The 57671-nt window shown below is 53.5% G+C and carries 49 protein-coding genes, 3 tRNA genes and 2 pseudogenes (1 of these 54 running past the window's edge); 26 read left to right on the top strand and 28 right to left on the bottom strand.

The window, feature by feature from the left end; genetic code table 11:
• On the top strand, positions 1-101 hold the final stretch of the coding sequence (gene csdA, locus K7X24_RS13975; RefSeq protein WP_224555388.1) for a cysteine desulfurase CsdA. Its footprint begins 1105 nt before the window's first position; 101 of the gene's 1206 nt are visible here — the last part of the coding sequence; its start codon lies off the left edge, out of view; it ends in the stop codon at positions 99-101.
• 3 nt (positions 102-104) lie between these two features.
• The gene (gene csdE / locus K7X24_RS13970) at positions 105-560 is read left to right on the top strand and encodes a cysteine desulfurase sulfur acceptor subunit CsdE (RefSeq protein ID WP_039506354.1); all 456 of its coding nucleotides are present in this window, start codon (positions 105-107) and stop codon (positions 558-560) included.
• Between the two features lie 15 nt (positions 561-575).
• Here csdE and tcdA read toward each other — a convergent pair whose 3' ends face one another.
• Positions 576-1394, bottom strand: a complete 819-nt coding sequence (gene tcdA / locus K7X24_RS13965) for a tRNA cyclic N6-threonylcarbamoyladenosine(37) synthase TcdA (RefSeq protein ID WP_182812851.1) — start codon at positions 1392-1394, stop codon at positions 576-578.
• A 68-nt stretch (positions 1395-1462) separates the two neighbouring features.
• Positions 1463-3721 (bottom strand): molybdopterin-dependent oxidoreductase, encoded by a 2259-nt coding sequence (locus tag K7X24_RS13960; protein WP_224555386.1) that lies wholly within the window; start codon positions 3719-3721, stop codon positions 1463-1465.
• Positions 3722-4134: 413 nt separating this feature from the next.
• On the opposite strand from K7X24_RS13960, the gene K7X24_RS13955 reads away from it, so the two are divergent.
• From K7X24_RS13955 to K7X24_RS13925, 7 genes are all read left to right on the top strand, one after another.
• Complete coding sequence (locus tag K7X24_RS13955; protein WP_224555385.1) at positions 4135-5721, top strand: ABC transporter substrate-binding protein; 1587 nt, start codon at positions 4135-4137, stop codon at positions 5719-5721.
• 53 nt (positions 5722-5774) lie between these two features.
• Positions 5775-6761, top strand: coding sequence for an ABC transporter permease (locus tag K7X24_RS13950; protein ID WP_224555384.1), 987 nt, complete (start codon positions 5775-5777; stop codon positions 6759-6761).
• Between the two features lies 1 nt (position 6762).
• On the top strand, positions 6763-7698 hold the full coding sequence (locus K7X24_RS13945; protein ID WP_224555383.1) for an ABC transporter permease: 936 nt from the start codon (positions 6763-6765) through the stop codon (positions 7696-7698).
• On the top strand, positions 7695-9416 hold the full coding sequence (locus tag K7X24_RS13940) for an ABC transporter ATP-binding protein (RefSeq protein ID WP_224555382.1): 1722 nt from the start codon (positions 7695-7697) through the stop codon (positions 9414-9416). The genes K7X24_RS13945 and K7X24_RS13940 overlap by 4 nt, the downstream gene beginning before the upstream one ends.
• Positions 9409-10662: a M20 aminoacylase family protein gene (locus tag K7X24_RS13935; RefSeq protein ID WP_224555381.1), complete on the top strand. Its 1254-nt coding sequence runs from the start codon at positions 9409-9411 to the stop codon at positions 10660-10662. Before K7X24_RS13940 ends, K7X24_RS13935 begins: the two co-directional genes overlap by 8 nt.
• 83 nt (positions 10663-10745) lie before the next feature.
• Positions 10746-11447 carry a TetR/AcrR family transcriptional regulator gene (locus K7X24_RS13930; RefSeq protein WP_010309680.1) on the top strand — a complete coding sequence of 234 codons (702 nt, stop codon included), beginning with the start codon at positions 10746-10748 and terminating at the stop codon, positions 11445-11447.
• A 43-nt stretch (positions 11448-11490) separates the two neighbouring features.
• Positions 11491-12408 (top strand): 4-hydroxy-tetrahydrodipicolinate synthase family protein, encoded by a 918-nt coding sequence (locus tag K7X24_RS13925; protein WP_010309677.1) that lies wholly within the window; start codon positions 11491-11493, stop codon positions 12406-12408.
• Positions 12409-12495: 87 nt separating this feature from the next.
• On the opposite strand, the gene mltA is transcribed toward K7X24_RS13925, so the two are convergent.
• Positions 12496-13626: a murein transglycosylase A gene (gene mltA / locus K7X24_RS13920; protein WP_224555380.1), complete on the bottom strand. Its 1131-nt coding sequence runs from the start codon at positions 13624-13626 to the stop codon at positions 12496-12498.
• A gap of 272 nt (positions 13627-13898) precedes the next feature.
• Between mltA and K7X24_RS13915 the strand changes: the two genes are divergently transcribed.
• From K7X24_RS13915 to K7X24_RS13905, 3 genes are all read left to right on the top strand, one after another.
• Positions 13899-13975, top strand: a tRNA-Met gene (locus K7X24_RS13915).
• A gap of 67 nt (positions 13976-14042) precedes the next feature.
• A tRNA-Met gene (locus tag K7X24_RS13910) sits at positions 14043-14119 on the top strand.
• A 47-nt stretch (positions 14120-14166) separates the two neighbouring features.
• A tRNA-Met gene (locus K7X24_RS13905) sits at positions 14167-14243 on the top strand.
• Between the two features lie 159 nt (positions 14244-14402).
• Here K7X24_RS13905 and amiC read toward each other — a convergent pair.
• Complete coding sequence (gene amiC / locus K7X24_RS13900) at positions 14403-15647, bottom strand: N-acetylmuramoyl-L-alanine amidase AmiC (RefSeq protein WP_224555379.1); 1245 nt, start codon at positions 15645-15647, stop codon at positions 14403-14405.
• 435 nt (positions 15648-16082) lie between these two features.
• Here amiC and argA point away from each other — a divergent pair, with 435 nt between their 5' ends.
• Entirely contained in the window at positions 16083-17426 is a 1344-nt protein-coding gene (gene argA, locus K7X24_RS13895) for an amino-acid N-acetyltransferase (RefSeq protein WP_169743505.1), read from the top strand.
• Between the two features lie 63 nt (positions 17427-17489).
• Here the strand turns inward: argA and K7X24_RS13890 are convergent.
• From K7X24_RS13890 to K7X24_RS22095, 3 genes and pseudogenes are all read right to left on the bottom strand, one after another.
• Positions 17490-17582, bottom strand: a pseudogene (locus K7X24_RS13890) (hypothetical protein); the annotation flags it as partial.
• Between the two features lie 198 nt (positions 17583-17780).
• Positions 17781-18869 carry a hypothetical protein gene (locus tag K7X24_RS13885; RefSeq protein WP_224555378.1) on the bottom strand — a complete coding sequence of 363 codons (1089 nt, stop codon included), beginning with the start codon at positions 18867-18869 and terminating at the stop codon, positions 17781-17783.
• 60 nt (positions 18870-18929) lie between these two features.
• Positions 18930-19152, bottom strand: a pseudogene (locus K7X24_RS22095) (helix-turn-helix domain-containing protein); the annotation flags it as partial.
• Between the two features lie 15 nt (positions 19153-19167).
• On the opposite strand from K7X24_RS22095, the gene K7X24_RS13875 reads away from it, so the two are divergent.
• Positions 19168-19350 carry a hypothetical protein gene (locus tag K7X24_RS13875; RefSeq protein ID WP_224555456.1) on the top strand — a complete coding sequence of 61 codons (183 nt, stop codon included), beginning with the start codon at positions 19168-19170 and terminating at the stop codon, positions 19348-19350.
• A gap of 12 nt (positions 19351-19362) precedes the next feature.
• Here K7X24_RS13875 and recD read toward each other — a convergent pair whose 3' ends face one another.
• The 8 genes from recD to K7X24_RS13835 all read right to left on the bottom strand — a co-directional run bounded on the left by recD (position 19363) and on the right by K7X24_RS13835 (position 33227).
• A complete protein-coding gene (gene recD / locus K7X24_RS13870) occupies positions 19363-21222 on the bottom strand; it encodes an exodeoxyribonuclease V subunit alpha (protein ID WP_224555374.1) in 1860 nt (619 codons plus the stop codon).
• Positions 21219-24800 carry an exodeoxyribonuclease V subunit beta gene (gene recB, locus K7X24_RS13865; protein ID WP_224555373.1) on the bottom strand — a complete coding sequence of 1194 codons (3582 nt, stop codon included), beginning with the start codon at positions 24798-24800 and terminating at the stop codon, positions 21219-21221. Before recB ends, recD begins: the two co-directional genes overlap by 4 nt.
• On the bottom strand, positions 24797-27733 hold the full coding sequence (gene ptrA / locus K7X24_RS13860) for a pitrilysin (protein ID WP_224555372.1): 2937 nt from the start codon (positions 27731-27733) through the stop codon (positions 24797-24799). The genes recB and ptrA overlap by 4 nt, the downstream gene beginning before the upstream one ends.
• 96 nt (positions 27734-27829) lie before the next feature.
• The gene (gene recC / locus K7X24_RS13855; protein WP_224555371.1) at positions 27830-31228 is read right to left on the bottom strand and encodes an exodeoxyribonuclease V subunit gamma; all 3399 of its coding nucleotides are present in this window, start codon (positions 31226-31228) and stop codon (positions 27830-27832) included.
• 56 nt (positions 31229-31284) lie between these two features.
• Positions 31285-31680: a prepilin-type N-terminal cleavage/methylation domain-containing protein gene (locus K7X24_RS13850; RefSeq protein ID WP_224555452.1), complete on the bottom strand. Its 396-nt coding sequence runs from the start codon at positions 31678-31680 to the stop codon at positions 31285-31287.
• Positions 31667-32122, bottom strand: a complete 456-nt coding sequence (locus K7X24_RS13845) for a YgdB family protein (protein ID WP_224555370.1) — start codon at positions 32120-32122, stop codon at positions 31667-31669. The genes K7X24_RS13850 and K7X24_RS13845 overlap by 14 nt, the downstream gene beginning before the upstream one ends.
• Entirely contained in the window at positions 32119-32730 is a 612-nt protein-coding gene (locus tag K7X24_RS13840; protein WP_224555369.1) for a prepilin peptidase-dependent protein, read from the bottom strand. Before K7X24_RS13840 ends, K7X24_RS13845 begins: the two co-directional genes overlap by 4 nt.
• Positions 32724-33227: a prepilin peptidase-dependent protein gene (locus K7X24_RS13835; RefSeq protein WP_224555368.1), complete on the bottom strand. Its 504-nt coding sequence runs from the start codon at positions 33225-33227 to the stop codon at positions 32724-32726. The genes K7X24_RS13840 and K7X24_RS13835 overlap by 7 nt, the downstream gene beginning before the upstream one ends.
• Positions 33228-33449: 222 nt before the next feature.
• Between K7X24_RS13835 and K7X24_RS13830 the strand changes: the two genes are divergently transcribed.
• Both K7X24_RS13830 and K7X24_RS13825 read left to right on the top strand, forming a co-directional pair.
• On the top strand, positions 33450-34004 hold the full coding sequence (locus K7X24_RS13830) for a hypothetical protein (RefSeq protein WP_224555367.1): 555 nt from the start codon (positions 33450-33452) through the stop codon (positions 34002-34004).
• A gap of 21 nt (positions 34005-34025) precedes the next feature.
• Positions 34026-34262, top strand: a complete 237-nt coding sequence (locus K7X24_RS13825; protein WP_224555366.1) for a hypothetical protein — start codon at positions 34026-34028, stop codon at positions 34260-34262.
• A gap of 41 nt (positions 34263-34303) precedes the next feature.
• On the opposite strand, the gene thyA is transcribed toward K7X24_RS13825, so the two are convergent.
• The 4 genes from thyA to rppH all read right to left on the bottom strand — a co-directional run bounded on the left by thyA (position 34304) and on the right by rppH (position 39109).
• Positions 34304-35098 carry a thymidylate synthase gene (gene thyA, locus K7X24_RS13820; protein WP_211026381.1) on the bottom strand — a complete coding sequence of 265 codons (795 nt, stop codon included), beginning with the start codon at positions 35096-35098 and terminating at the stop codon, positions 34304-34306.
• A 36-nt stretch (positions 35099-35134) separates the two neighbouring features.
• The gene (gene lgt / locus K7X24_RS13815; RefSeq protein WP_224555365.1) at positions 35135-36001 is read right to left on the bottom strand and encodes a prolipoprotein diacylglyceryl transferase; all 867 of its coding nucleotides are present in this window, start codon (positions 35999-36001) and stop codon (positions 35135-35137) included.
• 315 nt (positions 36002-36316) lie between these two features.
• Positions 36317-38563: a phosphoenolpyruvate--protein phosphotransferase gene (gene ptsP / locus K7X24_RS13810; protein ID WP_224555363.1), complete on the bottom strand. Its 2247-nt coding sequence runs from the start codon at positions 38561-38563 to the stop codon at positions 36317-36319.
• 12 nt (positions 38564-38575) lie between these two features.
• Positions 38576-39109: an RNA pyrophosphohydrolase gene (gene rppH / locus K7X24_RS13805; RefSeq protein ID WP_224555362.1), complete on the bottom strand. Its 534-nt coding sequence runs from the start codon at positions 39107-39109 to the stop codon at positions 38576-38578.
• A 696-nt stretch (positions 39110-39805) separates the two neighbouring features.
• Between rppH and mutH the strand changes: the two genes are divergently transcribed.
• From mutH to K7X24_RS13790, 3 genes are all read left to right on the top strand, one after another.
• Positions 39806-40501, top strand: a complete 696-nt coding sequence (gene mutH, locus K7X24_RS13800) for a DNA mismatch repair endonuclease MutH (protein ID WP_224555361.1) — start codon at positions 39806-39808, stop codon at positions 40499-40501.
• Between the two features lie 212 nt (positions 40502-40713).
• Positions 40714-40932, top strand: a complete 219-nt coding sequence (locus K7X24_RS13795; protein ID WP_224555360.1) for a YgdI/YgdR family lipoprotein — start codon at positions 40714-40716, stop codon at positions 40930-40932.
• A gap of 205 nt (positions 40933-41137) precedes the next feature.
• A complete protein-coding gene (locus K7X24_RS13790; RefSeq protein ID WP_224555359.1) occupies positions 41138-42199 on the top strand; it encodes an NADP(H)-dependent aldo-keto reductase in 1062 nt (353 codons plus the stop codon).
• Between the two features lie 59 nt (positions 42200-42258).
• Here K7X24_RS13790 and K7X24_RS13785 read toward each other — a convergent pair whose 3' ends face one another.
• The 3 genes from K7X24_RS13785 to trmB form a co-directional block, all read right to left on the bottom strand.
• A complete protein-coding gene (locus tag K7X24_RS13785; protein WP_039490339.1) occupies positions 42259-42972 on the bottom strand; it encodes a DUF2884 domain-containing protein in 714 nt (237 codons plus the stop codon).
• A 114-nt stretch (positions 42973-43086) separates the two neighbouring features.
• Positions 43087-43431, bottom strand: a complete 345-nt coding sequence (locus K7X24_RS13780; protein WP_010299679.1) for a YggL family protein — start codon at positions 43429-43431, stop codon at positions 43087-43089.
• Between the two features lies 1 nt (position 43432).
• Positions 43433-44152, bottom strand: coding sequence for a tRNA (guanosine(46)-N7)-methyltransferase TrmB (trmB, locus tag K7X24_RS13775; RefSeq protein ID WP_224555358.1), 720 nt, complete (start codon positions 44150-44152; stop codon positions 43433-43435).
• Between the two features lie 165 nt (positions 44153-44317).
• Here trmB and mutY point away from each other — a divergent pair, with 165 nt between their 5' ends.
• The 4 genes from mutY (at position 44318) to K7X24_RS13755 (ending at position 47997) form a co-directional block, all read left to right on the top strand.
• Positions 44318-45424: an A/G-specific adenine glycosylase gene (mutY, locus tag K7X24_RS13770; RefSeq protein ID WP_103942651.1), complete on the top strand. Its 1107-nt coding sequence runs from the start codon at positions 44318-44320 to the stop codon at positions 45422-45424.
• Positions 45421-45693, top strand: a complete 273-nt coding sequence (locus tag K7X24_RS13765) for an oxidative damage protection protein (protein WP_005975842.1) — start codon at positions 45421-45423, stop codon at positions 45691-45693. Before mutY ends, K7X24_RS13765 begins: the two co-directional genes overlap by 4 nt.
• Positions 45694-45745: 52 nt before the next feature.
• Positions 45746-46819, top strand: a complete 1074-nt coding sequence (gene mltC, locus K7X24_RS13760; RefSeq protein ID WP_010299671.1) for a membrane-bound lytic murein transglycosylase MltC — start codon at positions 45746-45748, stop codon at positions 46817-46819.
• A 95-nt stretch (positions 46820-46914) separates the two neighbouring features.
• Positions 46915-47997 carry a helix-turn-helix domain-containing protein gene (locus K7X24_RS13755; RefSeq protein ID WP_224555357.1) on the top strand — a complete coding sequence of 361 codons (1083 nt, stop codon included), beginning with the start codon at positions 46915-46917 and terminating at the stop codon, positions 47995-47997.
• Here the strand turns inward: K7X24_RS13755 and K7X24_RS13750 are convergent.
• From K7X24_RS13750 to K7X24_RS13740, 3 genes are all read right to left on the bottom strand, one after another.
• Positions 47960-49003, bottom strand: coding sequence for an alpha/beta hydrolase family protein (locus tag K7X24_RS13750; protein WP_224555356.1), 1044 nt, complete (start codon positions 49001-49003; stop codon positions 47960-47962). The two genes, K7X24_RS13755 and K7X24_RS13750, sit on opposite strands and share 38 nt — an antisense overlap.
• A gap of 212 nt (positions 49004-49215) precedes the next feature.
• Positions 49216-50046: a phosphoenolpyruvate hydrolase family protein gene (locus K7X24_RS13745; RefSeq protein ID WP_411961345.1), complete on the bottom strand. Its 831-nt coding sequence runs from the start codon at positions 50044-50046 to the stop codon at positions 49216-49218.
• Between the two features lie 15 nt (positions 50047-50061).
• The gene (locus tag K7X24_RS13740; RefSeq protein WP_107332415.1) at positions 50062-51285 is read right to left on the bottom strand and encodes a Tm-1-like ATP-binding domain-containing protein; all 1224 of its coding nucleotides are present in this window, start codon (positions 51283-51285) and stop codon (positions 50062-50064) included.
• A 287-nt stretch (positions 51286-51572) separates the two neighbouring features.
• On the opposite strand from K7X24_RS13740, the gene K7X24_RS13735 reads away from it, so the two are divergent.
• Both K7X24_RS13735 and K7X24_RS13730 read left to right on the top strand, forming a co-directional pair.
• Positions 51573-52202 carry a TetR/AcrR family transcriptional regulator gene (locus tag K7X24_RS13735; RefSeq protein WP_039490327.1) on the top strand — a complete coding sequence of 210 codons (630 nt, stop codon included), beginning with the start codon at positions 51573-51575 and terminating at the stop codon, positions 52200-52202.
• Between the two features lie 79 nt (positions 52203-52281).
• The gene (locus K7X24_RS13730; protein ID WP_224555353.1) at positions 52282-53022 is read left to right on the top strand and encodes an SDR family oxidoreductase; all 741 of its coding nucleotides are present in this window, start codon (positions 52282-52284) and stop codon (positions 53020-53022) included.
• An 18-nt stretch (positions 53023-53040) separates the two neighbouring features.
• On the opposite strand, the gene K7X24_RS13725 is transcribed toward K7X24_RS13730, so the two are convergent.
• Positions 53041-53205 carry a hypothetical protein gene (locus K7X24_RS13725; RefSeq protein WP_010299649.1) on the bottom strand — a complete coding sequence of 55 codons (165 nt, stop codon included), beginning with the start codon at positions 53203-53205 and terminating at the stop codon, positions 53041-53043.
• A 126-nt stretch (positions 53206-53331) separates the two neighbouring features.
• On the opposite strand from K7X24_RS13725, the gene ansP reads away from it, so the two are divergent.
• A complete protein-coding gene (gene ansP / locus K7X24_RS13720; RefSeq protein ID WP_039506302.1) occupies positions 53332-54783 on the top strand; it encodes an L-asparagine permease in 1452 nt (483 codons plus the stop codon).
• A gap of 76 nt (positions 54784-54859) precedes the next feature.
• On the opposite strand, the gene K7X24_RS13715 is transcribed toward ansP, so the two are convergent.
• Both K7X24_RS13715 and K7X24_RS22010 read right to left on the bottom strand, forming a co-directional pair.
• Complete coding sequence (locus K7X24_RS13715) at positions 54860-57013, bottom strand: ornithine decarboxylase (RefSeq protein ID WP_224555352.1); 2154 nt, start codon at positions 57011-57013, stop codon at positions 54860-54862.
• Between the two features lie 231 nt (positions 57014-57244).
• Entirely contained in the window at positions 57245-57376 is a 132-nt protein-coding gene (locus tag K7X24_RS22010; protein ID WP_263499286.1) for a hypothetical protein, read from the bottom strand.
• Positions 57377-57671 lie beyond the last annotated feature (295 nt).

Raw genomic sequence — 57671 nt, 5'->3', positions numbered from 1 at the left:
GCGGCACGCTCCGCGCCTCGTTTGCCCCCTATAACAACCAACAGGATGTTGCTGCGCTGATCGCCGCAGTGGGCAGCGCCCTTGAATTATTGATCGACTAAACCATGACCCAGACAACTGACACCACGCATCCTTTTGGCCACCACACCACCGTCGCCGACCTGCTGGCGCGATTCGATGCCTGCCGCGCGTGGGAAGATCGCTATCGGCAGCTCATTTTGCTGGCAAAGGCGTTACCAACGCTGCCCGACGTGCTGAAAACCGAGGAAATTTCATTATCCGGCTGTGAAAATCGCGTCTGGCTGGGTTATCAGCGTCAGGAAGACGGCAGGCTGCATTTTTACGGCGACAGCGACGGGCGCATTGTGCGGGGATTACTGGCGGTATTGTTAACCGCCGTTGAAGGAAAAACGCCAGAAGCGCTATTGCAGCACGATCCGCTGGCGCTGTTCGATAGCCTGGGGCTACGCGCTCAGCTCAGCGCTTCACGTTCAAGCGGGCTGGCGGCGCTGGCCGCCAGAATCAAGGAGATTGCCGAGCAAGAGGCTTCACTCAAGTAGAACCACTCAGGCTATTTATTTCTGCAACGCAGACGCCCTTTCCCTTTTCGCCATCATCTTCTTCAGCGCATGAGATACCGCAACAAACCCAAAGGTTGCGGTGACCATTGTCGCGGCACCAAAGCCTGACGCGCAATCCATACGCATCACCCCATCGGCCGTACTGCGAGACGCACAGACGGAGCCGTCAGGCTGCGGATAAACCAGCGGTTCGCTGGAAAATACGCAGTCGATCCCCAGCTTCCCTTTACTGTTCTTCACCACGTTAAAATCGTGCTTGAGCCGTTCACGTAGCTTGGCAGCCAGCGGATCCTGAATGGTTTTCGCCAGATCGACCACCTCAATGCGGGTCGGATCGATCTGTCCACCCGCACCGCCCGTCGTCACCACCGGGATCTTATAGCGGCGACAGTAGGAGAGCAGCGCCGCCTTCGGACGCACGCTGTCGATGGCATCAATCACATAGCTGAAATTCTGGTCGAGCAGTTCGGCCACGTTCTCCGCGCTGATGAAATCATCCACGCAGGTGACGTGACATTCTGGGTTGATCGCCAGAATACGTTCAGCCATCACTTCCGTCTTCGACTGCCCAGTGTGCTGACGCAGCGCGTGGATCTGCCGGTTGGTGTTACTGACACACACATCATCCATATCGATCAGCGTGATCGCGCCGATGCCGGTACGTGCCAGCGCCTCAGCCGCCCAGGAGCCGACGCCACCAATGCCAATCACGCAAACGTGAGCCTGAGAAAACAGCGCCAGCGCCTGTTGACCATATAACCGCGCGGTGCCGCCGAAGCGTTGCAAATAGGCTTCGGATAATTGCGTACTCATTAAACCAACCTTACGAAAACAAAATCACAGGAAAATAAAACAGCGAGAAAAAGCGGCTCAGGATAGCGCTAAACCCGCACGACATCTACCAGACAGCTCATAGCATTCGGCCCCTGCGTCAGCGGCGACGTACCGATATCCAGCGTCAATACATTTGCATTTCCTGATTGTTCAACCGGATGCCACGTTTTCTGGCCGAAGCCGGGTTCAAACCAAGCACCGGTGGACATGATCACCACGCCCGGCGTGACGCCGTCGGTAATCTGTACGCCCGCCAGAATACGGCCACGCGCGTTTCTGACTTCCACCTGAGAACGGTCGACGATATCCCGTTTGGCGGCATCCTGCGGGTGCATGTACAGCGTCTCTTTTCCTGCGGTTTTATTCGCAGCAACCTGCGGCGTAGCAGCCAACTGACTGTGCAACCGGTCAGATGGCTGAATGGAAATAAAGTGCAGCGGCCATTCTTCCGAGCTTTTGGCTCCCAGCCATTCAACGGGAGGCTGCCACTCAGGATGCGGCGCAAAATCGGCATAGCCATAGCTGGCGATGGCCGAGCTGAACAGTTCAATTTTACCGCTTGGCGTACTCAGCGCATGCTGCTGCGGATCGCGGCGGAAATCCTCAAAGAACACAAACGGCTTTTCATCCATCGGGATTTCTACATGTCCCTGCTGCCAGAATTCCTCAAATGACGGCCAGCTGTCAGCGGCATCCCGCTGCCTTGCTCGGCATTCGTCATACAGATGTTCCAGCCATTGCTGCTCGCTACGGTTTTGCGTGAATGCGTCGCCATAGCCCAGACGCTCCGCCAGTTCGCTGAAAATATCCACGTCATTACGCGCCTGATGCTGCGGCGCAATCGCCTGATGCATGGCAAAGATAAAGCGATCGCGAGACGACCCGCCGATGTCATTACGCTCCAGAGTGGTGGTGACGGGCAGCACGATGTCCGCCATCTGCGCCGCGGGCGTCCAGACGATATCCTGCACAATCACCGTATCCGGCTTACGCCAGCCGTCCACCAGACGGTTCAACTGCTGGTGATGATGGAACGGATTACCGCCCGCCCAGTGAATCAGATGAATATCGGGATAAGTATGGGTTTCGCCCTGAAAGGTATAAGGCGTTCCCGGATGCAGTAGCATATCGGCAATACGCGCCACAGGGATCGCCTGCCCCGCGTTCGGAGTTGACGGAGAAGCGGGCGCAGGCGTTGAAATACGCTCATTGCCGACGCTGTTCATCGAACCGTGGCCGAAGGAGAATCCACCGCCCGGTAACCCCACCTGTCCCAGCATGGAAGACAGCGCAATCATCATCCAGTAAGGCTGTTCGCCACGGTGTGCGCGCTGCACGGAGTAAGAGCAGGTAATAAAGCTGCGTACACCAATCAACTGCTGCGCCAGACGTCGGATGCGCTCGGCAGGAATACCCGTGATGTCGCTGGCCCATTCGGGGGTTTTCACCACACCGTCGCCGCGACCGTGCAAGTAGTCACTCAATTGCTCGTAGCCAACGCAGTAGCGTTGCAGGAAATCCTTATCGTCAGCGCCCAAACGCTGAATTTCATAGCCCAGAGCCAGCATCAGGGCGACATCGGTATTCGGGCGGATTGGAATCCACTCGGCATTCACAAATTCAGGGCAGTCATCGCGCATCGGGCTGATGTTGATGACCGGAATCCCTTTTGCCACCAGCGCTTCCAACGCGGGCTTAAGCGTATGGTGCCCAGCACCGCCGGAGGCCACCTGTGCATTTTTCAGCGACAGACCGCCAAACGCGAGGAAAATATCACAGTGCTCGGCGACGCTGCGCCATTCGGTTACCTTGCCCGTCAGCGGGTGGAAGGTGCCAATCACGTACGGCAGGAAGAACTGCGCCGCGCCCCAGCTGTAATTGCCCTGCTGATCGACCGCGCCGCCGCCGGAAAAATAGAAGCGTCGTACCTGAGAACGCGCATGGTGATAGCGCCCGGCAGATGACCAACCGTAGGAACCCGCAAACATGCCGTCCGCACCGTAGCGATCGCGAATACGGCGATTCTCCTGCGCAACCAGATCGAGCGCGACGTCCCAATCTACCTCAACAAAGTCCTCCCGGCCGCGCAGCGTTCTGTCGCTGTTTTCGCGTTTCTGAAGCCAGGAACGACGCACCGAAGGCCGACGGATACGTCGGTCGGAATACACCAGCGGTACGATGGAATCGAGCATGGCGGACGGTGCTGGATCGTCAGCAAACGGCTCGCATCGAATCAGTCTGCCGTCTTCAACCACAGCGGTAAACGCGCCCCAATGCGCAAGATGTGGATAACGTTTAATCGCCATGACAACCTCAGAATAAGTAATTAGCAGGGTGGATAATAACCTGAATAATCCACGCCCCCAACAGCAAGAAGAGTGAATAGCTTATGCGTAATGTGACATTACTTATCCATATTAAAACGTTCGTTTAAAACACGCGTTAGGCTAGGGTTTAACCAGAAAATAAAGAGGTGATTCAGGCCGTTTTATTATTTTTTCGTTATTCAAACCAGGAACGCAGCATGAAACCCATTACGCCACACAGCAACGGTAATGACGCTATTTCATTACTGCCCCGATGTTGACTTAATTCAGCCTTATTTCTCTTCCTCCTGAAGAGAACGGTTTTTTGTCACCCAAAACACATCACTCAAAACACGCCATTAAAAAATAAAGGCGGAGCGCACAACGCTGCCCTCTGCATACGGATGGGAAATATGAAAAAAAATCTATTCTTATCAGCGTTGATTCTGACGTCTTCGCTATTCGGCCTTGCCGCACAGGCGGAAACCCTGACTCCCAAACGCGGCGGCACGCTGAATTTTTTGGCCGAGCCTGAACCGCCGGTGTTAACCAGTCTGGTTAGCACCAGCGGAGCGGTGATGAAGGTCAACGCCAAGGTCATTGAAGGCCTGTTGAATTATGATTTCGATATGAAACCGACCCCGCAGTTGGCGACCAGTTGGTCAGTTAGCCCGGACGGCAAACAATATACGTTCCATTTGCGTAAAGGCGTGAAATGGCATGATGGGCAAGACTTCACCTCTGCGGACGTCGCGTTTTCTATTCTGACCGTCAAAAAATACAATTCACGCGGTCAGGGCACGTTTGCCAACGTCACCGAAGTGAAAACGCCCGATCCGTATACCGCGATTCTTGAACTGTCAAAACCCGCACCTTATCTACTGAGCGCGTTCTCCGCCAACGAAGCGCCTATCGTGCCGAAACACTTATATGAAGGCACAAACATTCTGTCGAATCCTCACAATACCGCACCGATTGGTACCGGTCCGTTCGTCTTCAAAGAATGGGTTCGTGGCAGCCATATCCTGTATGAACGTAACCCGAACTACTGGGACAGCCCCAAGCCTTACGTCGATAAACTGGTGGTGAAAATCATTCCCGATGCCGCCACTCGCACGATTGCACTTGAAACTGGCGCGCTGGATCTGGGAAGCGACTCTCCCGTTCCGCTGAGTGAAATTGAACGCATCAAGAAAAACCCCAAGCTGGGCATTGAAACCAACGGCTACGGCTATAGCCCAACGCAAACTCGCATCGAGTTCAATCTGGATAACCCTTACCTGAAGAACCTGAAAGTTCGCCAGGCCATTGCGCACAGCATCAATATTGATGTGTTGAAAAACGTGGTGTGGTACGGCTACGCGGTAAGTTCACCGACACCCATTACGCCGGAGCTGGCGCAGTTCCATGATGCGACACCTTCTCCTTATGGCTTCGATATTGCCAAAGCGAACCAGTTGCTGGATGAAGCTGGCTTCCCACGTCAGGCAAACGGTATCCGCTTCAAGCTGGTACATGACTTCATGCCCTATGGCGATAGCTTCAAACGCGTAGCGGAATACCTTAAATCGTCACTCGCCAAAGTCGGCATCGACGTCACCATTCGCTCGCAGGATTTCGCCACCTTCGTTAAGCGCGTTTATACCGACCGCGACTTTGACTTCAACAACGGCTCTATCTCGAACCTGTTCGATCCCGCCGTAGGCGTCCAGCGCCTGTACTGGTCAAAAACCTACCAACCGGGCGTGCCTTTCGGCAACGGTTCACATTACAGCAACCCGGAAGTCGACCATCTACTTGAGCAGGCCGCCGTGGAAACCGATCCTGAAAAGCGCGTGGAGTTGTACAAACAGTTCCAACGCATCATCGCCACCGATATTCCCGATTTGAACCTGCTCCAGATTAAGCGCCAGACGATTTACAACAAACGCGTACATAACGTCGTCACGGATATTCAGGGCGTTAACGGCAGCCTGGCCGACGTGTGGCTAGATCAGTAATCGTAATACAGCATTCCCCTGCGCGGGCAGGGGAACTCTCATGAAGGTATGTGATGAATAAAGTAGAACGAATCGGGCGCGTACTGTGGCGTACCCTGCTTCATGCGCTGCCAACGGCGATTGGCATTATCATTCTGGTGTTTTTCCTGTTGCAGTTGGTGCCGGGAGACGCCGTTGATGTGCTGGCCGGCGAGTCAGGCAATGCAACCGAAGCGACGATGGCACACCTGCGCGCTCAATTCGGTCTCGATCAACCCATACTGCAACAGCTCTCTGTTTATTTGGGTAACTTGGCGCAGTTCAGCCTCGGCTTTTCGCCTCGCTACAACGCGCCAGTAATGGATCTGATCCTGTCACGGTTGCCGGGCACCCTATTCCTGATGCTGCTGTCGCAGGCCTTTGCCATCATCATCGGTATAACGCTGGGAACGATCATGGCAGTGTGGGCAGGCAAATGGCCCGACCGCTTGCTCTCCCTCATCGCGCTGCTGCTCTACTCCACGCCGGGATTCTGGATCGGCCTGATGACACTGATTCTGTTTTCCGTACATCTTGATTGGCTGCCAAGCGGCGGCAATATCACCATCGGCGCGAGCCTGACCGGCTGGGCGTATTTCAAGGATATGTTGCAGCATGCCATCCTTCCGGTAGTGGCGCTGAGCAGCTTTTTTATTGCCATTTATGCCCGTCTGACCCGCGCAGCCATGCTGGAGATCGCCCAGCAGGATTTCGTGCGCACTGCACATGCCAAAGGGCTGTCGCCGCTGTGGGTCACCGTCAGGCACATTCTGCGCTGCGCGCTGCTGCCTATCACTACCGTGGCGGGGATGCACTTCGGCAATCTGCTGGGTGGAGCGGCCGTGGTCGAGACGGTCTTTAGCTGGCCGGGACTGGGTCGTCTGGCGCTGGAAGCGGTGATGGCTCGCGACTTCAACGTCTTATTAGGCGTCCTGCTGCTTTCCGCCTTCTTAGTTATTTTGGCTAACGTGCTGGTGGACTTACTGCAATCCTGGCTCGATCCCCGAATTAAGGCGCGCTGATATGAATCACCTTTCTCCTGAAAATCTCACCCCGAAGAAAGCCACAGCGGATGGCGTTAGCTCAGCGGCAACTCGCCCGTTAAAAACGCCTTTTCGCCTGTCGCCGGAGATGCGTGCATTTATCCGCAATCCCGCGGGGATGGCTGGCCTGCTGTTGCTGATTACGGTATTTCTGATGGCCGCCTTCGCGCCGTTACTGTATCCCGGCGATCCGCTGGATATGGTCGCTCAGCCTTTCTTGTGGCCGGGCGAGAATCCTGATTTCCCCTTAGGAACCGATTCGATGGGCCGTGATGTCGCCGCCGGCATCGTCCACGGTTCACAGGTTTCCTTGCAGATCGGCTTCTCGGCAGTCATCGTCAGCCTGTTAATTGGCACCGTCGTCGGTGCACTGGCGGGCTATTTTGGCGGTCGGGTTGATGACCTGCTGGTTCATATCACCGAACTGTTCCAGACCTTCCCAACCTTTTTGCTGGTCGTGGTGCTGGTCGCTATCGGTTCACCGTCGGTTACGCTGATTTCACTGGCTATCGGGATTGCCTCGTGGCCAACGATTGCCCGTCTGGTACGGGCCGAGTTTCGCTCCTTGCGTGAAAGCGATTTTGTGTTAGCCGCACGCAGTCAGGGATTTTCCAGTCTGCGTATCATCTTTCAGGAAATGCTGCCGAACGCGCTGCCGTCGATCATCGTCACGACATCCGTCATGGTTGCCTCGGCCATTTTGATTGAATCCGCTCTGTCCTTCTTAGGTTTTGGCGATCCGAACCGCGTGAGCTGGGGCAGCATGATCGGCGCAGGCCGGGAGTCGCTGCGTACCGCCTGGTTTCTTACTGCCCTGCCCGGCACCGCACTGGTCTTAACCGTACTGTCATTGAATCTGGTTGGCGACGCGTTGAACGATGCCCTGAACCCACGGTTACGGGGGAGAAGTGCATGAAGCCGCTGCTCGATATTCAAGATTTACACGTCGATTTTCCCGGTCATCAGGCCGTTCGAGGGCTAAACCTAACGATTAACGCCGGAGAAACGCTGGCACTGGTCGGCGAATCCGGCTGCGGTAAATCCGCGACGGCGCTGTCCCTGATGCGACTGGTCGCCGAACCGGGAAAGATCAGCGGTCGTATTCTGTTTGATGGACAGGATCTGCTGACCCTGCCGGATCGGCAGATGCGTCAACTGCGTGGCAATGCGCTGTCGATGATTTTTCAGGAACCGATGACCTCGCTCAATCCGGTGCTTTCCATCGGGCAGCAGATTAGCGAAACGCTGCGGTTGCATGAAGCGTTGACGCCTGCACAGGCACGGACGCGCGCCATCGAACTACTGGATCTGGTCAAGATCCCAGAACCCGCCCGCCGGGTGGATGACTATCCACATAACCTTTCTGGCGGACAGCGTCAGCGCGTCATGATCGCTATGGCAGTGGCGTGCCGACCGCGTCTGCTGATTGCCGATGAGCCGACCACGGCGCTGGACGTTACCATTCAGGCACAGATTCTGGCGCTGCTGGATAACCTGCGTCGTGAATTCTCGATGAGCCTGCTGCTGATTACCCACGATCTTGGGCTGGTGGCACAATGGGCCGACCGCGTGGCGGTGATGTATGCCGGGCAAAAGGTAGAAGAAGCACAGGCGGCCGACCTGTTTCAGTCATCCACACACCGCTTCTCCCCCAAGCACAGCTATACGCGCGGGCTGTTAGCGACATCGCTACATATGGATCAAGACAGGCACTACCGTACCCATCGGCTGGCGGAAATCCATCATGCGCCAACGGACGAAGGCTTTACGCTGCTGACACCGCCCAGCTTGATTCACCGTGCCACCGATACAAACCAGCCGCCGCTGCTCTCGCTGAAAAATATTCATACCCGCTATTCAACAGCACAGGGCAAGGTGCTGGCCGTTGACGATGTGTCACTGACTATTTTACCCGGAGAAACCCTCGGTCTGGTGGGCGAATCCGGCTGTGGTAAATCCACCCTGTCCAAAACCATTCTGCGCCTGCTACCGCCTTCACACGGGCAGATCGTGTTCGATGGGCAAGACATCACCACGCTAAAAGAATCACGGCTGAAAGCGTTACGTCAGCGGGTGCAGATGATTTTTCAGGATCCATACGCTTCGCTGAACCCACGCCACAGCATTCAACATATTCTTGAAACGCCGCTGATCGTGCACGGCCTTGGCGATCGTTCGCAGCGACAGCAGGCAATCAAAAACATCATCGATCGCGTCGGTTTGCCACAAAGCAGCCTGAGTCGCTATCCCCATGAATTTTCCGGCGGGCAGCGCCAGCGTATCGGCATTGCCCGTGCGCTGGTGGTACGCCCTTCGCTGGTGATTTGCGACGAACCGGTGTCCGCACTCGACGTCTCTATTCAGGCGCAGATCCTCAATCTGTTGGTTGAGTTAAAAAACGAAATGGGCCTGTCGCTGCTGTTTATTTCCCACGATCTCGCCGTGGTGCGTTATATCGCCGATCGGGTCATGGTCATGCAAAACGGACGCTGTGTGGAAAGTGGCGATCACCACAGCATCTGGCATCAGCCACAACACCCGTACACCCGCAAGCTGATCGATGCCGTCCCCGGCGGTGGGCAGCGTGATGCGCTTGTGTCTCCACAGCCGAAGAGCAGACAGGCGCATGGATAAGAACAGAGAACACATGATGAATACACCGACACCAACCGCTATTGACCAAACGGCGATGGAATCGGCCATTCAGGATTTTTTACCTGAGCTGATTGCGATTCGTCACCATATTCATCAACACCCAGAAATTGGCTTTGAAGAGTTTGCCACTGCGCAATTAGTGGCAGAAAAGCTGACGGCGTGGGGGCTTGCCGTCACAACAGGCATCGGTGGAACGGGCGTGGTCGCCACACTACATGGTCATTATCCCGGTGAAGACAGCATCGGCCTGCGGGCAGATATGGACGCGCTGTACATCAATGAGAAAACGGACCTGCCCTATGCTTCGGTGCATGCCGGGAAAATGCATGCCTGCGGACATGATGGACACACCACCATGCTGCTGGGTGCCGCACGCTATTTGTCTCAGCACCCCAACTTCGCTGGCACGGTACATTTTATTTTCCAGCCAGCGGAAGAAGGGTTGGGCGGCGGGCTTGCCATGCTCAATGACAGCCTGCTGACCACGTTCCCCTGCAACCGACTGTTTGGTCTGCATAACAAACCCGGTATCGAAGTGGGCAAATTCGCGATTCGCAGCGGTCCAATGTTGGCAGCCAGCGATACCTGGCAGGTCACGTTTCACGGCACGGGCGGACACGGCGGTTCAGGCGTCCACCTTTCTATCGACCCGACGCTACCCGCCGCACAATTTATGCTTGGCTTACAAACCATCGTCAGCCGTAACGTCCCTGCGATGGACGCGGCGGTGCTCAGCATCGGTCACATTCAGGGCGGCGATATCCACGCCCCGAACGTTATCCCCGACAGCATAATCCTTAAAGGAACCGGGCGGAGCTACTCGCCGAGCGTTCGTCACCTGCTGGAAACGCGCCTGCGAGAGCTGGCACACAGCACCGCACAAGGCTTTGGTGCAACGGCCGACGTGCACTATGAACGGCAATATCCCGCGCTGGTCAACGATACGCACGCCACGCAGTTAGCCGTTAATGCCGCCGCGCAGGTGGTTGGACTCGAACAGGTTGACACCGCGATGACGCCGCTGCTGGGTGCAGAAGATTTTGCCTACATGCTGGAGCAGCGCCCCGGCGCATTCATGATGCTGGGTAACAGCGACCAAAATGCGTCCACCGTGCATCACCTGCATACCCCGCACTACGACTTTAATGACGCGCTGATCCCACTAGGCATCCGCTATTGGGCAACATTGGTTTATCAAGAGTTGGGTTTTCAAGAACTGGCCTAGCGACAGCGCATTTTCCACGGCCTCACTATCACAACGCATGACGTCAGTGCCCCCGACGGCAAGCGTGAGCAAAAGGATGAATCATGGTGGCGTTATTGAAAACCAAAGATCAAAGCAAAGAAAAAGAGGCAGACATTAAACAGCGCATCCTGCGTGAAGCCATCACTATCTTCGCCTGCAAAGGCAGTGAGCTAACGACGATTCGCGAAATAACGGAAGCCACCAACGTGAATGTCGCGTCGGTGAATTATTACTTTGGTTCGAAAGAAGGATTACTGCGTGCCGTGTTGGACAACGTTCTCGGCCCGTTAAATGACGAAAGAACGCGTCTGCTGGATGAGGTGGAAAAGGCCAACCAGGGTGATGAACTGCCCGTTGCCGCGCTGCTGGATGCGCTATTGCGCCCGCTGGTTAAAACAGCTCGCACGCCCGACGGCGGACGTATTGTCGTTCGCCTGTTACAGCATTTGCGGGCGACACCGGGTCTGGAGGTAACCGCCCTGCTTTCGGCCCAGTTCGATCACGTCGCTCACCGTTTTATCGATGCCTTTTCTCGGGCGCTGCCGGCGTTATCGCGCGCGGAGGTTATCTGGCGTTATGAATTTGCCCGTGGTGCCGCCATGCACGTGTTAACCGACGCCGATCCGCGTTCTGGCCGTCTGGCGTTGCTTTCCAAAGGGCTGTGTGACAACCGCGATGACGATCGCGTGCTGTCGCATCTATTACGTTTTGTCGAGGCGGGTTTTACCGCCAAACCACTGACTGAGACATCACTTCAGTCCTGATTTTTAGTTATTCGCAACACGTTTACATTGACAGGAAACAGACATGAGCAGAGAAAAAATTGAAGGGTCATTCGTTGCCCTCATTACGCCTTTTAATGACGATGGCAGCGTGGATTTCGGCGCATTTGAGGCGTTATTAAAATTCCAGGAAGACAACGGCACCGCGGCCGTTTTGATTATGGGCTCAACAGGGGAAGTGTCCATGCTGTCCCCAGATGAGAGAAAGGCGATCATCCGCCGAACCGCGCAATACAGCACCAGCAAAATGAAGCTGTTCTACGGCTGTACCGGTAACAATACCGATACCACCATTGATTATGTTCGCTATGCACATGACAACGGCGCAGACGGTGCCATTATCGCCGCCCCCGCCTATATCTGTGCCAGCGAGAGCGATATCGAAAGCTACTTTCTGGAAATTGCAGACGCGACCGATTTGCCGCTGGGGATTTATAACAACCCACCGCGCGTAAAAACGGACCTGCACTGGACATCGCTGCTGCGTATTTTCCAACACCCGAACTACGTTATTCATAAAGAATCCACCACCCGCGTGGGTCAGGTCGCACAAGTGCTGGCAGGCAATCCCGATGTGTCGGTGATGTGCTGCGACTCGCCCAATCTGGGTCTGGTGGTGCCAACGATGTCGTTGGGAGGGCATGGGACGGCCAACATGACCGGCAATATTGCCCCAGCAGAACTGGCTGAAATTTCTCGTCCGTGGAAAAACGGTGAGGATGCAGAGCGCTTCCGTAAGGCGTACCAGCATTTGCTGCCGCTGCTGCATTACACCTACTCGGCAATCAACCCGGTAGCGGTGAAATCATTGATGAAGGCGGTGGGTTTACCGGCTGGCAGTCTGCGCCGTCCGCTGCGGGGTTTACAGGGCGAAGCGTTGGATTCAGGTATTCGTATCGTGAACGAATTAGGGCTGAGCAGCAAATACGGCTTTAACAGCTGATTCTGTTCTGGTGCGTGGAGAGCAAGCGTTTCATCTCAGAAGTGGCTCATCTTTACACCACTTCTGAGATTTCAAACGAAAGAATGGCTACTGTGGATTGTTGACAAACAGCGATCCTGAACCGTTCGTCATGCTGCTTTGCGCGTTCCTCAAAACCCAGACCCGGCCATAGTGGTTATAGAAGCCAGCCGAGTGACCCGCATCCGGCCCAATGCCCTGATACATATCGAAGTGCTGGCCTTTAATCGCTCCGCCGACATCCAGCGCAATCATCAGGCGCATTTCATACTTGCCAGTGAATTTACCTACGTTATCCAGCAGCGGCACTTCCATTAACAGAGCCGTGCCTGCCGGGATCAACGAACGGTCAGAGGCAACGGAGGCTTTCGCCACCAGCGGCACGGCGCTAGCCCCTTTGACGGGCGCAGACATCATGGGCTTAAAGAACACAAAGGAAGGGTTCTGCTCAAACAGTTCACGCACTTCATATTCGGAATGCTGCTCCGCCCATTTGCGGATCGCCTGCATCGACATATCTTCACGCGCGACTTCACCACGATCGATCAGCACCTTACCAATACTGCGGTAGGCATGGCCGTTCTTGCCAGCGTAACCAAAGAACGTCAGCGGGCGTCCATCGCCAAAATCAATATAGGCGCTGCCCTGCACTTCCATCATGAAGTTATCGACCAGCGAGTTAGTCCAGGCGAGAACCAGTCGCTCATCCAGCGCACCTGAATAAATGCCGGCGCGATCTGGCAGTCGGCGGTTATTTTTGCCCTTTGACGGCATGGCATATAAAGGATGGCGGAATTCACCCTGACGAGTGTGGCGCGCCTGCAATACTGGCGTGTAATAACCAGTGAACTGCACGTTACCAAAGTTATCGACGCCTTCCATCTGCCAGGCGTTCAGACCAAACTTGCTCAGCTCGCGGGTATCCGCGCCTGACATCATCCAGTTTTCAATCGCCTGAAAGGTCGTATTATTGCGCGAATACAGATTAGGTGACGCCGACCGGATTTCAGAAACCTGAGTCATAAAATCCCGTGCGTTGACTGGTTTTCCTTTGGCATTAGGTTCATTCACCAATTCCAGAGGCTGGTTGAGGTGACCATCTTTATATTGCTGCCCGCGATCGGTTGGCCTGGATTGGCACCCCGCCAGAATGGCAATGACCACTGCGGTCAACACGTATTTTCCCCACCGTCCCTTCATCTTTGCGCTCGCTTTTTACATCAAAAAATTTACCGTCGAACGATAACAAACGGCTATCGAGAAAGGAATGGGATAGCCTATAAATCCACGGATCATGCGTGTTCCGTTCGGCGCACGGCGTAACAAAAGTCAGGGGATTCTGCTTATCGCCACATTGCGGTCACAAAACAACCTATCAGGTGGTAAATCAATCACCTAACAACCCAATACCGCGCTTTTTATAGAAATAGGTTGCATCAATGCTCATGGAGAGTATAGTGCGCATCCACGGACGCGGGGTGGAGCAGCCTGGTAGCTCGTCGGGCTCATAACCCGAAGGTCGTCGGTTCGAATCCGGCCCCCGCAACCAATTGATGTGAGTCGTCCATCAAGAGAAGTGAAAGTAGTAAAGAAAGTAGATAGTAAGTTAGTACGGACGCGGGGTGGAGCAGCCTGGTAGCTCGTCGGGCTCATAACCCGAAGGTCGTCGGTTCGAATCCGGCCCCCGCAACCAACTGATGTGAGTTGTCCATCAAGAGAAGTAAAAATAAATCATACGGACGCGGGGTGGAGCAGCCTGGTAGCTCGTCGGGCTCATAACCCGAAGGTCGTCGGTTCGAATCCGGCCCCCGCAACCAACTAAGACTAAAACGATAAAGCACCTTAACGGGTGCTTTTTTGTTTTCTGCGTCATCTATTTTCCATGCAGTTCCTACACCACGTCCCAGACCGATTTATTCCCTCTGAACCGCGCCAGCAAGACGCGGTCACCGCACGTGCTACATCGACAACATCAACTACCGTTCGGCCTGACTGGCAAAGTAGGCTTTAATTCCTGCAAAAATGGATTCCGCAATTTGCTGCTGGAAATGGCTGGTGCGCAGCTTACGCTCTTCTTCCAGATTGCTGATAAATGCCGTCTCAACAAGAACAGACGGAATATCCGGCGCTTTCAGTACCGCAAATCCGGCCTGATCGACGCTGTTTTTATGCAGATGATTCACCCTACCCAGCCGGGTCAGGATCTCTTTACCAAACTTCAGACTGTCGCTGATGGTCACGGTCTGCACCAGATCGAACATAGTGTGATCCAGATAGCGATCGCCGCTCATGCTCACGCCACCGATCAAATCCGATTCGTTCTGGGTCTCTGCCAGAAATCTGGCAGCGGTACTGGTTGCCCCTTTCTTCGACAGCGCAAAAACCGACGATCCTCTTGCCGATCGATTGGTAAACGCATCCGCATGAATCGAAATGAACAGATCGGCACGCTGCTTGCGCGCTTTCGCCACCCGCACGCGCAGCGGAATGAATACATCTTCATTACGCGTCATATACGCTTTCATGTTGGATTCATTATCGATCAGCTTGCGCAGGCGGCGGGCGATTTGCAGCACGATGTCTTTCTCGCGCGTTTTATTCTTGCCAATCGCACCAGGATCTTCACCGCCGTGACCAGGGTCGAGCATGATAATCAGCGGACGATCCCGCCCAGCCTTCCCGGCTTTCGGCGCTTCTGCTGGCAGCGTACGTTCCAGATCGCCTTTGTTGTAATCCTCCAGCAGCGCCAGCAGCGGATCGTCTTCGTTGTCGTAGCGCCCTGCGGCAGGATACAAATCCAGCACCAGCCGGTGCTTGAATTCAGCCACCGGCCCCAGCGTAAAGACCTTGGTCGTCGCCTGCTGCTTGAGTTCCAACACCAAGCGCACCGTGGTTTTATCAAACTGTCCGATGCGCGCTTCTTTAATCAGCGGATCGTTATCTGACGTAAACTGGCTGGCTATCTCCTTCAGCACACTATTCAGATGAACATTTTCGATATCCACCACGATGCGTTCAGGATTACTCAGACTAAACTGTTTATATTTCAGCGGGTGATTGGACTCCAGCGTGACGCGGGTATAGGCGGAGGACGGCCAGACGCGCACGGCAACGACCTGTGTCGTCGCCGCTATCCCTACACCACTTACGCTTAACAGCCAGGTTGCTGCTGCGGTTTGTAATAGACGCCGTCGAGTCAGATGATGATTCGAATGAGACATGCCACTCCGATCTGATTGCTGTGCGCTATCCTGCGCTGTTGTGTTGCCAATGCACTGGATAGGTCATTAAAAAATGAATAACGGTAAAAATTGTCAAAAACTTTAACGAATCTGTCTCACTCTGTCATGAAAAAATCCTATTCATGCCCGTCATACTTCAAGCCGCATGTGCGTTGGCAATACTCGACTCATATCTGAGCCTCGCCCTGACGGGCCGCTGCAAACAGCGTTCAACCGGCCAAGCCGGTTTATCCTTGCTCACCCCAGTCACTTACTTATGTAAGCTCCTGGGGATTCGCGCGGTTGCCGCCTTCCTGCAACTCGAATTATTTAGGGCATGGTAGCAAGATGAAACAGAATCCTGACTTTTCTGGTTAATACTTCCTCTTGCCTTTTACGTCATAAAGAATAAAAATACAGAAATTACGAATAAAAATGCAAAGAGGGCTCGCAGTGAAGGAACGGAGTACAGAACTGGTTCAGGGCTTCCGCCATTCAGTTCCCTATATCAATGCCCACCGTGGCAAAACGTTTGTCATCATGTTAGGTGGTGAAGCCATCGAACATGCCAACTTCTCTAGCATCGTAAATGATATCGGGCTGCTACACAGTCTGGGGATCAAGCTGGTGGTAGTTTATGGCGCCCGCCCCCAGATCGACGCCAACCTGACAACGCACCACTACGAGCCCCACTACCATAAAAATACCCGCATCACCGACAGCGCCACATTGGAGCTAGTCAAGCAGGCTGCGGGGATGTTGCAACTGGATATCACCGCCCGGCTGTCGATGAGCCTGAACAATACACCGCTGCAAGGTGCCCACATTAATGTCGTCAGCGGTAACTTTATTATCGCGCAGCCGCTTGGCGTTGATGACGGTGTGGACTACTGCCACAGCGGCCGTATCCGCCGTATTGATGAAGAAGCCGTTCACCGCCAGCTGAATAGCGGTGCCATTGTGCTGCTCGGCCCAGTTGCAGTGTCAGTCACTGGTGAAAGTTTCAATTTAACCTCGGAAGAGGTCGCGACCCAGCTCGCTATTAAGCTGAAAGCGGAGAAGATGATCGGCTTCTGCTCCTCACAGGGCGTGACCAATGAAGAAGGCAACATCATTTCCGAGCTGTTCCCTGATGATGCACAGCAGCGTATTGATGCACTGGAACAGGCTGGCGATTACCATTCGGGTACGGTCCGGTTCCTGCGCGGCGCGGTCAAGGCCTGCCGTAGCGGCGTACGCCGTAGCCACCTGATCAGCTATCAGGACGACGGTGCGCTGTTGCAGGAACTGTTCTCACGTGACGGAATCGGTACGCAGATCGTGATGGAAAGCGCCGAGCAGGTTCGCCGTGCGACCATCAATGACATTGGCGGTATTCTGGAACTGATTCGCCCGCTGGAAGAGCAAGGCATTCTGGTCAGACGCTCGCGCGAGCAGTTGGAAATGGAGATCGACAAATTCACTGTCGTGGTACGCGATAACCTGACTATCGCCTGCGCCGCGCTTTATCCGTTCCCAGAAGAGAGCATTGGCGAAATGGCCTGCGTCGCGGTTCACCCGGATTACCGCAGCTCATCACGCGGCGATATGCTGTTACTGCGCGTTGCCGCTCAGGCACGTCAGCAGGGTCTGCAAAAGCTGTTTGTACTAACGACGCACAGCATCCACTGGTTCCAGGAACGCGGCTTTTTACCCGCCGAAGTGGAAATGCTGCCGAAGAAAAAGCAGGCACTGTACAACTACCAGCGTCGCTCGAAGATTCTGGTGCTAGACCTCTGAGTTATTCCACTCAATAACGCTTCTCGTGGCCGACCGTAAAGTCGGCCACGATCTTTCATCCGCTTATGGCTGCTTGCCAAACTCACAGCTTAATGTTGTCCACTTCCTTGCCTGTTCGCTCAGCGTAAATCCAAGCCCCAGACGATCGGATACCCAGTTCAGCCGCAAGGGCTTTGAGTTTCTTTTCGTTCATTTTTTGCCTATCTCCGCTATTGGGATGAACATACCAAAAACAGGCAATTACACAATTTAAATTACAGTCGCCAAAACGCTATGCCTGTCGCTTTTTCTGGGGATTCGTCAGCCCGTTGAGACCGCTGCAAGCAGCGTTCAAACCTGCCTCTGGCAGATTTGTCAGTCACTCGAATCACTTACCGGAGGAAATACTCTATCCTCTATTTCTTCCAGAATTTGATACCATTCATCCTCACCAGTTTCATTCATATCAAATTTATCATTTGGATCGGCATTAAAATATATTTCACGTAAATTATTGATATCAATTGGGTAAAACACCTGAGCTATCTCATCCCATAAAATATTTTCAGAGTGGATATCATTGTGTATTATTTCGAGCTTGTTTAACTTCTCAATCATATCAACAAATCGCTGTACAGCATCAGCAGGCAAAGAGCTAGAGGGTAACGATCCTAGTGTTTGTCCTGGTATTTTGTACATTCTTACATAAACATTTCCAGCTTCATCCAAAAGGACAGTTGCAGCGCCTTCACCATAATAACGATTAAACATTTCAGCTTCGTGCGTGGCAACCTTTGTAGAATTAATATTTTCATTACTAAAATATTTTTTTATTAAAAAATCTTTATCATCCGCGTCTAAAAACACTTCACCAAATCCACCCTTTCCAAGTTCACCACCCAAATTAAATTTTATTTTACCTTGTGGGAAATCAGGTTTCATAAGTAAAATGGTTTCAACTACTTCCTCCGGAGATCCATCCATGCGAGGCCGTTTTTTGAATCGGCCAGCCCATTCTGGGATCATTCCCATTTGTTCAACTTCAAGTGCGAAACTATAGTCACTGTAAAGGGAATCTACTGGGAATTGATATTGCGTAAGCAACTCCCGCGCACTGTTTTCTGTAAATCCATCCTGCTCTTTGAGTACGCTGATGGCGGTTTTTCTCTTTCGTCCCCCCAGAGCAGGCTGTGAAAAAATGATGTCAGCTTGGTTATTGCTGAAAGTAGGGTGTTCATTATGCGTGCTAAGATCCCGTAATGTTAGCTGTCCTGACAGACGGGGCAGGGTCTTCGATGAGTTTCCCACATGTGTTAATACCAGAGGAAGCTCGGGCTGCTTATTTTGTGAAGGGTGATTACCTCTGTTTATAACAGGAGTAATATTGCCTTTCCCTTCTTCCTCACAAAGTTGATTCTGATAAGCCCCGATTGTAACTCCGTGCTGCGACGCTGATATTGGCATGATTCATCCTTTTAGTTAAAACAAGAATTAGTCACACCTTTGCGTCTGCATTACTACCAGTTAACGATTATCTCGATCATTTTTTACCTCCGACAGTGATAGGCTCTGTATTAACGTCCAGTAAACCGTTGGCCGTGAAACTGAAAATAACTCAGCCAGATCGCTGATAGAATATTCACCGGTTTTATGCATTCGGAATAACTCCTTTTGTTGTTTACCAGACAGCTTTGGTTGTTTCCCCTCGTAATTTCCCTTTTGCCTAGGCAATGGCCATACCTTCGCGGTAATTGCTGTTGTCGTGCCGCAGATCAATAACAACATGTTCGTTGATACCGTTCAGGCGATTACCACCGTCAGGATCGATCGCTGGAAGATCGGCACCGACGCAGCGGCCATGCTGGCAGAAAAGATTGAGGGGAAAAGCGTGCCCTCCCCCATCATGGATATCGGTTTTTCGCTGATTGAGCGTGAGTCCGCCTGACGTTATCCTCCATCAAGGACGCATCATTAGTGCGCTAATTCTCTCTTCCAAGCCGCTATAGCGCTGCGTTGGCGTTTTCACCGCCCGGCAGAGAATGCGGACATCGGTATAGAGTGACAAACGCTGGCGCGCACGCGTGATAGCGGTATACACCAGCTCCCGCGTCAACACCGGTAAATAGTGGTTCGGCAGCACCAGCGCCGTATGATCGAACTCCGATCCCTGCGATTTATGCACCGTCATCGCATAGGCTGTGTCATGCGGCGGCAGACGGCTTGGCGTAACGTCTTTGGTTTCTCCATTCGGCAAGGGGAAAAATACGCGCAGCTCCCCACTTTCCCCTATCATGGCGATACCGATATCACCATTGAACAGACCCAATGCGGCATCGTTACGTTCAATCATGACCGGTCGGCCGGGATACCAGCGGTTAAGCGGATTACGACTGCGCTGAATCAGCCCTGACTGATGCAAAGCCTGCTCAATACGCTGATTCAGTCCTGCTACGCCAAACGGCCCTTCACGCAACGCGCACAGCTGGCGATAACGTTGGAAAGCAAGCAGCACGGCATCCGGCGTTGCGCCCGCAGCAACAAGCTGTAGATAATCACGATACCCTTCGACACACTGTGCCAGCATGGCCTGATACTCTTCAGCCTCGGTTAACGGGCTACAGGTGATGTCGGCAAACTCACCGTTCAGCACGGCACGCACGCGAGCATCATCACCGCCGTTAACCGCCAGCGCCAGTTGTCCAATACCAGAATGCGGATCGAAACGGTAGCTCCGGCGTAACAGACAGATACTGTCACTGACCGTCGGCTGCCCTTCAGGGCCGCTGTCATCCAGCGTACAGCCCGTCAGGCGTTGCAGTTGCTGCGCCCGCGCACGGCTATAGCCAGCTTCGGCAAAACGACAGATGTCACCTAACACCGCCCCCGCCTCGACGGACGCCAGTTGATCGCGGTCGCCCAGAAAGATAATTCTGGCGTGTGGCGGAAGCGCGGCAATCACATTCGCCATCATCGGCAGATCGACCATCGATGCCTCATCCACAATCAGCACATCCAAATGCAGCGGGTTGTCCTGATGGTGACGCAGCCGCTGGCTGTCCGTCACCGCCCCCAAAAGGCGATGCAGCGTTGTCGCTTCCTGCGGAAACGCTTCCCGCAACCGAGGATCCACCACCAGACGGTGCAGGGCCTGCCCCAGCGACTCCGTGAGCCGCGCAGCCGCTTTCCCAGTCGGTGCAGCCAGTTGAATACGTAACGCGTCTCCCGTATTCAGCTCAATCAGCGCCGCTAACAACTTAGCCACCGTCGTGGTTTTCCCCGTTCCCGGCCCGCCAGAAATAACCGCAATGCGGCGCGTCAACGCGACAGCCGCAGCCACCTTCTGCCAGTTAATCTCTTCGTCCGTGTCAGGAAACAGCCGATCCAAAACCGCCCGAATTGCAGGTTCATCGACGGGGATCGTATCGCGCTCGCTGGCGATAAACCGCGCCACGCGGCCTTCACTCTGCCAGCTGCGCTGTAAATACAGCTTTTCTCCTTGCAACACCAGCGGTGTCGGCTTGCTGCCGTCGCTGACAGCATCGGACGCCAGTAAACGCGGCTGCCATGCGGCAACCGTGTTTAGTCCTGTCCCCGCAAGCAACTGTTGCGCCAGTTCAGGCTCGCGGCCGTCAAACAGCGTCTGCGCCTGCAAGTTCTCCAGCGGTAAACACACATGCCCCGCCCCCGAGTGCGCACTCAGGCAGGCGGCAGCCAACAGCAGATCAGGCTGCGTCTCATCCGCCAGCATTCTGGCGAACTGAACATCCAGCGGGCGCAGCAACCGCCGCGCCAGTGCCGTTTCAAGTAACGCAATCATGAGGGAATTCCTGTATCAGCACCGTCAGGCGTCTTTCCCTTAAAGAGCGCATCCAGCCCGAAAACAAATTCAGCCGAGGGGCGAAAAGTAAAGATGCCATTGCCAAGGTGAGACGCTTCGACGCCGCGTAAAAACAGATAAAATACCCCGCCAAAATGGCGCTCATAGTCATAATCCGCAATGCGATGACGTAGATAGCGGTGCAAAGCCAGCGTGTAGAGCTGGTATTGCAGGTCGTAGCGGTGTTCGGCCATCGACTGCATCATGGCCGTTTGGGTGTACGCGCTGGCATCAGGGCCGAGCCAGTTGGATTTATAGTCCAGCAGGTAATAGCGCCCTTCCCAGCGGAACACCAGATCGATAAACCCTTTCAGCATGCCTTTCACCTGCTGAAAAGAGAGCGCCGGACACCGCGCGGATAGCGGATCGTGATGCTTTGCCAACCGATCGAGCTGCGCCGCCTGTATTGGTGCGTCAATCGGTATGTAGAACTGTAATTCGGCCTGTTTATCGGCGTTATCCAGCGCTGACAGCATAATCCCTTGATCGTTAAGCGACGTATGCAACAGCGTATCCATCCACGTCTTCAATACAGGATTCCAGTGCGCTTCAAATCCCTGTAGCTGCAACTGCTCAGCCAGCCAGTCATCCTCAACGGGCTGAGTGAAATCCAGCGTTTCAAACAGGCTATGCAAAAACGTTCCCGGACTCGCGCCACGTGGAAACGTATGCGGTGTCAGTTGGGTTTCATCCGCTTCCTGACGCTCGCCTATCGCTTCGATATCCAGACGCGGCACCAGATCCTGTGCGCTTGCAGAACCATGTTGCTGAAGCCCCGAATAGCTGGTTACTCGCCAGCCGTCGCGTAGTTGGCGTTCAATGTGACGAGCCCGCAGCTCGGCCAATTCTGGTCTATCTGGCTGCCAACGCTGTTCTTCCGTTGCCTGTAGCGGTGTTAATGCGACACCGTCGCCAACCATGCCTTCCAGCTCGCTGACTAACGTTGCTGCCTCGGCCTCTTTGCCACGTTGGAGTAAATAGCCCAGCGCGCTCTGGTGCATATCGCTGCTGCCGTCTTTCTTACGCGATCGCTGAACGGGGGCGACGCCCACGCTACAGTGATAGATAGAACGGGTCAGCGCGACATACAGCAAGCGTAAATCTTCCGCCAGCCGCTCTTCTTCCGCCAGCGTCTGGCTTTCTTCATTATTTTGCAGGTCCAACACGGCCTGATAGCTCTCGCGATCGTGATAAACGCCCTGATCCTGCACGCGAAAATTACTGATGAAAGGCAGCCACACCAGCGGATATTCCAGCCCTTTCGATTTGTGAATCGTCACGATCTGCACCAAATGACGATCGCTTTCCAGACGTAGCTGCTGATTCTCTGCCTGCGGATTAGGTTGGACAATTTGTTGTGATAGCCAGCGCACCAGCGCATGTTCGCTATCAAGCGTTGCCGAAGCATCCTGCAATAATTCACCGATGTGCAAAATATCGGTAATCCGGCGTTCGCCCTCCGCACTCGCCAGCAGGTTCTCCGCCAGCTGATGTTGACTCATCAACGCCCGCAGCATCGGCAGCACGCCGCGCTGACGCCATAGAGCCCGGTAGCCCGCAAATTCATCCACCAGTTCATCCCATGCGGCTTCGCTTTGCCCTAATGCATCAACCTGTTCGGCATCCAGTCCCATCAAGGCCGTCGCCATAGCACTGCGTAACGTGCGCTCCTGTTCCGGTGCCAGCACCGCCTGCAACAGCCACAACATATCGCTGGCTTCCGGCGTACTGAATACGCTGTCTCGATTGGATAGATACACCGAGGGAATGGACAAACGGCTCAGCGCATCACGAATCAGCGAGGCTTCACGTCGGCTACGCACCAGCACGCTCATGTCAGATGCCCTGACCAAACGGCGAGAATCGTCGGTGATCAGCCAGGCTTCGCTACGCTGGCTGGCCGCCAGCCAGTCACGAATCTGCGCCGCACACTGGCGTGCCATCCGCTGCTGATAATCTCCTACGCCAATCGGTTCCGAACCCGTTAGCCAGAATTGCAGCGCAGGCTGCGGCTGCCCCGCGACTTCAAACACCAAACCGCGCTTAGATTCAGCCGGCTTGACTGGCAGAAAAGGGATGTTTTGGAAAATAAAAGGATTTTCCAGACGTTCAAACAAGCGGTTAACGCCGCGAACCATCTGGTGCGACGAGCGCCAGTTTGTGCCCAGCGTATAGTGTGCAGCCACTTCTCCGCGCGCATGCATATAGGTAAAAATATCCGCACCGCGAAACGCATAGATAGCCTGTTTAGGATCACCGATGAGCAATAGTCCACACTGCGGTTGCCCGACATAAAGCGTGCGGAAAATACGATATTGTTGAGGGTCGGTATCCTGAAATTCATCGATCATCGCTACCGGATAACGCTCACGAATGGCACAGGCAAGCTGTTCCCCATTCGGCTGTTGCAATGCGTCATCCAGACAGCTCAGCAGATCGTCAAATCCCAGTTCTGCACGCTGCCGTTTTTCCTCACGCACCGACTCCCGGATCGCCGACAGCGCGCGGACAATGACTACATCACGCAGCGACAGCGGCGCTTCAAGCAGCCGTTCGGTCTCCTCAAAGAGGGCATGAACAGGCGGCTCGCCTTTCTTCGTTTTCTCTATTAGCGTTTGCTGGGCAAATCTCACCAGATCTTTCGGCAGTTGATAATCCAGCGTTGGCTGCTCTGCCCACAGCGTAACTTTCTGTAGCCAGTTGGGAAGATGCTTACTGCTGTAGCTGCGTTTATCGACACCAGAAGCGCTAATCAACGCTTCCAGATCCGCTGCTGACGCCAGCCAGCGTTGTTTGTACGCGTCGATCGTCATCACGATCTTCTCATGTCGACTCAGCAGCGTTTCATCTTCTTCTGGCGGCAAGCGGAACGCAGGCGCTTCACCATGTAGATAAGGAGCCAGATCGGCCAGCAGGCTTTCCGGCCCTTTCCACTCCAGACCGACAATCCGTGCAACTTCTACCGGCAGCGGATAACAATAACGACGCCAGAAATCGGCGCAGGCCTGACGGCGCAGCGGCTGTTCATCTTCTATCAGCACCTGTTCAAAAAGCACGCCGGATTCAAACGCATTGGTACTGAGCATACGCTGGCAGAAGCCATGGATCGTGTAGATCGCCGCTTCGTCCATTTGTCGTTCGGCCGCCAGTAAGACATCCGCCGCATCGCGGTGGTCCGAAATCTCCGCCAGCAACTGCCCTAGCGAAGTATCTTTAGGCTTCTCCGCCTCTTCACCCTGCGCGCTTTTACGCAGGCAGGCGATGCGCAAAGCGTGGATTCTGGCACGAATACGCTCCCGCAGTTCTTCGGTCGCGGCCTCCGTAAAGGTCACAACCAGAATTTCCTCGACCAGCAGCGGACGTGGATACGCGGCTTGCTTGCCCAGCCCTAGCAACAGACGCAGGTAAAGCGCAGCCAGCGTATAGGTTTTTCCCGTTCCGGCCGACGCCTCAATCAACCGCTCCCCCAGGAGCGGCAACGTCATGACGTCTAATGATTGCGGCGCGGCATTTTTCATTCTGCTGAAACCTTACCGACAGCTTCCGATGCTGCTGGCGCAGGGATCATCGTGGGCGCTTTCTCACGCGGTAACGTTTTCTGCAATGAAGACGCATCCGCGTAGGTATGCCATCCTTTCGGTGCGGCATAGTCGGCTTTACCATGATGGCTACCGGAAACCTGCGACAGAATAGCCAGGCCTTCAGGCTTCAGCGCCTTCTGGAAGAAGTCTGCTAGTTGCGCCACCGTCAGCGGTTTGATTTGTTCGAGCAGTTTCTCACGTGAATCAAAAGCGAAGTTTTCCTGATCCAGATCGCGACGCAGTCGGCTGGCCTCTTCGCCTAAGGTTTGCGGACGCTGACTCAGTTCATTCATCACGCCTTGCTTATACTGCGTGAACTCTTCTTCACTCATTTCACGCAGTCGTTTTTGCGCTTTCAGGTAAAAATCTTCATAACGCTGATACAGATAAGCAGGCTGTTTGCTGTTGCTTTGCAGCAGGAAGGCGATGCCCATCTGTCGACCGACCGTCGTTGGGAAGGCAAACACCGCGTAACCCAGCTGCTCTTCGGTTCTCAGTTGGCTATAGAACCAAGGCTGAACGATCTGCCCCAGCACCGAGCTATACGCCATGCTTTCCGTTTCCGAATAACCCGTCGGTACATACACCGCCGCTAACGCAGAATCCGTGCTGCTTCCCGGGCGCTGGAGATTAGCAAGCTGCGGCTTACTGACTTTGACATCATCGCTGCGCGACAGATTGTCGCCACCGGCCTTCAGATGCGTTTTCAGCGTGTTCGCCAGCTCGGTGACTCGCTCTGGAGCCAGATTGCCAACGACCAGCATTTCCGGCGTGGCTTTTTGCAGCAGGTCTTTGCGATAGTTAACGACGTCCTGTAAACGGATATCCTTCAGCAGGTTACGACGTTCTGCGCGCTCAAAGTAAGGCAATTGCGATATCGCCTGAACCGGCTGTAACGCCTGTTCAAAGGCTTTTGATTTCTCTACCCCATCCAGCTGCTGTATGTACCAGGATTTCGCCTGCTCCAGCTGTGCTTCCGTCGAGGTAAAGGAGGCGTAGCCATCCGCCAACGTCAGCAGCAACCGTGGCAAATGTTGGGTATAGCCATTGGCGCTAATCACCAGACCATCATTGCTGCGGGTGGAGAAACTGATGCCGCCGATCGAAGCCTGATAGCTGAGTTCATCCAGCGCCAGACCTGCCAGATAATCGTTTAACGCAAACAGCACCTGATTACGGGCGGTACTGCGCGCTTCCTGATTACGCAGGAACAGCGTGATTTCCGCTTTCGGTTCATCGGCAAAGTAGTGGCTTGGCATATACAGCACGCGCAACCCTGGCTGATTCAGCAGGAGCGTCGGTTTGGTCATCGCCTTATCGGCTTTGATCAGGGAGAAATCATCCGGGATATAGGGGTTGATCGTCGGCAACGACAGTGACATTTTCTGCCCCAGCGTTTTCCATTTTGCGAATGTTGCTGACGGGATCTTATTCATCTCGTACGGCGCATCGACAAAGTAGGCCACTTTATTATGTGGCTCATTCGGACTGATGACCCAAACGCGCGCGTTCTGCGGCGTCATCTCATCCAGTCGAGCAGCGATAGCCTTCGGATCGTAGCGATCGGCAACATACTGGGCATCCAACGTATGTTCGACCGGCACACGCAGCATGGTATCAACCAACCATTCGATGTAGTCCATATCACGGCTGATGGACGGATAGCGGAAATCCAGATCCAGAACATGCGCGATCTCATCAAAATAACGCTGCTGAATCCCTTCTGTGCGGATTTGTTGCAAGTAACGGAATATCGCAGCGATCACTTCATCACGCTGTGCCAGACCTTTATCGGTCAGCGAGGCTGAAATAGCGAACATGCCGCCGTTACGGTCGATGATCGGCGAAGAACCTGCACCGATAGATTCAACCAGCCCTTCCTTTTGCAACCAGTCAGAGAGCGTATTCTGGCTGCGGTTGCCGATCAGATAGCTAATATAGGTATCCGTCTTGCTGCGAAACGCCTGGCTAATATCGCTGACGCGAAACTCAATGCGCATCTGTTTTCTCGGCTGAGCAGGAACATAGTGAATCATTACGCCGCGCTGCTTTTCCGTCGCCACAGGAACGGTAACCGCAGGAACGCTGGCGTTGTGATTGGGAATGCGCCCGAATGTGTCGACCGCCAGTTTCGCCAGTTCAGGCAGAGGTTGATTGCTGTAAATCACCCCTTTCATCAGGTTGGCTGAGTAGTATTTCTGATAGAACTTCACCAGCTCATCATGCAGTTTACTGCCGGGTTTATCGCTCAGGGTTTCAAGATTGCCCCCCGAAAAACGCGCGCTCGGGTGCGCCGGGTTCAGCGTCTCAGCCCCCACCTGCGCCATGCGGTGACCGTCACGCGAACGCGCCATCGTTAATTCCGCATTGACCGCATTACGCTCGCGATCGGCATTCACCGGGTCGAGCAGCGGCTCCGCAATTGCATCCGCCATCCGATCGACGGCGGGCCGCAGCGCATCATTTTCCACTTCCAGATAAAACGCCGTGCGGTAAGACGCCGTGCTGGCATTGTGGCTACCGCCATGCTTTTTCAAAAATTCGGACAGCGCCTCTGGCTCTGGGTAACGTTTCGACCCCATCAGCACCATATGTTCGAGGTAATGCGCCAATCCCAGTTGATTATTGGGATCGTCCAGTGAGCCAATAGGCAGCGCCAGTGATGCCAAAGATTTGGGTGCCTGTGGATCGGAAACCAGCAGAACGGTCATTCCGTTATCCAGTTTGATCGCCTGATATTGCCGCGGATCTTTTTCGCTTTTTCGAATCGTCTGAGCCAGCGGCTGCCAGCCCGTCTCAGCCCAACTCGCCGGAAGCCAGAATGTGAATAAAAGAAACCACCCGGTAATCCAGACCCACTGTTTACGCATGCAATTCTCCAACCTCATATCCATCACTTTTCACGTTGCAGTGCGTTATCTTCTCGCACCTCGAAATCTATTCGGGCATCATCCAAAGCAAGCCCATCAAGCCAGATTAAAGCGGAACGGTGGCAGTAGCCAGATTTGCGCCGCTTCAATCACCTCATTCATTCGCTTTTCATCCAACTCACGAATAATGCGTTGCAGGTAATAATCCTCACCTTCACCCCGCATTCCCATGTTGCCCTGCCAGGCTTGCAGTAACCGGGTCCGCGCTTTGTTCTGCGCGTCCTCATCCACCCGCAGGCTATCGCTTTCACGATCATAACATTCAGCTAGCCAGGCGCTCCCTGCTTTATTTAGCAATAACAGCGGCTTGCTCATTCCCTGACGATATCCATCCAGCATGACAGCCAGATGTTCTCTGGCCTGCGCTTCCGACAAGGCAGCAAAGCGCCACGCCGTGTCTTCCCGCCCATACAGTCGGCTTTCACCCTGTCCGCCCGTTGCGCAGTAGGCCAGATGTTCCAACCACAGCGTAATGCCATCCTTCATAGAAAGTGTGCCCGGACGCCAGCGCAGCAAACCATCCGGCTGAACCTGATTCAGCCAGCCACTGACGCGCACGCCGTCAAGGAGGATATCCACTTCCCGACTAACCGACAGCGAAGGCGTTAATTCATCGCGTACACGCGCAGCCAACTGCGCCATCTCCTGCTGCTGTTCCTGCCAGTAAATTTCGCCGAACGCGCCATAGGGCAACTCACCCGCGGCTCTGGCACGACGATACAGTTTTTCGGTATCGCCTTCATTAATCAAGGTATTAAGCAACTCGCTATTCAATTGATAGCGGTTAAGGCTATCAACCACAAAGGGCTCTTCATCCAACAGCTCATCGCTGTGCAGCCTAAAACTCACGCCAAGCCGCAGCTGAAAAAAGGCTCGCACAGGATGGCGATAAAAACGCTTCAGATCGTCCAGACTCACATCCCTATCACTCGCTCTTTCGGACAAGGCTTCACGATCGAAATCAGGCTGAGCTTCCCCTTTTTGGTTCGCCGCTGCCAGCCACTCTGCCGCAAAGCTCAACGGCTGCGGTGAAGACAGGAAGTTATTCGCATCAAAAGGCATCCGGCTATGTTCGCGGCAAAGGTGCTTCACCACGCGCTCCGCGCTGCTATCGATATCCAGCGCTTCATCACCCGGCAGGACGTAACTTTGTGCAATGTATTCCGTCAGTTCGCTGACCAATACGGAAGGATAGTGTCGCGTATTATCCTGGATCGAGCGCCCGATATAGCTGATATAGAGTTTGTGCTGCGCCGACAGGAGCGCCTCAAGAAACAGATAGCGGTCATCATCACGTCGGCTACGATCGCCGCGCTTGATTTTCCGCCCCATCAGATCGAACCCGAGTGGCGGCAGCGTTCGGGGATAAACACCGTCATTCATACCCAACAAACACACGACCTTGAACGGGATGGAACGCATGGGCATCAGCGTACAAAAGTTGATCGAACCGGCCAGAAAACGCTGGCTGAGTCGCTCCTGATCGAGACGCCGTGACAGTTCATCACGTAACCGGGAGATCGGCACCTGTTGCGGATAATGCGCCATCGTGCCCATACCAATCACGTACTGCCACTGTTTTTCTACCAATGCCAGCGCCGCTTCCGTCTCGCTGTCAGCATCAAAGAAGGTTTCGATCAGCTCTCGGCACAGCGGTAACCAGTCAACAAGCACACGTGGCTGAGACAGACACTGACGCCAGTGGTGGATCTGCATCAGCAGTTCGGCCAGTTGACCAGCCAGTTCGGCAATCAGGCCGCTGGATTCATCGTAAGGCAATACGCCCTGCCAGTCGCCGACCTGGCTGTCCATCGCATAGCCCAACAGCATTCTCGTCAGGCCAAAACGCCATGTATGTTGCCCCGTTGGCGGTAGCATCAGATCGCGCACGTTGTCGTCATCCAATCCCCAGCGCACACCTGATTCCACTACCCACAGGCGCAGACGACGTAGCCCTTCTTCCTGAATACCGAAACGCGCAGCCAGCGCGGGCACTTCAAGCAATGCCAGAACCTGTTCTGCCGTAAAACGGCTCGTCGGTAAATCCAGCAGGCTGATTACCGCCTGCAATGCGGGATGCGCATGTCGCGCACGCTGATCGGAGATGGCAAAAGGCAGATAGCGGTTATCCGGCGCATTACCAAACACCGCCTGAATAAACGGCGTATAGCTGTCGATATCCGCCATCATCACAATGACGTCGCGCGGCATTAGCTCAGGATCGTCGGCCATCATGGCCAGCAGCCGATCGTGAAGCACTTCAACCTCACGCTGCGGGCTATGGCAGGCGTGAAAATCAATCGAACGATCGTCAAGAGCCAGCAGGCGTTTTTGCATGCTGGTGTTCTGCGTTTCGTGGCTGACGGCCACCACCGCGTGATCTTCCAGCTCAAGAATGTCGCGCTGCAAGGTTTGCAGCAGGTTCTCGCCATCCGACTCCACAAAGGCGTCGATTTCCTGCACGCTATCCAACTCAGCCAGCAGATAAAGGTTATCGCGCCCCAGCTTTCCCCACGATGCCAGCAAGGGGTTATTAATCGACTGTTTACCGTCGTCGTTGAACAACGTTTCTGCCTGTGAGGGATCGCGAAATAACGCGCGGGTTTCATCAGTCTGCTCGCCGTCAAAGCGATGTAGGCGACGGTGGCGGGCTTTTAGCTTCGCCAGGAATTTATAATCCTGAATGTCACTCCAGTAATGGCGACAAGGATTGGTAAATAGCAGATGCACGTCAATATGCTGCGCCAGCGCGTTCAACGCCTGTAAATAGATAGGGGGTAACGCCGAAATACCGCAGATAAAAACGCGTGGCGGCAGGCCTTTAGGGCACGATTTTGCCTGCTCTAACGCAGTAATAAAGCGTTGATACAGAATCGCATGGTGCCATTCGGGCTGCGCCAGTTCGCGAGTGTAGTCAACCAACGCACGCCACAGTGCCGATTGCCACAGCTGGTTGCCACCGAGATCGTCAACCTGTTTCCCTTCTTGCCATGCCTTGATCCACTCAGGGCGATAAATCAGATATTGATCGAAAAGATCCGCTACGCGTCCAGCAAGCTGATGCAGCTTGCGCTGGTTATCGTCATCCTGCAAATAGTGGTTAAGGGCCGCAAAATCAGGCTGTGCCAACAAATCGGGCAGCAAATGCATGAGCTTCCACGTCATCGCATCCTTACTGAAAGCGCTTTCTTTTGGAATATCCGGCAGCACATAGCGACACATATTCCACAAAAAAACACCCGGCAGCGGGAATTGAATATTGGCAGCAATGCCGAAGTGTCCAGCCAGTTCAATTTGCAGCCACTGTGCCATCCCCGGGCTTTGCACCAAAATCACTTCCTGCTGGAAGGGATCCGCAAGCGGCTGACGTTTTATCAGCTCAACCATCAGTCTTTTCAAGATATCTAACTGATTGGAGTGATAGATTCTAAACATTCTGGCTCCTGCTACCGCTGCTTACGATTGATAATTCATAGTTTACCCAAGTATGCCTACCCAACAGGCGATGGCAGGCAAAACCAACGGTTTAGTGTAGCCTGATAGCGGCGTGGCGTCATGACTCTTGCCGTTACCTGACGGCATTCTCCATTCTGTCGCTGCTCCGACACACTAAACTGCCAATTTTTACTCGCAAGAGACGCAATATTATCCAGATCGGACGGGTGATACGGCATATCCGCTTCATAGGCCTCCAACTGTTGCATCGCAAACCGCCAGGCCTGACGCTGCTGCAACTGATGCTGAAATGATTGCTGCAAAATCTGGTGATATTGCAGTAGCCCCATCAGCGACACGGCGAACAGCAGTGCCGCCACCAGCGTCTCCGGCAGGCTGAAACCAGATTGACGACTCCTGAGCCTGTTGTTCATTGCGCTACTCCGTTGCATCACAGCGTGCGACATCTTTATCCGGGCAAAAGTCTAACCAGCCGTTACCCAATGGTTGAATCGCAATCTGGCCCGACGACAGTGCCGAAAAGGATACCCGTTGGTACAACGCCAACAGTCGCGCTGAAGCAGGAAGAGTTCCTTCGCCACGCAGTAATCCTTGCTCCCCATCCGAGGCCGCACGCAGGCACACTACGAGCTGTTCTGCCGACAGCCGCTGGCACTGCCAGCTTTCCGTTAACGTGTCCCAACGCTGCCCTCTTCCCCAGTTCAGCGAGGACAATGCCTGATTGAACGCTCGCAGATAGTGTCGCTCATCGTTCCCCACCTGAATGGCAGTATCAAGCTGGCGTTGCAAACCGGACATCAACAACAGGCCAATCATGGCGATAAGCAGCACCATAGCTAGCGTCCCGCTTCCTTCCTGGTTGCTTTTTCTCATTGATTACGTCCGAGAATAAGGCGAGTGATATGTTGCCGAACCGCAGGACGTTTGACCCAATAACCAGCCAGTTGCAATTCATACAGCGCCACATTATTTTGCGCAGAAAGACGCTGTAGCCGGAACACCGTGAGCACCACTTCCTGCGGATCAAACAGTTTTTCCCATCTGTCGCCCTGACAGCTGTGCGCCCCGCTTTGAATTTCCAATGACCGACTGCGCAGGCGATAGCCAAAAGACTCGGCATCCTGTTGTTCCCCACCATCCCAAACCCCATTTCGGTTCAGATCGTAAGAAACATTCAGACAGCTATTTTCCGCCTCCCCCGGATACTTCCCTATGCTGATTGCCTTTCCCTCACAGGTTCCCGCACAAAAACCTGCCCGACGGATGTCTTTCTCAATTCCCATGGCGACCTGACTGAAGAGCTGCTCCAGCCGGAAAAGCTGTGCGCTGTCCTGACTTTGACTACGCAACATAGGATACAGCTGTGCCGCCGACAGCATAATCAGGCTACCTAAGCTCAGCGCTAACAGGATTTCTGGCAGCGTGAAGCCACGCTGCTTACTCCTCAACCTTGGTTGCCTCAACACGATTTGTTTCAGCATAGGGGAATCGCGAGGACAGCCTGCGACTCGCTGCACAGACGCATGCGCCCTCTCACCGAGATGATGAGGCGTAGCTGACCCGCAGAATTCGACAGCGAGATGTGCCCAGCCAGTGCCGCGTTACGTAAGCCAAAGAACGTAAAAACGTTGCTTGTGAACTTTTCCAGCACCACATTCTGCGTGCGGCGAACGAACTGTCTCGGATGGTTCTCACGGCACGTATCCTCTGCCTGCTTTTCATTCTGCCCTGCCACCATGCACCATAATTCTCCCTGCGGTATGAGCTTCGCTGTGCGGGTTTCGTTATGCCAGTAGGCATTCGCCTGAACCCGACTCAAAAAGTCCAGCAGTTGCTGGGCACTCTGCTCCAAACGAATTGCCTGCTGATACTGAATCCAGCCATGCAAGCCGCCACCCGCCATTAGCGCCACAATCGTCAGCACCACCAATAATTCAAGCAAGGTAAACCCCCGCTGTTGCCGATTTCTTATTTTCATGGCGTCAGGATAATGAGTCTTATCAGCAAAAACAGCGTGTTAACGACATTCTACGCAGCGGCTCGCAGTGTTTTACTGCAACGATGTAACAACAGAAAAAGCGTGCGGGGAGATAGGGAAAACGAGGGAATAGCAGGAGAAAGCACGCAGTGAAGGAGGTAATGTCACACCCCGAGTAAGTCGGTGACAAGGAGGAATCGAACTCAGGATAAGGAGATCGAAATGAAATCAACAACAGTGAGAGAAAATGGGACCTCAGCTCTGGAAGTGGCAAATCGTTACTTTAGTATGGTTAACCTTGGTATGTCAGTTTCCCCAATGAATCAGGATGATGTTGATTGGTGCATTGCTCTTGCCAGAGAAAGCGATTTCGATATTGACTGGCGTTTGGCAAAAATGAGTCTTTACGCTGATAGTGAATTCGGGTTTATCTTTAAGATCGATGCTGATATACCAACAACAAAACCCGACGGGGCTTGTGTTTGTTCGTTCAGTACAATAAACCATATATTAAGCATTGAGTTACTTCAGAATTTCTCAAAAAGGGGTTCTATTCTGGATGGGAAAATGTTGACCTATTGTTTAGTCATCATCCTATTTTTTCTTATCAAGGTGGAAGGTGAAGGCGTTTATATTCAAAGCCCAGTCAATGAAAAAGTTGCTGATTATTATATCAAAAATCATCAATTTTTAGATATAAGCGGAGATAAATCTATCCTCTTTCGCTCGGCAGATGATTTACTCAACTGGTTCATATCGTATTCAAAGCGGGGATAGCACATTGAGGAAGAGTAAATAATGCGCGACAATGTGGCTAATAAATCGTCATTTTGCGAGGTAGTTATGAATAAAGAGCCGACAGATTACCGTGCGACGGTGTCATCTCAACAGATGAAATCTCATGCTGGCCGCAAAATGCAAATTACCAGTGAGGAAGAATTATTTACTCTCATGTTTATCGCGGCTGATGGGATTAAAAACTCCCCAGCACCATCGATTCAGGAAACGGTAGGTCCGTTGCACGAAAAGAAATAAAAAAGGCCGCATTACGCGGCCCTGAAAAACATGGGAGAGGCTTAGATCGCAACCGGTGCTTTGATGGCGGGATGCGGATCGTATCCCTCAATTTCAAAGTCCTCGAAGCGGTAGTCGAACAGCGTATCCGGGCGGCGCTTAATCACCAGTTTAGGCAGCGCACGCGGTTCACGGCTCAACTGTAAATTCGTCTGTTCCAGATGGTTGTTGTACAAATGCGTGTCGCCGCCAGTCCAGACGAAATCACCAACGTCGAGATCGCACTGCTGCGCCACCATATGCACCAGCAGCGCATAGCTGGCGATATTGAACGGCAAGCCGAGGAAGATATCGCACGAGCGCTGATAAAGCTGGCAAGAGAGTTTGCCATCCGCCACGTAGAACTGGAAAAACGCATGGCACGGTGCCAGCGCCATTTTGTCCAGCTCACCCACGTTCCAGGCTGACACGATAATACGGCGAGAATCTGGATCCTGTCTCAACTGGGTCAGGACATTCTTCAACTGGTCGATCTCACGACCGTCTGCGGTTCCCCATGAACGCCATTGTTTACCATAAACCGGCCCCAAATTACCGTTCTCATCCGCCCATTCGTCCCAAATACTGACTTTGTTTTCATGCAGATAAGCAACATTGGTATCGCCGTTCAGGAACCAGAGCAATTCATGGATAATCGAACGCAGGTGGCATTTTTTGGTGGTAACCAGCGGAAACCCGTCCTGCAAGTTGAAACGCATCTGATGGCCGAAAATAGAACGCGTGCCCGTGCCAGTGCGGTCGGCTTTCGGCGTGCCTTCTTCAAGCACTTTCTTCATCAGATCCAGATACTGTTTCATACTACCTCACCACAAAAATTAAAAAAGGACAGCGGATTATTGCTGTGCAGGCTGACGGCGATAGGCCCAGACCATCATCAGAATACCGGCGATAACCATCGGCAGTGACAGGATTTGTCCCATGCTGAACAGGTCGCCGAACAGCCCCAGCTGTGCATCCGGCTGGCGGAAGAATTCGGTAATAATTCGGAACGAGCCGTAACCGATCAGGAAAAGCCCTGAGACGCTGCCCATCGGCCGAGATTTACGGATAAAGAGATTCAGAATGATAAACAGTGCCACACCTTCCAGCATCATTTGATACAGCTGGGAAGGATGACGCGGCAGCATGCCATACTGATTGAAAATCGCCTGCCACTGCGGGTTGCTGACGGCCAGCATCATATCTTCGCTACGCGAACCCGGAAACAGCATCGCCCACGGTGTATCCGTCGTCACGCGTCCCCACAGTTCGCCGTTGATGAAGTTGCCCAACCGGCCTGCGCCAAGCCCGAAAGGAATCAAAGGAGCAATAAAATCCGCAACCTGGAAGAAATGGCGTTTGGTGCGATGAGCGAACCACAGCATGACGCAGATCACGCCCATTAAGCCGCCGTGGAACGACATGCCGCCATCCCAGACTTTGAACAGGTAGAGCGGGTTTTCAAGAAATGACGGGAAGGCATAAAACAGGACATAGCCCAGACGCCCGCCGACGAAGACCCCAAGGAACCCCATATACAGCAGGTTTTCGACTTCATCTTTGGTCCAACCGCTACCCGGTTTATTCGCCCGACGCACCGCCAACCACATGGCAAATACAAAACCCACCAGATACATCAGCCCATACCAGTGCAGCGCCAGCGGGCCAATTGAGAAAATCACTGGATCAAACTGAGGAAACGCCAGATAGCTTGTCGTCATCATTCACCACATATTTTATTGTGTTATCCCTGCTTTCGGGATCGTCATTGATAGGCAAAAGGCAGGAGAATGAATCCGTTCCTGCAAACCGCGGTGGCGAATCATAGCATACGCACCCGCGCTCGTTGCTTGCTGAGGGGAAAAGTTCTGTAAAACATTTATACTCGTCATACTTCAAGTTGCATGTGCGTTGGCTGCGTTCAGTCACCCGAATCACTTACTTAAGTAAGCTCATCGGGATTCCTTCGCTTGCCGCCTTCCTGAAACTTGAATTATTTAGAGTATGTTCATAACTAAGGATCGCACCGCGACGAATTAGCGTCCGCCGCGAATCAAGCCGCCCAATCCACGCTCTTCCATGAAAATCGCCGCCCACTGTCGGACTTCCGTCGCGCTCTGTGCATTCAGCAATTGCTTCACCAACGCCTGCGATTCAGCCAGCGTAATTTGGCGCAGCAGATATTTAATTCGCGCCACACTGCGCCCGTTCATACTGAACGAGCGATAACCCAGTCCGGTCAGCAGCAGTGCGCCGAGCGCTTCTCCCGCCATTTCACCGCACACGGAAAGCGGAATGTTATGTCGCTCACACTCGACGGCGATCATATTCAACGCCTGCAACATGGAAGGATGCAGGCTGTCATAAAGCGATGCCACATGAGCGTTGTTACGATCTACTGCCAGCAAATACTGCGTCAGATCGTTGGTGCCAACCGAAACAAAATCGATGCGAGAAGCCAGATGGGGGAGCAGGAACAGCATCGACGGGACTTCAATCATGATCCCAATTCGCGGCTTGGGCTGCGGGAAGCCCAGTAATTCCTCCACTTCGCCTGCGGCCTGATCGATCAGGCGACGCGCTTCACTGATTTCATCCAGACTGCTGATCATCGGCAGCAGGATGTTGAGATTGCCACTATGCGCGTTGGCACGCAGCATGGCGCGCACCTGAATCAGAAAGATTTCAGGCTGATCGAGCGTAATACGAATGCCGCGCCAGCCGAGACACGGGTTCTCTTCGCTGATAGGCAGATAAGGCAGCGGCTTATCTGCGCCGATATCCAACGTGCGCAACATCACTGGGCGCGTTGGATAAAGCGCCAACATGCTTTGATATTGCGCCATCTGCTCATCTTCGGACGGAAAGCCGCTTTGCAGCATAAAAGGAATTTCTGTGCGATACAGCCCCACGCCATCGACCTGATTGATAAAGCGTTTTTCGTGCTCGGCGCTCAACCCTGCATTCAGCATGACCTGAATGCGCTCGCCGCTTTTCAGCACGGCAGGCTGCTCCATTTCGCCTTCGGCCAGGCGGGTCAGCTCATTTTCTTCCGTCAGCAGGCGCTGGTATTCCTGTACCAGCACGGGTTCAGGATCGACCAGCAGCTCGCCGCGATAGCCGTCAATGATCAGCAGGCGCTGATGCAGCATGTCAGGCTGAATGTCCGCGCCCACCAGCGTCGGAATACCCATCGCACGGACGAGAATCGCCGCATGCGAATTGGCAGCGCCGTCATACACGACAACACCAGCCAACCGCTCCGGCGGCAGTTCCGCCAGCAGCGTGGCCGTTAATTCGTCCGCTACGAGGATAAAACGCTCAGGCCATTGCCCCATGATTTGCGCGTTATCGTCGAGGTGGAACAGCAGCCGTTGCCCCAACGCACGCAGATCGCCGGCACGCTCGCGTAAATAAGTATCCTGCAAATTGGTGAACTGCGCGGCAAAGCGCTCGATTACCAGCTTCACAGCCCACTCGGCGGCATTGCCCGCATCCACTTCCTGAAAGAGTTCACGCTTTAGCCGCGCATCATTCAGCAAGTGCGAATACAAATCGAAAATCGCCGCGCTCTCTTTCTGCGCGCTGGCGCTGAACCGCTTGCTGAAGCGACGGAATTCCGTCGTTGCCTCTTCCAACGCCTGCGTTAAACGAGAACGCTCGCGCTCACTGTCCAGACTCGATGCGGGGAAAACCTGTTCCAGAGAAGGCTGGGTACAATCCTGCCAGCCGGGGGCAATCGCCACACCCGGTGCAGCCACCAGCGCCTTAACACGCGTCTGGCGGTATTGACCGAAGAGCGTTTTTATCTGCGAAAGGGAGAGAATAGCGGCCATCTGCGTGGCCAGCGTCACCATGAACGATTCTTCGTTTTTATCAAACTGACGATGTTCACGCTGCTGCACCACCAGTACGCCCAGCAGGTGGCGACGGTAGATAATGGGAACGCCAAGAAAAGATCGGAAATGTTGCTCTTTCACGGCGGGGATATATTTGAAACTAGGATGTGCACGAGCATCAGCCAGATTGATGGGCTCAGCACGTTGCCCGACCAGCCCGACAATGCCTTGCCCAAACGCAAGCGTAACCGTGCGCCCGCGCGGTTTTTTCAACCCGCGCGTTGCCATCAGGTAATAACATTGACGATCGTGATCGGCCAGATAAATGGAACAGACTTCCGTGTCCATAGCCTGACAGGTCTCATTGACCAGAATGTCCAGCGCATCACTAAGGCGGGCCGTTGCCGCAACGTTTTCGACAATTTCTCGCAAGCGCGTGAGCATAATGTGCCTGAATTACCCTCTTTTTCGCCGAGGACCGGATGGGGTAACCACCCGAGCCGCAACACTCTCCTGAAGCAGTATCACCGGGTTGATAAATTCCTTCATCACGCGACGATACACATCTCGCTTAAAAGAGACGACCTGACGTACCGGATACCAGTAACTCACCCAGCGCCAGCCATCAAATTCCGGCGTGCCGCAGCTCTGCATATTGATATCCGACTCATTACACATCAACTGTAGCAAAAACCATTTCTGCTTTTGGCCGATACAGACCGGTTTTGTATCCCAACGCACCAAACGCTTTGGTAATTTATAGCGTAACCAGTTACGGGTAGATGCCAATACGCGCACATCCTTTTTTCTTAACCCGACTTCTTCAAACAGTTCGCGGTACATCGCCTGCTCAGCACTTTCACCGGGGTTAATCCCCCCCTGCGGAAACTGCCAAGAATGTTGACCATAGCGCCGGGCCCACATCACCTGCCCCTGCCGATTACAAATTACAATACCAACGTTTGGGCGGTAGCCATCATCATCGATCACCGGACTACCTCGATAAACATCAATGCAAAGATGACCTGATTGTTTCACACTCCCGTCAGGCGGTAAACCACTGCTTAGAAAGCATGTGATACGAATAAAAGTAAGATAACCCACAGACAAGTTCAAAGTTATAAACATGTAAAGACCAGAATCGGCAATTTATTCACTTTTTCTGTGGACATCTTTGTGCAGAACCCATGAAGAAGTGAGTAAAACTCATTTTTCATGAAGAAAAAAAATTACTGCAAATTAAAAAATAGTGCTTTTTATTCATAAAATTACAAACCATTTTACTTGAAATGGCGAACCCTGATTTTTTGTTCAAATGGCATACAACGCAAAGTTGGCGAAAGATCGCACTATGCCGATTTTATCCACAGGCAATACCTCAAAGTCAGGCAATAAATAGGCAAAAACAGCAAAAAGGCCGGGCGTCAAGGCTGTAAATCGAACCAGTAATTCATGTTTATGTGGGTTATCCAAGAAATCTGTGGATAACCTAGTGTAAGATCCTGTTTATTGTCGGTAGCTATACGTGCACAGTTTGCAAAACGGTGTTAAGTGATCGCTATCACACTAAAAAAAAGCACTACGAATCATGCTATTATTGTTTTTCTCCACAGTCTTCCAGACTGTGCATTGGTATTCTCCACACATTGTATTTTTTTTGAGCGGAAAAACATCGGGCTATACGCTATGAATTCACCCACGGTTCACACGACTGCGCCGCCAAGTGAGCACACGTTGCTGGAGCGCGCGCAATCCCTCGCGGGTTATAATCTCGCGGAATTAGCGGACATCGCCCGCCTGCCCCTTCCAGCCAACCTGAAACGTGATAAAGGCTGGATTGGTATCTTGCTGGAGCGTTTTCTGGGCGCAAGCGCAGGCAGCAAGCCCGAGCAGGATTTCCCCGACATCGGCGTTGAGCTAAAAACCATTCCTATTGATGAACAGGGCAAACCGCTGGAAACCACGTTCGTCTGCGTCGCACCGTTGACAGGCAACAGTGGCGTAACGTGGGAAAGCAGCCACGTACGACACAAGCTCGCGCGGGTACTGTGGATTCCGGTGGAAGGCTCGCGACACATTCCGCTGGGGGAACGCCGTATTGGCACGCCGCTGATCTGGAGCCCCAATGAAGAGGAAGAGGAACAGCTGCGCTGCGATTGGGAAGAGTTGATGGACTTGATCGTGCTTGGCCGAGTAGAAAGTATCACCGCCCGACATGGAGAAGTACTGCAACTACGCCCCAAAGCGGCAAATAGCCGGGCATTAACTGAGGCGATTGGCGAATTTGGTCAACCGATTCTGACTTTACCGCGCGGGTTCTACCTGAAAAAAACCTTCACCGCGCCGCTATTAGCCCGCCACTTTATGCAGCTTGAAGTATGACGAATATCTCTTCACGACAGCACACTTTCGCTTGCCTACGGCACCGAACTGGCAGAGCATAATATCGTTGGCATTTCGTTTATGGTGTATTGATCCAATGTTTGATTGGATTGTTGATACAAACGCATTTTTTCCATTATTCCTACGTTATCCCCCGCAGGCATTTGCTAGACTCACTTTAAAATTTTGCATTTGTTTAATGGGTTAATACGATGAAAAGACGGATGAAAATGGCGGTAACACTGGCATTATTATTCCCCCTTGTGGGCTGTTCCAGTCACTACGTGATGGCGACAAAAGAGGGGAAAATGCTCCTGACGCAGGGAAAACCAGCGTTGGATAAAGATACTGGGCTCCTCAGCTATACCGATGAAGAAGGTAATCAGAAACAAATCAACAGCGACCAAATTTCCCAGATCGCACAGCGCTAGACTCAGCTTTAGCCCGATATTCCCTCCATCGGGCGACGTCTTCTGGCAAAATCCTGCTGACGGCAACAGAAGAGACTTCCCCACTCGCCGCGGCTTCGTTATAGTCAAATTCAGGTGTGTCTTCCCAAAATCATTGGAATCGCAGCAAATCATGCGGAGATGACGGGAAATACGCCTGCTATTTTCAGACATAAGGAAGCTGGCAATGCAATATCACCGTATTCCCCATAGTTCTTTAGAAGTGAGCGTACTGGGCCTTGGTACGATGACCTTTGGCGAACAGAACAGCGAAGCAGACGCTCATGCCCAGTTAGATCACGCCATTGCCGCAGGTGTTAACCTGATTGACACAGCAGAAATGTACGCCGTTCCTCCTCGCCCGGAAACACAGGGGTTAACCGAGAGCTATATTGGCTCCTGGCTGAAATCCCGTGGCGGACGTGAAAAATTGATTGTGGCGAGTAAAGTATCCGGCCCGGTACGCGGAAGCGATCACAGCATCCGTCCGCAGCAGGCACTGGACAGGAAAAACATCCGCGCCGCGCTGGATGCCAGTCTGCAACGCCTGAATACTGACTATATCGATCTCTATCAGTTACATTGGCCACAGCGCCAGACCAATTGCTTTGGCAAGCTTAACTATCAATATACTGATGACAAACCGCAATATACCGATGACAAACCGGTAGTGACGCTGCTGGAAACGCTGGAAGCGCTGAATGAGCAGGTGCGTGCCGGTAAGATCCGCTACGTCGGCGTCTCCAACGAAACGCCGTGGGGTGTGATGCGCTATCTGCATCTGGCGGAAAAACACGATCTGCCGCGTATCGTGTCGATTCAGAACCCCTACAGCCTGCTGAACCGCAGTTTTGAAGTCGGCTTGGCGGAAATCAGCCAGCATGAAGGCGTGGAACTTCTCGCCTATTCGTCACTGGCGTTCGGTACGCTGACGGGTAAATATCTGAACGGCGCGAAACCGGCCAATGCGCGTAACACGTTGTTTAGCCGCTTTACTCGCTATACTGGCCCGCAGGCTCAGGCGGCGGTTGCTGAATACGTAGCGCTGGCGCAAAAGCACGGTCTGGATCCGGCGCAAATGGCATTGGCGTTTGTACGCCAGCAGCCGTTCGTCGCCAGTACGCTGCTGGGCGCGACGACACTGGAACAGCTGCAAATCAACCTCGACAGCCAGAACCTGACGCTGGACGGTGAGATCCTTGACGAGCTGGAAGCGATCCACCGCCGCTTCACGTTCCCGGCACCATAAACGCAAAAAACCGGGCATCGCCCGGTTTTCTTTAATGCGTTGTACAGAACGTTGAACGATTACTTCAGCGTCTGCAATAGACTCTTGCGCTGGTTTTCCAGCGATGTGACGCGGCTACATACGTCATTGCCGAAGCGCTGGAACTCCAGTTCCTGATTATTCCACTCGGCCTGAATCGCTTTCTGCAAGCCACCGAGGTTGCCCATCATCGCCTGTAGCGGGTTACCGCCGCTGGACATCTGTTTTACGCCCATCTCGTTCAGGCTGTCCTGCAAGACGCCGCCCATGCTTTGTTGCACGAGCTGTTTGCCATCTTGCTCAACTTGCTTAATCGCCTGATGGTGGAATGTCAGGCCATCGCTGCGGTGTTCGATAATTCGGTTCATCTGCTGCTTGAGCTGTTTATCCAGCGTAGTCAGACGATTGCGCACATTGCTGTCGCTGCCAAGCTCTTGCACGATGACGTTATCCAGCGCGACTCGCGCTTTTTCAAGATGCTGCTGCGCACCCTGATCGATCCACGGCAGTTGCTGGCGTAAATCCGCCTGATAGGCTTTGGCTTTCTGGCGTTGTTCGGCGTTCAGGGTCAGCGGCGTACCGTTACGGACAATATCGCCCTGCGGGGAGAGTTGTAAGTTGCCGCTGGCACCCACGACCTGTACGTGTTGCGGACTGATGACGATGTCGTCCTGCGGATTCACGTTGCACTGGTAGGCCGCCTGCGCTTGCCAGGACAGCAACATCAATAAACCCAAGGTTATTTTACGCGACATATTTTCTCCTGAAGAAAACAACGGCAGTGGCGGGAGAGCGGCAATCCGCCCTTTGATGAGGCGGATAACGCCTGAGCCAGAATCAGCTCAGGCATGCCTTGATAAGACCAAGGATTACAGCAGGTGTTCTGGCAGATCCCACCAGATATCGAACAGGTTGCTGACTTTTACGTCAGTCAGTTTCTGCTCTTCCAACCAGCGGCTAACCAGTTGGCGATGTTCTTCGGTGCAGTGACCGATTTTTTGCAGACAGATCAGGCCTTCCCAGAGCAAATAACCGCTGCCTTCGAATGCCAGTCCTTGTGGTTCAATGACGTCGTCAACGAACTTATCCATCAGCTTATCGATATCTTCGACGCTAGTGCCTTCTGGAAAGCGGAAGCTGACAGAAAAACCTAATTCCTGAAACTCATCAATGTGAAGTTTTTTACGTAAACGACGGCTACGAGCTTGTGCCATTTTATTTTATCCTCTCAAACATCAGATCCCACACGCCATGCCCCAAACGCTGGCCGCGTGCTTCAAATTTCGTCAGCGGACGGGACTCCGGCCGCTCAACGTACTCATTATTATTGGAAAGATTACGGTACTCGGTGACAGAGGTCATCACTTCGAGCATATGTTGCGCATAAGGTTCCCAGTCTGTTGCCATGTGGAACACGCCGCCGACTTTCAGCTTACTCTGTACCAGTTGGACGAAAGGCACTTGGACGATACGGCGTTTATTATGGCGAGCTTTGTGCCACGGATCGGGGAAGAAGAGTTGAACCATAGACAGTGAGCCATCCGGGATCATATTCATCAGCACTTCGATCGCATCGTGACACATCACGCGCAGATTGCTGATTCCCGTCTCCTGTGCGGCAGCGAGACACGCGCCCACGCCCGGCAGGTGAACTTCGATACCGAGGAAATTCTGCTCGGGATGCTGTGCCGCCATCGTCACCAGCGAGGCGCCCATCCCAAAACCGATCTCCAGCACCACGGGCGCGTCACGACCAAATAGCGCGTTAAAATCGACCAGCTCGGTCTGATATTCCACGCCCATCACCGGCCAGTAGTTATCCAACGCCAGCTGTTGCCCGTTGGTCAAGCGCCCCTGACGGCGGACAAAACTGCGGATACGACGCATCGGGCGCCCATTTTCATCAAATTCCGGTGAAATGACGTTGTTAATCATAAAGAGTGCTTACTTGCTGTCCGATTTCGTTAATGAAACGCGCATTATGCAAGGATACCGTGGTTTAGCAAGCCCACTGCCTCGGAAAGTTCCGGTTTACAGCACATTCACTCTGTGCTGGAATCGCTATCAAACTTTTTACCTGCCGGATAGTGACCCCATTTTATGATGCAAGCGCAACAGTTCGCCCATCAGGTGCTGGACTGGTACCAACGCTATGGCCGCAAAACCCTGCCGTGGCAGCTTGAGAAAACTCCCTATAAAGTATGGCTATCCGAAGTGATGTTGCAACAAACGCAGGTCACCACGGTTATCCCCTATTTCCAACGCTTTATGGAACGCTTTCCGAACGTCAGTGCACTGGCGGCAGCACCGCTGGATGAAGTGCTCCACTTGTGGACCGGGCTGGGCTACTACGCACGTGCGCGTAATCTACACAAAGCGGCACAGACTATTGTGTCACGTCACGGCGGCGAATTCCCCACCACCTTTGATGAAGTCGCGGCGTTGCCGGGCGTCGGGCGTTCCACCGCAGGCGCGGTGCTGTCGCTCGCTCTCGGCCAGCATTACCCGATTCTCGACGGTAATGTGAAGCGCGTGCTGGCACGCTGCTACGCCGTTGACGGCTGGCCGGGCAAGAAAGAGGTCGAAAAGAAACTGTGGGCGCGGAGTGAAGACGTCACGCCAGCCGAGGGCGTCAGCCAGTTTAATCAGGCGATGATGGATCTCGGTGCGATAGTCTGCACCCGCAGCCGCCCCAAGTGCGAGCTGTGCCCGCTGAGCACCGGCTGTATTGCCTACGCCAACCACAGCTGGGCGCAATACCCCGGCAAGAAGCCGAAGCAGACGCTGCCAGAGAAAACTGGCTGGTTCCTGCTGATGCAACAGGGTTCTCAAGTCTGGCTGCAACAGCGCCCTGCCGTGGGCCTGTGGGGCGGGCTATTTTGCTTCCCGCAGTTCAGCGAACGTCGGGAATTGGAACTCTGGATGCAACAACGTGGTCTGAATCCTGATGGATTGCAACAGCTTGTCGCGTTCCGCCACACATTCAGCCATTTTCATCTGGATATCGTTCCGCTCTGGCTGGACGTATCGCAGACCGATCGCTCACAAAACAGGTCCTGCATGGATGACGATGCAGGTCTCTGGTATAACTTAGCGCAGCCGCCGTCTGTCGGACTGGCCGCCCCGGTAGAACGCCTGCTGAGGGAGTTGGCTCACCCGCAGTCAACACGTTTGAATGCCTGCGCAATTGATGAGGAAGAAGCATGAGCAGAACGATTTTTTGTACTTTTTTACAACGCGACGCCGAAGGGCAGGATTTCCAGCTCTATCCCGGCGATCTGGGCAAGCGCATCTATAACGAAATCTCTAAAGAAGCCTGGGCGCAATGGCAAACCAAGCAAACCATGCTGATCAACGAGAAAAAGCTCAGCATGATGAATGTTGACGACCGTAAGCTGCTGGAACAGGAAATGATCAAGTTCCTGTTTGAAGGGAAGGACGTACACATCGAAGGCTATACGCCTCCGAGCCACTGAGATTGCGGGCTTTCGGGCCCGCTTACGTCCCCATTCCGACACGGCTTGTTATATGAAGAAAATGTTAGCGCTGCTGGTGATTGCACCACTGCTGGTTTCCTGTTCGGGAAACAAAGGGAATGCCGACAACGAAGAGTTTCTCAAGGATACCAACGCCTTCGATATTTTAATGGGGCAATTTGCCCACAACATCGAAAATATCTGGGGGATGAATGAAGTTCTGATCGCTGGCCCAAAAGACTACGTCAAATACACCGATCAATATCAGACGCGTAGCCACATCAACTTTGATGCCGGTTCAATCACTATCGAAACCATTTCGGCAACCAACTCCGTTGCCAGCCTGCGTCAGGCGATTATCACGACCCTGCTGATGGGCGATGACGCCAGTAACACCGACCTGTATTCCGACGCTAACGATATTCAAATCAGCCGCGAGCCGCTGCTGTATGGACAGGTGCTGGATAACACCGGACAGCCGATCCGCTGGGAAGGCCGAGCCGCCAGCTTCGCCGATTATCTGCTCCAGAACCGTCTGCAAAAACGCACCTCCGGCCTGCATGTGATCTGGTCGGTCACGATCCAGCTCGTCCCTAACCATCTGGACAAGCGTGCACACAAATACCTGCCGCTGGTGCGTAAGGCTTCCGAGCGTTACGGCATTGAAGAGTCGCTGATTCTGGCGATTATGCAGACAGAGTCCAGCTTCAACCCTTACGCCGTCAGCCGTTCCGATGCGCTGGGTCTGATGCAGGTAGTGCAGCACAGCGCAGGACGCGACGTCTTCAAGATGAAAGGGAAATGGGGGCAGCCAAGCCGCAGCTATTTGTTCGATCCAGAACAAAACATCGACGCGGGTACCGCCTATCTGTCGATTCTGAAGAACAGCTATCTGGCCGGTATTGAAAACCCAACGTCGAAACGCTACGCCGTCATCACCGCGTATAACGGTGGCGCAGGCAGCGTGTTGCGCGTCTTCTCCAGCGATCGCGATCGCGCCGTGGGCATTATCAACAACATGTCACCGAGCGATGTCTACCAGACGCTGACGACGAAGCACCCGTCTGGCGAATCACGCCGCTATCTGTACAAAGTGAACACGGCACAGAAAAATTACCGCCGCTAATTCACGCGCACCACAGAACGCCGCGCTACCGGGTTTGCTCCGGTAGCGCGGTTTCATCAGACCAGATATCTACAATAACGTTGTTGATAAACACAATGACCGCGATTCCCTTACCGTTTATTACTGCACTTCTGCTGGTTATTTTATTTTTTCGCATCCAGTTTCTGGCTATTCAAAATAAAGGAACTAAAAAGCGTAATACCAAAGCAGAGGCGATACTCATCGGCGTGAGCTGTCTTGCCCTGACACTGGTAGCGTTACGCTGGGGTGGTCATGTTGCCTTACCTTCATTTATCCAACCCGCCATTGCCGCATCCATTCCGCCGCTGTTATGGCTTTGCCTGTTCCCCTATAGAGAAAAGGTCTCCGATGCCTTAAACCGTCGACGCCGACGATCTCTCCGGCATCTGTTACCACCCTTACTCATCCTTGGCGCAAGTGCCGTCCAGAGCAGAACAACCGTTCCACTCATCGATCTGATGCTGGTGAGTATTTACTTCGGCTATGGGGCAATGCTGGTTTACAGCGCTCACCATCGTCAAACGCCCTCTCCCCTGTGGAAAAGCGCGCCGTTTATCGCCGGGCTGTATGTGCTTATCTCCGGCGCTATCGATATCGTCATCGCACTGGATATCGCTTTCTACAGCGGCAATAGCGCGGCGACCATCATCACCGTATTCCACATCATCATGCTGGCGATATTGACCCTGCTTATCGTCACGTACTCTGCACAACACCCGCAGGCTGAGCTTAGCGTTACACATGACCAGAAACCGGAAGCGCTACCTGCTACCGATGATGAACACCAACTGGCGAAAACGTTAGATGACTTCATTCGTACGCATGCGTTATACACCGACCCCAGCATGACGCTTCAGCGCCTGAGCCGACGCATGGGAATACCGCTAAGACGCCTGTCCGAAACCATCAACCGCGTGCACGGTCGTAATTTCTCGCAGGTGATGAACGAATACCGAATTGAGGAGGCCAAGCGCCTCCTCAGTCAAACGGATGCACGAATCACGGATATCATGCTGGAAAGCGGGTTTCAGACTAAATCAAACTTCAACCGCGAGTTTTTGCGACTCACGGGGATGAGTCCCAGCGTCTGGCGTAGTCAGCACCCACTTCGGGCACAGGCTACGGCTTCCTCCACGCCGCCTGAAGAAAATCGCTAATATCCTTCACAACGCCCTGCTGAATCTGCTCACGCGAACGTGCGCCGCCATCAAGACAAATCATGCCATCTCCTGGGTTCTCGGCATTAATGATCTCAATGGCACCCGGCTTACAAATCTGCATGAAGCTAAAATGCGTCGCATCAGCAATTTCCTTATAGGCTGAATGCGCTGGTGGCAGCTTCTGTGCCAAATCGTGAGATTCCAGCTCGGCAGGCAGTTCCTCATTAGGATACCCAGCCGCAACGATCAAAACGGGAATGTGTATTGCCGCAAGACTCTCCGCGGTAAACCCTCGCGCCAGCCCCATATCCAGCGAGACCACCGCACTGATACGCGGATCCGCCAATGGCTTATCAAGCTGCGCACGTAATGACGCATTCTTTGCGATATGCATCTTTTCATAGGCTTTGCAGGACGCCAGCCCAACATGCGTCAGACAATCACGCTCAAATTGCTGCGTGCTAAAACGCCCGCCCGCTAACTCCAATACCGTCCATCCCCCCAGCGAATGGCCAACAGCGGCAATACGCTGCGCATCAACACGCCCCGTTTTTTCTGGGGCAGCGAGTAAAGCGGTAATAACGCGGCTAATATCGTTGGGCCGTAGCCATAACTCCTGAGCCTTCTCAACCCGCATATCTTTAGTGGTCGTTCCTGGGTGATTAGGCGCGGCAACAATATAGCCTTGCTTGACCAACGCCTGTGCCAGCCAGAGTTGATTAAACCAGCTCCCGCCATAGCCGTGTGAAACCACAATCAGGGGATATTCACCGGACTCAGGCACGGCATTTTTGCTTACGGCGATACCGGGAAATACAGGATTCTCACCGATTATCGCAGTCTGTTGTGATGATGAAGCCGGATAAAATACGGCAGCTTCCAGCGGCCTATTATTGGCCTCATCAGCCAGCGTTATTTGTTGAAACCCAATGCCAACATTCGCCATAACGGCAAAGCTGAGTAGCAAATTCGTTATCAATCCTATCGTGATGCGCCATGTCATACCTATTTCTCCGAAGTTTCTGCACTGTGAAAAATAGCAGTTATAACAATGACTTTCTTCCCTGTGCGACCTAAAACGCTATTTAGTACCTCTGTTTAGGACACAAAAAACTACGGCCAGCATGTGCTGGCCGCATTCCCTGATATTGGCGCAATTTACCTGCCTTCTTCCTGCTTTAGGACATCGGCTAGGTATAGAGCCAAAAAAGTCTGTTAACGCTTAATTTTTTTGAATTGCTGTGTAGTAGCCGTTAACGCGGTTTCTGTCGGCAGCCGCTCCATAGAGCTGGCACCGTAAAAACCATCGCACTGCGGGCAGTGATCCATAATGAACTGTGCGTCCTGCGGTGTTGAAATCGGTCCGCCGTGACACAGCACAATCACATCCTTACGGATGGACTTCGCCTCATCTGCCCAGTGATTAATCAACGGAACGCAATCCGCCAGATTAAGCGCCGTTTCCGCCCCAATATTACCGCCAGTGGTTAACCCCATGTGCGGCACAATAATATCCGCCCCCGCTTTCGTCATCGCGACGGCATCTGCCGCACTGAACACGTAAGGCGTGGTCAGCATATCTTTTTCGTGCGCCAGGCGAATCATGTCCACTTCCAGCGCGTACCCCATTCCGGTTTCTTCCAGATTGGCGCGGAAATTACCGTCAATCAGCCCAACGGTTGGGAAGTTCTGCACGCCAGAGAAACCCAGCGCTTTCAGGTCATCCAGAAATTTATCAAACTGACAGAAAGGATCGGTTCCGTTTACGCCTGCCAGCACCGGCGTGTGCTTCACAACCGGCAGCACTTCTTTCGCCATATCCACGACGATCTCATTCGCGTTGCCGTAAGCCAACAGGCCAGCCAGCGAACCTCTCCCCGCCATGCGATAGCGCCCAGAGTTGTAGATCACGATCAGATCGATGCCGCCCGCTTCTTCACATTTCGCGGAAAGCCCCGTTCCCGCACCACCGCCGATAATCGGCTCGCGACGCGCGATCATGTCGCGAAATTTTGCCAGCAGTTCCTGACGATTAATGCCTGACATCATGCTTCTCCCTTCTTATTTCACTAACGCCCGAAACGCATCGACTGCGGCATGGGCAAATAAAGGATCGTTAATATGGAAAGGCAGACGAATAATCTGTCGTCTTGCCGTTTGCTGAACGACGCTCTCCAACGTGCTGATAAACGCGTCACGTGCTTCCGGGTGCCAGAATGCCTGATCCGGCGCATCCAGCGCGGAGAAGCCGCCTTCTGGGATCAGGAAGCGCACGTCGCCTTCACAGCGGTTGAGTTTCTCCCCAATCCAGCGCGCCATCGCGATATTTTCGTCTATCGTGGTACGCATCAGGGTGACCTGCGCGTTGTGGTTGTAGAACAGACGATGCGCGTATTTCTCCGGCACGCTTGCAGGAGAACCAAAATTCACCATGTCCAGCGCACCGCAGGACGCCACGTAAGGCACCTGCGTCTTGGCTATCGCATCAAACCGTTCCGGCCCGCAGGCCAGCACGCCATCAAACAGTAAATCGCACACTTCTGTCGTGGTGAGATCGAGCACGCCAGTGAGCAAATGGCTGTCCACCAGCTTTTCCATCGCTTTCCCACCGCTGCCCGTCGCGTGAAAGACCAGACAGTCAAACTCCGCTTCCAGCAATGCGCTGGCTTCCTGAATGCACGGCGTCGTAACCCCAAACATGGTCAGGCCAATCGCGGGTTTATCGTCATGATGCTCCTGAATATGAAACTTCACGGCACCGGCAATCTGGTGCGCGGCGTTGCCGAGAACCTGACGAGAAATACGGTTCAGGCCCGCCACATCGGTAACGGAATACATCATGCTGATATCGCTGGCGCCGATGTAGCCGGAAATATCGCCGGAGGCCATCGTCGAGACCATCAGCTTCGGCATACCAATCGGTAAAGCCTGCATCGCGGGCGTAATCAGTGCCGTACCACCAGAACCGCCAAGCCCGAGCAGCCCAGCAGTATCATCGCGAGACAGCATGAAGTGCTCAAATGCAACGGCCATGGCGCTAATAGCCAGCCCTCTGTCATGGCAAAACACCGCCGATACGCCCTGCGGATGGTACGATGCCACCGTTGCTGCGCTGATATCTGTCGCATCTGACACCTGTGAATCCGTTGACGGCGGTGTCGTTGACAGATCGATCGTGACCGTTTTTAAGCCTGTAGCGGCAATCAGATCGCGGACGTAAATCTGTTCTTTTCCTTTAGTATCAGCGGTACTTGCAATATAAACGCTGCCAACTTCACTTCCCACTTGGTATCCCTCCCACCGTTAGCGAAACAATTAACAGATTGATATAAATGAAAATTATAAAAACTAAAAACAGGCTAGATTAATTCGCCGCCATATTGAGACTTGAGTATCAGAAAGACAAACCATTAAATACCCAAATGAGACAAAAGTCTCAAAATGTTATGAATGACATTACATTAACAGTAAGAAAGCTTGACGTGGCACTAGAATCACGCAATTTGCTATAGTTCAGGCGACAACGCCGTACTGCCCGATAGCGTCCGGCCCGAAAATTCAATGAGGTCTATGTGATTGAACGGGATGAAAAACTGACATCAACACGGGCGAAAACCCGTCGTTTACTAATTGATACCGCCATGAATATGTTCGATCAAGGCATATTCCCTTCCATTACCGATGTTGCTGCTGCGGCTCAGCTTTCACGCGCGACGGCTTACCGCTATTTTCCGACGCAAAGTGCGTTAGTCTCCGCCGTTGTCGGCGAAAGCCTTGGTCCGATTCTGGCGTGGCACCCGACACAGCCGGACGCCAGTGAACGCGTGTCTGAACTGCTGCACTTTGCTTACCCAAGAATGCTGGAGCATGAAGGTGCGCTGCGTGCAGCGTTACATCTTTCACTGCAACAATGGGCCGATCGTCGCTCCAATCGCCTGCATACGGATACGCTGACACGCGGCAATCGCAAACGTCTGCTCAAAATTGCCACCGAACCGCTGGAAGGAAAAATCACGCCGGAAGCACAACAGCGGGTGATTTATGCCTTATCGCTTATTTATGGCTCGGAGGTTTTCCTGGTGCTGAAAGATATCTGGCATTTGGAAGAGGACGGCATTCAGGATGTCACGCAGTGGGTCGCCAAAGCCATTCTACGGCAGGCGGAAGAAGATGCTGCACAGGCCGATTCGCAGAAAACCTAACGAACACATTTATGCTGCATCCCGCTCTGTCGCCGGATACGCAGCAACGGAAGCACATTCTTTGCCAAGGGAATATATGATGCTAAAAGGTAAGCGCGCGATTGTCACTGGCGGTGGCCGCGACTTTGGACAAGCGGTATCCGTCTGGCTGGCTCGCGAAGGGGTGAAGGTCGATCTTTGCGCCCGCAAACTGGCCGATGCACAGGCCAGCGTCGACATCATTCATCAGGAAGGTGGTACGGCGCGTGCGTATCAGTGCGATATTGCCAGTCCTGATTCGGTTAAAGCCTTTTCCGCACAGTTGCTCGAAGACAGTACGCCCGTCGATATTCTGGTACTCAGCGCGGCACAATGGCTGGAAGGTGGATTGGGAGAAGAAGACACCGATGCGGATATCGTCAGCACCATCAACTCCGGCCTGACCGGTTCTATTCTGCTCACCAAAGCACTGTTGCCGAGCTTACGTCGTTCACAAGGTGCCGATATTCTGGCGATGGTTTCCGTCTGCGGCCTCCCGCAGTTCCACGACTCTATCGCCCACCCCGCGTTCTTCGCTGCCAAGCACGGCATGAGCGGTTTTAGCCGGAATCTGGCGCATCATGTCGCACAGGAAAATATCCGCGTGACGGGGTTTTATCCGCCAGATTTTGAGGTCACCGGCTTGGATGACAACCCCGCTGGCGGGGAAAAAATGGGCGAGCATCTGCTGAACGCCCGCTCGATATGGGAAACCATGCGTTTCGTGCTCGTCCAGCCGCGCAGTTGCCATATCAACGCCATCCATTTTCAGGGGCCGACGCGCGCAGATATCGGCGTGTAACCCATCACCTTTTGCGCTTCATCCCGCTCCGGTCTTTATCACATAACCGGAGCGGTGAAGGGTGTTCCCCGCCTGACACACCGCGATCCCCCACGCCATCACGCTCTGACACACTTTCCTGCTATCCATTTTTTGCCACAGCACACAGGAAAAGGTAGCATCGCTGCCGTTGTTTTCTGCCATGCGGCTTACCGCGCTCAACGTATCATAAAAAAACGTCGCAGACAAAAACGTAATCATTTGAATTTTAAATAATAATAGAAAACGCGTCACCACGAGATGCGTGACAGACAGGAAAACACCGAGTAAATGACACAACATTCCTCAACCAATAGCGAGCATCATGCTGCTCAGCAGCGTCTCCACGAAAAGGGTTATCACCAAAGTCTCGGCAACCGCCACGTACAGATGATCGCAATTGGCGGTTCCATCGGCACCGGACTGTTTCTTGGTGCGGGGGCTCGTCTGCAAATGGCAGGGCCAGCTCTGGCGCTGGTCTATCTGGTTTGCGGCATTTTCTCTTTTTTCATTCTGCGCGCGCTGGGCGAGCTGATCGTTCATCGCCCCACCAGCGGTAGCTTCGTGTCGTACTCGCGTGAGTTTCTTGGTGAAAAAGCCTCCTACGTCGCAGGCTGGATGTACTTCCTCAACTGGGCGATGACCGGGATTGTCGACATCACCGCCGTCGCGCTCTACATGCACTACTGGGGCACCTTTGCCGATGTACCACAGTGGCTGTTTGCACTGAGTGCGCTATCCATCGTCACGCTGATGAACCTGATCGGCGTGAAGTGGTTTGCTGAAATGGAGTTCTGGTTTGCGCTGATTAAGGTCGCGGCTATCGCCATTTTTCTGGTAGTCGGCACGGTCTATCTCGGCACAGGCAGCCCGCTGGACGGCAACACGCCCGGCCTGCACCTGATTACCGATAACGGCGGCCTGTTCCCACACGGCATTCTGCCTGCGCTGGTGCTGGTTCAGGGGGTGATATTTGCCTTTGCCGGTATCGAGATCATCGGGACGACGGCAGGTGAATGTAAAAACCCAGAGCAGGTGCTGCCGAAAGCGGTCAACAGCGTCATCTGGCGTATTGGCCTGTTCTACGTCGGCTCCGTTGCGCTGTTGGTCTGCCTGCTGCCGTGGAACGCCTATCAGGCCGGACAAAGCCCGTTCGTGACCTTCTTCAGCAAGCTGGGCGTTCCTTATATCGGCACGATCATGAATATCGTGGTGCTGTCCGCCGCGCTGTCCAGCCTGAACTCCGGTCTGTACTCGACGGGACGCATTCTGCGCTCGCTGTCGCTGGGTGGTTCGGCGCCCGCTTTCCTGTCAAAAATGAGCGGCCAGTCCGTGCCCTATACTGGCATTTTGGTCACGGTCGGCATCCACATTATCGGCGTGGTGCTGAACTACGTGGTGCCATCGCAGGTGTTCGAGATCGTCCTGAATATCGCCTCGCTCGGCATTATCTGCTCCTGGGCGTTCATCATTCTGTGTCAGATGCAGCTGCGTAAAGCGATTCGTCAGGGGAAAGCCAAACCGGTGGCATTCAGAATGCCCGGTGCGCCCGTGACATCATGGCTGACGCTGGCTTTTCTGGTTAGCGTGTTGGGATTGATGGCGTTTGATTACCCGAATGGCACCTGGACGATTGCGACGGTTCCAGTGCTGGCGATCATGTTGATTATCGGCTGGCGTGGGCTGAAAAAGCAGCGTGAAGCGGTGAAACTCGCCAATCAGCAGGAATCTGATTTGCGTTAAGAGACCAATATCTTAGGGCAGAAAAAACGCAGGCTCGTTTCCGAGCCTGCGTTTCTTGGCTTACCGCTATCCGTAATTACTGTTCTACTACGTAACCATACAGACGCCTGCTGCCATCTTCTTCCGCGACGCTATAGACACCCTGCAATTCCGGGGAGAAGCCGGGCAGCAGGTTAATTCCCGCTTCCAGCGCCAGAAAATAGCGCTGTACCGCCCCGCCCCAGGTTTCACCCGGCACGACACACAGTACGCCCGGCGGATACGGCAACGCCCCTTCCGCCGCGATACGCCCTTCCGCTTCGTCGATAGGAATCAGTTCGATATTTCCGCGCACAAACTCTCTATTAGCATCTTGTGGCAGCATCACCACTGACGGGAACTCGGTTTTACGGAACATCGCTTTTTGCAGATCTTTCACGTTGTGCTGAGCGTAAAAATCATGCATTTCCTGACACAGCTGACGCAGTCGGTAACCACGATAACGCTCTTTGTATTTCTGATACAGGCTGGGCAGCACTTCGCTCAGCGGTGCATCGCGGGCGATCAGCGTTTCGAAATGCACCAGCGCATTCACCAGCTCCTGCATTTTTGCGCCGTCTTCCGCTGGCGTTAACAGGAACAGAATCGAGTTCATGTCGCATTTTTCAGGGATGATGCCGTGCTCGCGCAGATAGTTGGCGAGGATCGTCGCCGGAATACCAAATTCGGTATAATCGCCGCTGATCGCATCAATACCCGGCGTAGTCAGCAGTAACTTGCAAGGATCGATAAAATACTGATCCTCCGCATACCCTTCAAACGCGTGCCATTTCTCACCCGGCTCGAAGTTGAAGAAGCGCACGTCCTGCGCGATCGTCTCCGTATCGTGATCCTGCCAGAGCACACCGCCCACCGTGACAGGCACAAACGGTTTGATGAGCGAACAGCGCGTCAGCAACTGCTTGCGGGCTTCAATGCCCAGCTTCACGCAGTCCATCCACATACGACGCCCACTTGCCCCTTCGTGCATTTTGGCATTGACGTCTAGCGCAGCGAACAACGGATAAAACGGGCTGGTCGAAGCGTGCAACATAAAGGCGTTATTCAGCTGTTTATGGTTGCAGAAACGGCGCTGACCTTTGATGTGCGTATCTTTTTTGTGGATCTGCGAAGTCTGGGAGAAGCCCGCCTGCTGCTTATGCACCGACTGAGTCACGAAAATGCCGGGATCGTTTTCATTCAGATCCAACAACAGCGGCGAGCACTGCTCCATCATCGGGATAAACTGCTCGTAGCCGACCCATGCGGAGTCAAACAGAATGTAGTCGCACAGGTGCCCGATGCTATCAACCACCTGACGCGCGTTATAAATCGTGCCGTCATAGGTGCCGAGCTGGATGACGGCCAGACGGAACGGGCGCGGCTCGTTGGCGCGTTCCGGCGCGACTTCCGCAATCAGTTTGCGCAGGTAGGCTTCATCAAAACAGTGCGCATCCACGCCGCCGATAAAGCCGAACGGATTACGTACGGCTTCCAGATAGACCGGCGTCGCACCCGCCTGAATCAACGCACCGTGATGGTTGGATTTATGGTTGTTGCGGTCAAACAGCACCAGATCGCCACGCGCCAGCAGCGCGTTTGTCACCACTTTGTTCGCAGAAGAGGTGCCATTCAACACGAAATAGGTTTTATCGGCGTTAAACACGCGCGCAGCGTGCTTCTGCGCCTTCTTCGCCGCGCCTTCGTGGATCAGCAAATCACCCAGTTTGACGTCAGCGTTACAGATGTCCGAACGAAAAACGTTCTCACCGTAAAACTCAAAAAACTGACGACCCGCCGGGTGCTTGCGGAAGAACTGACCGCCCTGATGCCCCGGGCAGGCAAACGTCGTGTTTTTCATGTTGACGTACTTGGTCAACGTATCGAAAAACGGTGGCAGTATCGCATCCTGATAGGCTTTCGCCGCACGCTCCAACACGTTCGCGTGCTCACCTTCATCATCGAGAATCAGCCATTCGCTGCCCGCAGGCAGAACATCTAACTCTCTATCTTCATCAGGCTCTTCGACAAACGCCGGAATGCTAAAACCGGTGTGCTGCAATATCGACAGAATGCCGCTACGGGCTTCCTCAATAGAAACCACGACCGCCGCCACATCAGTGAAGTCGGTCTGACTCAACGCGACAATCTCGCGCGTTGTGATTAAACGGGTGGCAACCGCTGCATTCGCCGCAATTTTTAACTGTTTCATGTAACCAAACCCAAACGGTTAAGGGTAAGTGTACGTGCCTAAAAGACACCGTTCAGGGATAACAATCCCGACCAATCACAATGCCAATCAATAACGACAAGCGTATGATCCCTACAGGTAAACTGTAGGCTAAGAATGGAAAAACTGGAGCCAGCACCATCCGATAGACATCAGTAAAAGCAGAGCTGCACTCTATTTTTACTCATGCCTAACAGTGAGCGAACGAACGCCTCACCGCATGGTGAAGGGGGATAATCGACGGGGAGAAAAGTAAACCGCGCAGTGTTGATAAGAAGATACACGCAGTGACGTCATCAACGAGCTGGCGCGAGCGTGCTGCACCATGAGCAATGAATCTGACATATCGGCGATCCTCTTTTAGCTATACGCTAACTACGCTTAAAGGGGCGTTCAGGTGAACGAGACGTTAAAAACCGCGCAATAGTGGCACTATTCTTCATCAAATTCAACAATCCAACCCGCCCTTAACGCGGTAAAAGTGCAACGAAACATGCTGCACGTATCGGGAAGAAACATTACCGCGCTAAGCATGCTGAAAGGATCGCCAGAAATTGGCTAGCAAATAATACAATTGCCTGAAAATAGCGCAGGCGCTCCGCTTTGTGACAGAAACCCGTTGACGCCGTGCGGCCAATAC

This window comes from Pectobacterium versatile, from assembly GCF_020166435.1.
Lineage (GTDB): Bacteria > Pseudomonadota > Gammaproteobacteria > Enterobacterales > Enterobacteriaceae > Pectobacterium > Pectobacterium versatile.
Note: the sequence above shows the minus strand (reverse complement) of the source record. Positions and strands in the feature narration are given on the sequence as shown.

Bases quoted from the DNA above. Each gene is read 5' to 3' on its own strand.
- csdE (WP_039506354.1), top strand. From the start codon at position 105: ATGACCCAGACAACTGACACCACGCATCCTTTTGGCCACCACACCACC.
- tcdA (WP_182812851.1), bottom strand. From the start codon at position 1,394: ATGAGTACGCAATTATCCGAAGCCTATTTGCAACGCTTCGGCGGCACC.
- K7X24_RS13960 (WP_224555386.1), bottom strand. From the start codon at position 3,721: ATGGCGATTAAACGTTATCCACATCTTGCGCATTGGGGCGCGTTTACC.
- K7X24_RS13955 (WP_224555385.1), top strand. From the start codon at position 4,135: ATGAAAAAAAATCTATTCTTATCAGCGTTGATTCTGACGTCTTCGCTA.
- K7X24_RS13950 (WP_224555384.1), top strand. From the start codon at position 5,775: ATGAATAAAGTAGAACGAATCGGGCGCGTACTGTGGCGTACCCTGCTT.
- K7X24_RS13945 (WP_224555383.1), top strand. From the start codon at position 6,763: ATGAATCACCTTTCTCCTGAAAATCTCACCCCGAAGAAAGCCACAGCG.
- K7X24_RS13940 (WP_224555382.1), top strand. From the start codon at position 7,695: ATGAAGCCGCTGCTCGATATTCAAGATTTACACGTCGATTTTCCCGGT.
- K7X24_RS13935 (WP_224555381.1), top strand. From the start codon at position 9,409: ATGGATAAGAACAGAGAACACATGATGAATACACCGACACCAACCGCT.
- K7X24_RS13930 (WP_010309680.1), top strand. From the start codon at position 10,746: ATGGTGGCGTTATTGAAAACCAAAGATCAAAGCAAAGAAAAAGAGGCA.
- K7X24_RS13925 (WP_010309677.1), top strand. From the start codon at position 11,491: ATGAGCAGAGAAAAAATTGAAGGGTCATTCGTTGCCCTCATTACGCCT.
- mltA (WP_224555380.1), bottom strand. From the start codon at position 13,626: ATGAAGGGACGGTGGGGAAAATACGTGTTGACCGCAGTGGTCATTGCC.
- amiC (WP_224555379.1), bottom strand. From the start codon at position 15,647: ATGTCTCATTCGAATCATCATCTGACTCGACGGCGTCTATTACAAACC.
- argA (WP_169743505.1), top strand. From the start codon at position 16,083: ATGCAAAGAGGGCTCGCAGTGAAGGAACGGAGTACAGAACTGGTTCAG.
- K7X24_RS13885 (WP_224555378.1), bottom strand. From the start codon at position 18,869: ATGCCAATATCAGCGTCGCAGCACGGAGTTACAATCGGGGCTTATCAG.
- recD (WP_224555374.1), bottom strand. From the start codon at position 21,222: ATGATTGCGTTACTTGAAACGGCACTGGCGCGGCGGTTGCTGCGCCCG.
- recB (WP_224555373.1), bottom strand. From the start codon at position 24,800: ATGAAAAATGCCGCGCCGCAATCATTAGACGTCATGACGTTGCCGCTC.
- ptrA (WP_224555372.1), bottom strand. From the start codon at position 27,733: ATGCGTAAACAGTGGGTCTGGATTACCGGGTGGTTTCTTTTATTCACA.
- recC (WP_224555371.1), bottom strand. From the start codon at position 31,228: ATGTTTAGAATCTATCACTCCAATCAGTTAGATATCTTGAAAAGACTG.
- K7X24_RS13850 (WP_224555452.1), bottom strand. From the start codon at position 31,680: ATGCAACGGAGTAGCGCAATGAACAACAGGCTCAGGAGTCGTCAATCT.
- K7X24_RS13845 (WP_224555370.1), bottom strand. From the start codon at position 32,122: ATGAGAAAAAGCAACCAGGAAGGAAGCGGGACGCTAGCTATGGTGCTG.
- K7X24_RS13840 (WP_224555369.1), bottom strand. From the start codon at position 32,730: ATGCTGAAACAAATCGTGTTGAGGCAACCAAGGTTGAGGAGTAAGCAG.
- K7X24_RS13835 (WP_224555368.1), bottom strand. From the start codon at position 33,227: ATGAAAATAAGAAATCGGCAACAGCGGGGGTTTACCTTGCTTGAATTA.
- K7X24_RS13830 (WP_224555367.1), top strand. From the start codon at position 33,450: ATGAAATCAACAACAGTGAGAGAAAATGGGACCTCAGCTCTGGAAGTG.
- K7X24_RS13825 (WP_224555366.1), top strand. From the start codon at position 34,026: ATGCGCGACAATGTGGCTAATAAATCGTCATTTTGCGAGGTAGTTATG.
- thyA (WP_211026381.1), bottom strand. From the start codon at position 35,098: ATGAAACAGTATCTGGATCTGATGAAGAAAGTGCTTGAAGAAGGCACG.
- lgt (WP_224555365.1), bottom strand. From the start codon at position 36,001: ATGACGACAAGCTATCTGGCGTTTCCTCAGTTTGATCCAGTGATTTTC.
- ptsP (WP_224555363.1), bottom strand. From the start codon at position 38,563: ATGCTCACGCGCTTGCGAGAAATTGTCGAAAACGTTGCGGCAACGGCC.
- mutH (WP_224555361.1), top strand. From the start codon at position 39,806: ATGAATTCACCCACGGTTCACACGACTGCGCCGCCAAGTGAGCACACG.
- K7X24_RS13795 (WP_224555360.1), top strand. From the start codon at position 40,714: ATGAAAAGACGGATGAAAATGGCGGTAACACTGGCATTATTATTCCCC.
- K7X24_RS13790 (WP_224555359.1), top strand. From the start codon at position 41,138: ATGCAATATCACCGTATTCCCCATAGTTCTTTAGAAGTGAGCGTACTG.
- K7X24_RS13785 (WP_039490339.1), bottom strand. From the start codon at position 42,972: ATGTCGCGTAAAATAACCTTGGGTTTATTGATGTTGCTGTCCTGGCAA.
- K7X24_RS13780 (WP_010299679.1), bottom strand. From the start codon at position 43,431: ATGGCACAAGCTCGTAGCCGTCGTTTACGTAAAAAACTTCACATTGAT.
- trmB (WP_224555358.1), bottom strand. From the start codon at position 44,152: ATGATTAACAACGTCATTTCACCGGAATTTGATGAAAATGGGCGCCCG.
- mutY (WP_103942651.1), top strand. From the start codon at position 44,318: ATGATGCAAGCGCAACAGTTCGCCCATCAGGTGCTGGACTGGTACCAA.
- K7X24_RS13765 (WP_005975842.1), top strand. From the start codon at position 45,421: ATGAGCAGAACGATTTTTTGTACTTTTTTACAACGCGACGCCGAAGGG.
- mltC (WP_010299671.1), top strand. From the start codon at position 45,746: ATGAAGAAAATGTTAGCGCTGCTGGTGATTGCACCACTGCTGGTTTCC.
- K7X24_RS13755 (WP_224555357.1), top strand. From the start codon at position 46,915: ATGACCGCGATTCCCTTACCGTTTATTACTGCACTTCTGCTGGTTATT.
- K7X24_RS13750 (WP_224555356.1), bottom strand. From the start codon at position 49,003: ATGACATGGCGCATCACGATAGGATTGATAACGAATTTGCTACTCAGC.
- K7X24_RS13745 (WP_411961345.1), bottom strand. From the start codon at position 50,046: ATGTCAGGCATTAATCGTCAGGAACTGCTGGCAAAATTTCGCGACATG.
- K7X24_RS13730 (WP_224555353.1), top strand. From the start codon at position 52,282: ATGCTAAAAGGTAAGCGCGCGATTGTCACTGGCGGTGGCCGCGACTTT.
- K7X24_RS13725 (WP_010299649.1), bottom strand. From the start codon at position 53,205: ATGGCAGAAAACAACGGCAGCGATGCTACCTTTTCCTGTGTGCTGTGG.
- ansP (WP_039506302.1), top strand. From the start codon at position 53,332: ATGACACAACATTCCTCAACCAATAGCGAGCATCATGCTGCTCAGCAG.
- K7X24_RS13715 (WP_224555352.1), bottom strand. From the start codon at position 57,013: ATGAAACAGTTAAAAATTGCGGCGAATGCAGCGGTTGCCACCCGTTTA.
- K7X24_RS22010 (WP_263499286.1), bottom strand. From the start codon at position 57,376: ATGTCAGATTCATTGCTCATGGTGCAGCACGCTCGCGCCAGCTCGTTG.